The sequence below is a fragment of the Sphingomonas sp. GW821-FHT10F11 genome (genome assembly GCF_058809095.1).
Window position 1 is genome coordinate 1 of record NZ_JBXASH010000011.1, and the last position, 54191, is coordinate 54191.

Below are 54191 nucleotides of genomic sequence, written 5' to 3' on the forward strand. Positions count from 1 at the left end.
TTCCTCCTGACAGCTGAAGCTTCGCAACCTCAGTCTGCTCGGACAGAACCGGATGAACAACCTATCGAAAGATCACAGCTAGCAGGACGCGATGCGCGGTATCGCCCCTTCCTATCCGATCGGAGACGAAACCCGGCGAATCCTGGGACTCGCCTGGCCGGTGATGCTGACCAGCCTCAACTGGACGATCCTGCACGTCACCGATGTGGTGGTGGTCGGGCTGGTCGGTACCGAGGAGGTCGCTGCCCTGGGCGCGAGCCGCTCGCTGACCTTCGTCGCGATCGTCGCCGGTCTCGCTGCCCTGTCGGGGGTACTGGTCCATGCCTCGCGCGCCGATGGCGCTGGCGATTTGGAGCGCACAGGGGCGGTGCTGCGCGAAGGCTTGTTGCTCGCCCTGCTGCTGGGCAGCGCGGCGGGGCTTGTGCTGCTGCTCTTCGCGGCGCCGATGCTCGCCGGCATGGGCGTGGCGGAGGGACTCGTCCCCCGATCGGCGCGCGTCGTGCAGGTGATGGCGCTCTGCTTCCCGTTCCAGCTGATCATCGTGGCGGCCAGCTTCTTCCTGGAAGGAGTCAGCCGCCCGCGCCGGGTGACGACGGTCAATCTCGCGATCCTCCCGATCAACGCGGTGCTGGCCTGGGCGCTGTCGGGCGGTCATCTCGGGTTGCCCGCGCTTGGTGCTGTCGGGGCAGCGGCGGCGACAGCGATCGCCTCGGCGATCGGCGCCTTCGGGATGATCGGTGCTGCCTGGACATTGCCGCGGGCGAAGCTGCGCGGGGTGCATGACCTGTCGCTCGCGGCATGGCGAAGCGTTCCGGCCGGCGCGGCGCGGCTGGCGGCGTTCGGCGTGGTGCCGGCGATCGCTTCGGGGCTCGAGCTGGCCGGCTTTTCGATCCTGATCGCGCTGTCCACCCGGCTCGGCGACGCGGCGGCGCATGCCTTCCAGATCGTCTTCTCGATCCACAATGTCACCTTTTCCGTGGCGCTCGGGCTGGGATCGGCAGCGGGCGTGCGCGTCGGCAATGCGGTGGGAGAAGGCGTGCCGCGCCAGGCCCTTCCGCGCACGGTGATCGCAGCGTCGATCGCGGCGCTGCTCACCGGGCTGCTCGCCCTGCTGTTGGTGATAGGAAGCGCGGCTATCGTCGCGCTGTTCCCGGCGACCGAGGAGGTGCATTTGCTCGCGCTGGCGATGGTGCCTTTATGGGCGCCCTTCATCCTGTTCGACGGGGTTCAGGTGGTGTTCGTCTATGCACTCCGTTCGCTCGGCGATCAGGTCGTGGCCGGAGGCAACAGCATCATCGCCTTCTTCCTGGTGACGGGCGGGGCTGGCTGGGGGCTGATCCATCTCGGCTGGGGGCTCACCGGGCTGGTCTATGCCTCGGGCATCGGCATGGTCGCGGCCACGCTGCTGCACGGCAGCCGCTTCGCGCTGGTCAGTTGGCGGATTCGCCGGAAAAGCTCAGCACCAGCTGCTTCGAATTGACCGGCACGTCGAGCTTCGCGCTGTTGAACTCGACCGTACCGTGCGGGGCCAGCGACATCGTCTCGGGCCTGATCGTCCAGCTATAGACCAGCCGGTTCTGCGCATCCTTCAGCTCTACACGGATGTCGGGGACGGGCTGGCGCTGGTCGGTCGGGTTCACCACCCTGCCGCTGATCGCGAACATCTCGCTGCCATTGGCCAGGTCGCGCCGGTCGATCGGGTTGTTGACGATCTTGAGCGGCGTCGGCGGGGTGCCGATCGGCAGGCCGAACTGCTTGGCGAGGCCGGGCGCGCCCGAATAGAGGATGGCGGCAGCGCCCACCAGCATGGCGAAGCCGGCCGCAAAGGCCGCCATGGTCCAGCGCTTTGCCGGGTTGCGGCGCGGTCGGAAGGGCGGCTGATGCGCGAAGGCGTCGTAATCCGGCGCCGTGCCGGGTGGTGCGATCTCGACATCGGGCGGTGGAGGGGGCGCCGGGGTCGGGGCGGGGCGTGGCGATGCCGTACCGCCGGCTTCTGCCCGGGCGACCAGATCGAGCACCTGGCCAGGCTGGAACCAGCTATGCTTGCAGCTCGCGCACCGCACGGTCCGTCCTTCGGACCCGATCGCCGAATCGGGTACGAGGTAACGAGTCCGGCATTGGGTGCATTCGAGGATCATCTTGGCCGCTTCCGGCGCCGCGGACCGCGCCGCGCCTGTCCCGAATCTAAGCACGCACCAGCGGCCCGTGGCAAGCCTTTCGGGTCGGCGCCCTCACGCCCGCGCTTGTGGCGCGCGCCCCGAACGTGCGATGGCGGTGGCGGGGCATCAGTAATGAAGCGAGCGTTGCGCCGGTAATGGCGAATATCGTCCAGTTCGAGAATGTGGGGCTGCGCTACGGCACGGACCAGGAGACGTTGTCCGACGTCAGCTTCACGCTGTCGACCGGCTCCTTCTATTTTCTCACCGGAGCGAGCGGCGCGGGCAAGACGTCGCTGCTGAAGCTGCTCTATCTCTCGCAGCGCCCGACCCGCGGGATGATCCGGCTGTTCGGCGAGGATGCGGTGACCCTGCCGCGCAAGCGCTTGCCCGGTTTCCGGCGACGGATCGGCGTGGTGTTCCAGGACTTCCGGCTCGTCCCGCACCTTTCAGCCTATGACAATATCGCGCTGCCCCTGCGCGTTTCCGGCGTTCCCGAAAGCGATGTCGAGGCGCCGGTGCGCGAGATGCTCGCCTGGGTGGGCCTGTCCGACCGGGTCCAGGCCAGGCCGCAGACACTGTCGGGCGGCGAGCAGCAGCGCGTGGCGATCGCCCGGGCCGTGATCGGCCGACCCGAAATCCTCGTCGCCGACGAGCCGACCGGCAATGTCGATCCCGATATGGCCGAACGATTGCTCCATTTGTTCGATTCGCTCAACCGGCTGGGCACCACGGTCGTCGTCGCGACTCATGATTTCCACCTGCTCGGGCGCATCCCCAATGCGCACATGATGCGGCTCGACAAGGGGCGCCTGCTCGATCCAACGGGATCGCTACGCTTCCCACCGCCACCGGCCGAGTCCGAATGAGCGTCCGGCTGATCGCCTCCGCCGCGGATCGCCGCCTGCTCGACGAGAGCCGGGGCACGCGCGCGATGATGTGGATCATGGCGATCATGCTGTTCCTGACGGTACTGGCGGCCGCGCTGGGACTCGGCACGCTGAGTGCCGCGACCTTGCTCGACCGGCAGCTGGCGGGGCGACTGACGGTCCAGATCGTCGAGCCGGCCGATCGCGCCCGCGAAGACCAGACGGCAAAGGCGCTGGCTGCGTTGCGCGGCCTGCCCGAGGTGTCGCGCGCCGTCGAGGTGAACCGTGCCGAGCTCGCCAAGCTGCTCGGCCCCTGGCTCGGGCCGGACGGCGCCGATCCCGATCTGCCGGTGCCGGCGATGATCGACGTCGACCTGGGCATCGCCAACGACGCCGCCGTCGCCCGGGTGACGAGCACCGTGCAGGCGGTCGCGCCGGCGGCCCGGGTCGACCGGCACGAAAGTTGGATGTCGCCGGTCAGCAATTTCATGAACATGGTCACCTGGCTCGCCGCCGGGCTGGTCGCGCTGATGGCGGCCGCCACCGGGGCCGTCGTCATCCTGGCCGCGCGCGCCGGGCTCGAGACTCACCGCGACACGATCGAGGTGCTGCACATGCTCGGCTCGACCGACATCCAGGTCGCGCGGTTGTTCCAGCGGCGGATTGCGCTCGATACCTTGTTCGGCGGGGCGCTGGGCACGCTGGTCGCGGCTGGGATGGTGGTCCTGGTCGGGTTGCAGCTCGCGACCCTGGGGTCGGACTTGCTCGGCGGATTGCAACTGTCGACGCGCGACTGGATTCTGCTCTCCATGCTTCCGCTCGCCTTCGCCCTGTTAGCGACCTATGCGGCGCGGCTTGCGGTGCTCGGTGCACTGAGGCGGATTCTGTGATCATGCGCACCCTTGGCGTGCTGGCGCTGCTCTGGGCCGCGGGCTTTGGGCTGTTCCTGCTCGCCATGCCCAAGCCGCTGGAGAATGCGACAACCGACGCGATCGTGGTGCCGACCGGTGGCGCGGGGCGGATCGACCGCGGTATCGTGCTGCTCAAGGCGCGTGCCGCGAAGCGCATGCTCGTGACCGGCGTCGCGCCCGAGGTGCGGCCGGTCGAGCTGGCGCACGAATATCGCGAGGCGCCGTCGCTGTTCGCCTGCTGTATCGATCTCGGCCGCGAGGCGGTCGACACCCGCTCCAATGCCGAGGAGACGGCCGACTGGGTGAAGCGGCATCATTATAAATCGGTGCGTCTGGTCACCTCGGACTGGCACCTCGCCCGGGCGCGGCTCGAGCTGACCAACGCGCTCGACGGCGATGTCGCGGTGCTGGGCGATGGCGTGCCGAGCAAACCGCGCTTCGGCCTGCTGGTCGCCGAATATAACAAGCTGCTGCTGCGCCGCGTGGCGCTCTGGCTGGGGATCGGCGCATGATCTGGTTCCGGACGATCCTGTTCATGATCGTCTTTTACGGCATTTCGGTCCCGATCGTGCTGCTCACGCCGGTCACGGCGCTGTTCGGCCGCAAGGCGCTGATCGTTCACACCCATTTGTGGACGAAGTTCCACGGCTGGGCGACCGAGTATATCCTGGGCATCCATCGTCGGGTGGAGGGCAATCTGTTCGCCCCCGGCCCGGTGATCTACGCCGCCAAGCACCAGGCGATGTACGAGACGCTGGAACTCGGCCGGCTGCTGCGCACCCCGGCGATCGTGATGAAGCAGGAACTTGCCTCGATTCCGGTCTGGGGCTGGGCGGCACGACGCTATGGCGTCATCGTCGTCGATCGCGAGGCCTCGGCCGGTGCGCTGCGGCGGATGGTACGCGAGGGCCAGGCCGAGCTGGCGCTGGGGCGCTCGATCCTGATCTTTCCGGAAGGTACGCGAGTGCCGCCGGGCGAGCAGCCGCCGCTGCGTGCGGGTTTTGCCGGCCTTTACCAGATGCTCAAGATCCCGGTGATCCCGGTCGCGATCGACAGCGGCAAGGTGTGGCCGAAGCGCGGCCCCAAGCTGCCCGGCGTGGTGACCTTCCGCTTTGGTGAGCCGATCCCGCCCGGCCTGCCCCGCGCCGAGGCCGAGCGCCGGGTACACGAAGCGATCAATGCCCTCGATATCTAGGGCTATTCGTGCGTCCGGCCGAAATCGGGGGCCGGATCGTCCTGGCCCTGCTCGATGATGCCGCGCCGGATCGCCCTTGTCTTGGTGAACAGGTCGAACAATTCGTCGCCCTTGCCCCAGCGGATCGCGCGCTGCAGCGCCGACAGGTCCTCGGAGAAGCGCTGCAGCATGTCGAGCACCGCCTCGCGATTGGCGAGGAACACGTCGCGCCACATGGTCGGGTCGGACGCGGCGATGCGCGTGAAGTCGCGGAAACCGCCGGCCGAATATTTGATCACCTCGCTGCGCGTCACCTCCTCCATGTCGGAGGCGGTGCCGACGATGGTGTAGGCGATCAGGTGCGGCAGATGGCTGGTGATGGCGAGCACACGGTCGTGATGGCCGGGCTCCATCGTCTCCACCTCGGCGCCCAGCCGGCGCCAGAATTCGCTGACGCGCTCGATCGCGACCGGATCGGCGCCCTCTGGCGGCGTCACGATGCACCAGCGCTTGTGGAACAGCGTGGCGAAACCCGCCTCCGGGCCGCTGCGCTCGGTGCCTGCGACGGGATGCGCCGGGATGACCGTTGCGCCAGGCAGCGCTTCGGCCAGCGCGCGTACGACATCCTCCTTGCATGACCCGACATCGCTGACGACCGCATCGGCTGGCAGGTCGGCGGCGATCTCCGCCCCCACCGAACCCATCGCACCCACCGGCACGCACAGGATGATCAGATCGGCATCGATCACCGATGCGCCGGCCGTGTCGGTCACGTCGTCGAACAGCTGGAGCCGGTCGGCGATCGCGCGGACCTCGCCATCGGCGTCATAGCCGGTCAGCCGCACCGTGGGCATCTGGGCGCGGACGGCATGCGCGATCGAGGAGCCGATCAGGCCGATGCCGATGATGGTTATACGAGCGAAGGGAAGCATGGCCGCCCGCATGGCTCATGGCTTTCACTAAGGCAAGCTGGCGCTCTGCCGTACTCCTGCTAGGAAATGCGAAAGCAGGGGAAAGCTGGATGCGGGGCAGTTCGACTTTCTGGGGAGCGCTGGAAGCGGCGCGCCGGATGAATCTGGCGGCAGCGGGGGAGAAGCCGCCGGTCGAAGGATCGCCGGGGCTGAGCCGCCGCGCCTTGCTCAAGGCGATCGGTGCGGCCGGTCTCGTCGCCGCCGTGCCGCGTCCGCTGCGCGCCGCGCCGATCCATGGCCCGGTCGCGATCATCGGCGGCGGCATCGCCGGGCTGACCGCTTTGTGGCGCCTCACCCAGGCCGGGATCGACGCGCGCATCTATGAGGCGCGGCCGCGTCTCGGCGGGCGCATGTTCACGCACCGGCCGGCGGACGGCGCGCCGATGGAGATCGGCGGCCAGCTGGTCAATTCCGACCATGACGACATGCACAAGCTGGCCAAGGCGTTCGATATCGGCCTGATCGATCGCAAGGGCGAGGCGCATCGCACCCTGGTGCTTGCCAATGGCGCGGTGCTGTCGACTGCCGCGCTTGCCGAGGCGCTCCGCCCGATCGCCGCGCAGATCGCGCTGGATTCGGATCGTCTCGACAAGGCTTATGAACGGACCGCGCGGGAACTCGATCGCCTCTCGATCAGCGGTTACCTCGACAAGCATGCCGACAAGCTGCCCCAGCCCTGGGTACGCCAGTTGATGGAGGCGACCAGCCGCACCGAATATGGCGTGGAGCCTGGCCAGGCCTCGGCAATCGAGCTGGTGTTCAACCTGCCGACGGTCGATGGCGAGCGAGTCGATGTGCTCAGCCACAGCGACGAGCGCTATCTGATCGACGGCGGCAGCGGCGCGCTGATCGCGGCGATGCAGGCAAGGCTCGGCAACCGTGTCGAAACCGGCAAAAGGCTGTTGCGGATCGACACGCATGGCGCCGGCGCGCGCCTGACCTTTCTCGACGGCACGTCAGTCACTGCCGGTGCGGTGATCGTCGCGGTACCCGCGCCGCTGATGCGCCAGATCGACTTCCGCGTGCCGCTGCCGCCCTTGTGGCGCCGCTTCATCGCCGAGGTGGACCTGGGGTATAACGAGAAGGTTCAGGCCGTCATGACGTCACGCCCCTGGGAGGGGCCGATGGGGCGCGGTGGCGAGCTGTGGCAGACCGACGCTTTGGCCGGTGCCGCGCTGGGCTGGGACGGCGGCATTCGACCGGCGACCGATGCCGGCAGCGTCTGGACCTGGTTCCTTGGCGGCGACGAGGTAACCGCTGCTGATGCCATGGACCCGAACCAGCTCGCGCGCCGCTTCGCGACCATGGCGGAGGGCGGCGTGCCGGGCTTCGGCGCGGCGATGAGCGGCGTGGTGCGGCGCACCGGCTGGCATCGCGATCCGCTGACGCTCGGCGCCTATGTCAATTTCCGGCCCGGCCAGCTCACCCGTTTCGGCGAGCTGATCTGGGTCGAGGGCGAAAGCGGGCCGAAGCACCGCGCCCTTGCGGGGCGGCTCCAGTTCGCCGGTGAGCATCTGTCGGATGCCTATCCGGGCTATATGAATGGCGGCGCGCAGACCGGGCGGATGGCGGCCGAGGCGATCATGGCCGCGCATCTCGCTTGAACGCCAACGCTTGAACGGGGGCGCATCGCGGCCTAACGCCGCGTCAATGTCGGACGATGCGCGCTTTGGGCTGGATCGCCATGTCACCCTGCCCGGGCCGCTACGGCTCGATGGTGGCGCGCTGCTGTCGCCGGTCGATATCGCCTACGAAACCTATGGCACACTCGCGCCGGACGGCGGCAACGCGATCCTGATCTGCCACGCGCTGACCGGTGACCAGAATGTCGCGAGCAACCACCCGATCACCGGCAAGCCCGGCTGGTGGACCCGGCTGGTCGGCTCCGGCAAGCCGGTCGATCCCGATCGTCATTTCATCATCTCCAGCAACGTTCTCGGCGGCTGCACCGGCTCCTCGGGCCCGGCGACGGTCAATCCGGCGACCGGCAAGCCCTGGGGCATGGGCTTTCCGGTCATCACCATCCGCGACATGGTTCGGGCGCAGGCGATGCTGCTCGATCATCTCGGCGTCGATCGGCTCGCGGCGGTGATCGGCGGCTCGATGGGCGGCATGCAGGCGCTGAGCTGGTCGGCGACCTTCCCGGATCGGGTCAGGGCGGCGATCGTCATCGCGTCGGCCGCGCGGCACACGGCGCAGAACATCGCCTTTCACGAGGTCGGCCGCCAGGCGGTGATGGCCGACCCGAACTGGCGCGGCGGCGACTATTACGAAACGGGCGACCCTCCCGCGGCCGGCCTCGCGGTCGCGCGCATGGCGGCGCACATCACCTATCTGTCGGAAGCGGGGCTGACCGAGAAGTTCGGCCGCCGCCTGCAGACGCGCAGCGCCAAAAGCTTCGGCTTCGACGCCGATTTCCAGGTGGAAAGCTATCTGCGCCACCAGGGGATCAGCTTCGTCGACCGGTTCGATGCCAATTCCTATCTCTACATCACCCGGGCGACCGACTATTTCGACCTTGCCGAGGAACATGGCGGGCAGCTCGCGAACGCTTTCCGTGCGAGCAAGGCGCGCTTCTGCCTGATCAGCTTCGATACCGACTGGCTCTATCCTACCTCGGAATCGCGCGCGATCGTCCATGCGCTCAACGCGGCGGGCGCCCCGGTCAGTTTCGTCGAGCTGAACAGCCCGTTCGGCCACGACGCCTTCCTGCTCGATTCGCCCGGCATGAACCGGGTGATCGACGGTTTTCTGAGGGCGGGCGCATGATCGGCTTCCGGCTGACGACCGATCGCGCCGAGATGCAGGTCGAGGCGATCCACGCCTATCTCGTCCGGAGCTATTGGGCGGCCGGCATCCCGCGCGACCTGGTGGATCGGGCGATCAACGGCTCGTACTGCGTCGGCGCGTTCGACGGCGATGCGCAGATCGGTTTCGCGCGCGTGGTGAGTGACGGCGCGACCTTCGCCTATCTCGCCGATGTCTATGTGCTCGAGGCGCATCGAGGCCAGGGCATCGCCCGCGCGATGGTGGCGGAATTGCAGGCGCTGCCCGAGCTTCAGGGGCTACGGCGCTGGATCCTCGGCACGCGCGATGCGCACGGCGTCTACGAAGCGCTTGGCTGGGAGCGGGTGACCGATACGACGCTGTTCATGCAGCGCTACTTTCCCGACGTGTACGGGGCTGCGACATGAGCCTCCGCCCCGACCTTGCCGTCATCGCCGACAATGTCGCGCCGGGCAGCCGTATCCTCGATGTCGGATGCGGCGACGGCGCGCTGATGGCGGTGCTGCGCGACGCGAAAGGTGTCGACGCGCGCGGGCTGGAGCTGGATGCGGGCAATGTCGCCGCGGCGGTCTCGCGCGGATTATCGGTAATCCAGGGCGACGCGGATTCGGATCTGGCTGACTATCCCGAGGCCAGCTTCGACTATGCGATCCTCAGCCAGACGCTGCAGACGACGCGGCGGCCGGATGTGGTGCTCGATCATCTGCTCCGGATCGGCCGGCGCGCTTTTGTCTCCTTCCCCAATTTCGCGCATTGGCGCGGACGAACCTCGCTGATGTGGGGCGGACGGATGCCGGTGACCCGGCTGCTGCCCGAGCAATGGTACGACACGCCCAACATCCACCACGTCACGATCGACGATTTCCGGGGCTTTGTGAAAGAGCGCGGCATCACGGTGGAGGGGGCGTGGTTCCTGTCCGGCGACAAGCGCACGACCTCGGCGGCGGCCAATTTCTTCGCCGAGCATGCGGTGTTCCTGCTCAGGAATTGATGTCGATCAGGAACTCTTCGGTCCCTTCGCGTGTTTGCGGCAGGAAGTTTCCGAGGACTCCATGCCGACTACCGCCCTTATTGTCGAAGACGAGATTTTCGTGGCGCTCGATCTCGAGCGGATCCTGACCGACGCCGGCTATCATGTGAAGGCGATTGCGGCGGATCGTCTCGGCGCGATCGAGGCCGCCGATGATTGTCATTTCGCCCTGATCGACGTGAATCTCCGCGACGGACCCACGGGCCCGGACCTCGCCGCGACGCTCGCGCGCGATTACGGCGTGAAAGTGATCTTCGTCACCGCCAATCCAGCGCAGATCGGCACCGCCAAGGGCGCACTCGGCTACATCCGCAAGCCCTTCTCCGAAGCGGCGATCCTGGCGGCAGCGGCAATGGCCAGTGCCGGCACGCCGCACGGCGACGCGGCCAATGATGACCTCGTATTGCTCGATCGCGAGATCAGCGGCGGCTGAACGCGCGTTCGGGCACCTCGATCGTCACCACCAGTCCTTCCGGCATCCAGTCGCGGGTAATCTTGCCGCCGAGTTGCCGCACCGCGCTCATTTCCATCAGCTGCGATCCGAAACCCTTCATCGCTTCCGGTGACGTCACCGGCGGCCCGCCGGTTTCAGTCCAGCGCAGTGTGATGCCGGCATCCATGGCGGCGATATCGAGCGTGATCCGTCCGGCATCGTTGACCAGGGCGCCATATTTGGTCGCGTTGGTGGCAAGCTCATGGAACAGCAGGGCGAGCGGGGTCGCCGAACGGTCGTCGATCTCGACATCGGTGCCGTTGATGGCAATCCGTTCCAGATCGGCCGACTGATAGGGGCGGAAAAGCTCGCCCAGCAGGCCGTGCAGGCTGTTCTGCGACACCGCCGGGCGCGAATTCGCGCTGTGCGGCCGGACGAAATCATGCGCCCGGCCAAGCGCGGTGATCCGCTCGCGCAGGTCCTCGGCGATGCCGGCCAGCTCGGGCTTGGTGCGGGCGGCGAATCCGACCAGCCCGGCGATCACAGCGAAGATATTCTTGATGCGGTGGCTCAGCTCCTGCGCGATCACCTCGCGTTCCTCGCTCGCTTCCTTCTGCTCATGCACGTCGGTGCAGGTGCCGAACCAGCGGACGATCGCGCCCGATTCGTCGCGCAACGGCAGCGCGCGGCCCAGGGTCCAGCGATACGCGCCATCCGCACGGCGCAGGCGATATTCGATCTGATAGGGATCACCCGTCGCGAGCGAGTGACGCCAGGTCTCCCAGGCGCGCGGCTGATCTTCGGGGTGGAACATGCCATTCCATTCCTCGCCGTCGGTCGAGCCTTCGGGCACGCCGGTAAACTCGTACCAGCGCGCATTGTAATAATCGTGATAGCCGTCGGGCAGGGTCGACCACACCATCTGCGGCATGGCATCGGCGAGCACACGGAAACGGTTGTGGCTTTCGTTGAGCGCACGGTGGGTGGCGTTCTCGGTCTCGCGCCATGCGGCCGCATCGCGGCTGTCGCGCAGCCGGGCCATCACCGCTTCGGCCAGGGTCATGAGCCCCATATGCTGCAATGACGTCAATCCGTCGCGCGGCACGGTGTCGATCACGCAGAGCGAACCGAGCGGCACGCCGTCGTCCGAAACGAGCGGAGCGCCGGCATAGAATCGGATATAAGGATCGCCGGTGACCAGCGCATTGTCGGCAAAGCGCTGGTCCCGGGTCGCGTCGGGCACGACCATGATTTCGGTCCCGCGCATCGCGAAGGCGCAGAAGCTGGTCTCGCGCGGCGTCTCGGTCGCCTCCAGCCCGGTGCGGGCGAGGAAGGTCTGGCGGCGTTCCTCGACCAGGCTGACCAGCGCGATCGGCGCGTCGCACAAGGCCGCGACAAAGTCGGTGATCTGGCTCAGCCCGTCATGGTCGCGCAGCGATTCGAAATCATGCGCGGCCAAAGCCTCGGCACGCGCCGCCTCGTCGATCAGCCAGCCCGAAGGAGCGGCCGAACCGGCCGGAGAAACGTCGTTCATGAGGGGTGAACGCGCGAGACGGTCAGAAGGGCACGTCGTCGTCGAGATCGTCCGCAAAGCTGCTGCTGCCGCGATTCGCCGGAGCGCCGCCGCCACGGCTTCCGCCGCCGCCGCCGAAGCCACCCGACGATCCGCCGCCGAAATCGTCATTGCCGCCGAAATCGTCGCGCTGGCCGCCGCCAAAGCCGCCACCGCCGCCGCCGCCACCGGGCGCGCCATCGAGCATGGTCAGCACGGAATTGAAGCCCTGCAGCACGATCTCGGTCGAATATTTGTCCTGGCCCTGGGCGTCCTGCCACTTACGGGTCTGCAGCGCGCCTTCGATATAGACCTTGCTGCCCTTGCGCAGATAGCGCTCCGCGACGTTCGCCAGACCTTCGTTGAAGATCGCGACCGAATGCCATTCGGTCTTTTCCTTGCGCTCGCCGGTGTTCTTGTCCTTCCAGCTGTCCGAAGTGGCGATACGCAGGTTCACCACCTTGCCGCCATTCTGGAAGGAGCGGCTTTCGGGGTCGCGCCCCAGATTGCCGACGAGAATGACCTTGTTGACGCTGCCCGCCATATGTTTCTTCCTACAAACCGAGTCCGATAGCGGCCCAATAGGTCGCCCCTGCAGCGATGTAGGCGAGCGCGAACAAATAGCCAACCATGAAGGCCGGCCACTTCCACCCATTCGTTTCCCGTCGGGTAACGGCGATGGTCGAAATACATTGCGGCGCGAAGACGAACCACATCAGGAAAGCGAGTGCTGTCGGCAGGCTCCAGCGGCCGCGCAGGCGATCCGCCAGCTTGGTCTCGCCCGCCACCTCCTCGGGATTGTCGATCGAATAGACCGTCGCGATCGCCCCGACCGCTGCCTCGCGCGCGGCCATCGCCGGCAGCAGGGCGAGCGCGATGTCATGATTGAATCCGATCGGCTTCACGACGACCTCGATGCCCGAAGCGATTCGTCCGGCGATCGAATATTCGCTCTGCTTCTGCCCCGCCGGCGCGGCCGGATAGCTCGCCAGCGCCCAGAGCAGCACGACCGTCAGCGCGATGGTGGTGCCCGCGCGCTTCAGGAAGATGACGGCACGGCTCCACAGCCCGATCAGCACATCGCCAAGCCGCGGCCATTGATATTTCGGCATCTCCATCATGAAGCCCGACGAGGCGCCCTTGGTCACCGTCCGCCGCAGCACCAGCGCCGCGACGAACGCCCCGACGATGCCGAGCACATACAGGCCGAACATCACCAGCCCCTGCAGCCCGACCAGCGGCAGCACCCTCGTGTTGGGGATCAGCGCGCCGATCACCAGCGTATAGACCGGGAGCCGCGCCGAGCAGGTCATCAGCGGCGCGATCAATATCGTGGTCAGCCGGTCCTTCTCATCGTCGATCGTGCGCGTCGCCATGATGCCGGGCACGGCGCAGGCGAAGCTCGACAGCAGCGGAATGAAGGCGCGGCCCGACAGGCCGACATGCGCCATCAGCCGGTCCATCAGGAAGGCGGCGCGGACCATATAGCCCGATGCTTCGAGCACCAGGATGAAGGTGAACAGGATCAGGATCTGCGGCAGGAACACCACGACGGCGCCGACGCCCGCGATCAGCCCGTCGACGATGAGCGAGCGCAGGAATCCGGCCGGGAGTTCGCTGCCCGCCAGGGTGGAGAGCCAGGCCATGCCCGATTCGATCCAGCCGATCGGCGCCTCGGACCAGGCGAATACCGACTGGAACATGACGAACAACAGGCCGAGCAGCAGGATCGGCCCCACGACCGGATGCAGCGCGATCGCATCGAGCGCATGGCCCCAGCGCCGCGTCGGCGTCTCGGAAATGGTCGACGCCACCGCGATCGTGCGGGCGCGGCGCTGCAGCGTGACGATGTCCTCCTGCACGCTGCCGTCGCTGGCACGCAGCTGCTTGGCGGCGCCATGGACCAGGATATCGCCCAGCCGCGCCTTGAGGTCCTCCAGCCCGCGCCGGCGGACCGCGACGGTCGGCACGACTGGCACGCCAAGCTCGCGCGACAGCCGTTCTGGATCGAGGATCAGTCCGTCGCGCTCGGCCAGGTCGAACATGTTGAGCGCGACCACCACGGGCAGCCCCAGCGCGATGAGCTGCAGCGTGAAGCGCAGATGATTGTCGAGATTGGCGGCATCGACCACCACGACCAGCGCGTCGGGCAGGCGCTCACCCTCCTGGGTGCCGGTCACCACGTCGCGCGTGACTCGTTCGTCCGGGCTCGATGGTTCGAGGCTATAGGCTCCGGGCAGATCGACCAGCTCGACCGGGCGGCCATCGGGCAGCGCGAGACGCCCCGAATGCCGCTCCACCGTCACGCCGGGGTAATTGCCGACCTTCTGACGCGCGCCGGTCAACGCGTTGAACAGCGCGCTCTTGCCGGCGTTGGGATTGCCGACCAGCGCCACCAGCGGCGCGGCGTTCACTTGGTGCCCAATCTAGCCGGCGATGGGGGAAACATGGATCGCACCCGCCACGGCGCGGCGGAGCGCGACGGTCATGCGGCCGATGCGGCAGGCGATCGGGCCCTTGCCCAAAGTTGCGCGGTGCAACACTTCGACTCCGACGCCCTCGTCGAAGCCAAGCTCGCGCAGGCGTCGCGCTTCCGGCACACTCAACTCGGTCCAGGCGATTCCGGCGACCGTCGCGCGCTGGCGATGGGGTAGCGATTCGAGGCTGAGAGGCGTTTGCACCAGTTCGCAATAAGGCCGTTGCGATTGATTATCAATAACCGTCGCGCGAATTAGCGCATGCCGACGTCACACCACCGGATAGCGTAGCCGTCCGATGAAGCGCGACAGGCTCGGCATATGCTCGGTGCGCGCCAGGAAGCCCGATTTGGCCTTTTCGAATCGCATGATCCCCTCGATCCGCCGGGCGAGAAAGGCGCGGGTATCGGCCCAATTCTCGCTCTCGTCGTCAAGAAACACGGTGATCGTCGCGGCATAGACGCCCGCGAGGATCGTGCGCTTGGTGTAATGATTATAGTCGGTCGCGGTATCGCCCGCCGCCCGCCACATCAGGTCGGCCGCGCGCCAGCCGAGTGTCGCGCCCCGCACCATATTCTGCGGCATCGCGAGGACCGCCAGCGCGCGGCGCAGCGCCTCGCGATTCGGCGCGGCCTCGGCAAGGCGTGCCTCGACCAGCGCGGTGATCTTCGCGCGGATCTTCATCGTGGCGAGCCGCTCGGGCGGCAGGGCGATCGCCATCGCCGCATCGATCGCGCCGAACCAGGCGTCGATCATGTCGGCCGCGCCACCGGGAAAGGCGACCTTTGCGATATCGCGGTCGACCCCAGCCGACGCCGCGGCGGCATCGCGTGCCGCGTCGTTCCAGCCGTCGAACGCGGCATTGGCCGCGATCAGCGGCGCCAGCGCCGCGCGCACCTCGTCGAGCGTCGGGTCCTCGGGCAGGGCGGCCATCATGCGTCTCCTCGCCCCCTATCTAGACCCGGCCTCGGCCGGTGCAAGCGGCACGGGCCTGTCGCGTACCAGCACCAGCGCGACCGCGACGAGCACAGCCCCCATCAAATCGGGGAGGCCGAGCCGCTCGTTATAGACAATCAGCCCGACCGAGGCGGCAACCACCGGCTGCACCAGCAGCGCGATCCCGACGACCAGCGGCGAGAGCTTGCCGAGCGCGTAGATCAGCAGGCCCTGCCCGATCACCTGGCTGACCAACGCCAGCGCGATCAGCGGCGCCCAATCATGCGGCCAGATGCGTTCGCCCATCAGGATCGCGAGCAGCAGCAGCGGCAGAATGCTGGCGCCGGTGGCCAGACCGAGCGCCGGCAGCGAATCCATCCGCTCGCGGATGCGCAGCATGAAGATGAAATAGAAAGTGTAGAGCAAGCCCGCGAGCAGGCAGAGCAGGTCGCCGACCAGGTTCTTCGGATCGAGCTGATAGGACCGGCCCATCAGCAGCGCCGCACCGATCGTCGCCAGGGCCAGCGCGATCCCCTGCATCCGCGTCGGCAGCGCCCGCGCGGCCAGAAAGCCATAGACCGGGAAGAACAGGGTCGCCGAATTGCCGAACAGGGTCGCATTGGCCAGAGTCGTCTGCAGGATGCCGATATGCCAGGCGCCGAGATCGGCGGCGAAGCAGAGTCCCGCCAGGCCGAACAATATCCACATACCCCGGCCGAGCCGCCTCGGCCGCCAGCCCCCGACCATCGCCGCGGCGAGCAGGATCGGCGTCGCCAGCGCGATTCGCCAGAAGGCGGATGCGACCGGCCCGGTATCCGCCATCCGCACGAACCAGGAGCCGAAAGCGAGCATGACGTTCGCCGCGATCAGCGCGATAAAGGCGATTCGCGGAGAGCCGAGGCTTTGCGACAGGACAGTTTTTCTTGGAGAGGCGGGCTGGTGCATGCGGCCCCTTAGCGTTCTATGTCTGACGCGTCAGGTAGCAAAAGGAAACTCAGTTTCATGCCCAGCCTCTTCGATCCCGTTCAGCTCGGCGCGATCCATGCGCCCAACCGCGTGCTGATGGCGCCGCTCACCCGTGGCCGTTCGACCCGCGAGCATGTGCCGCAGCCGCTGATGGGCGATTATTATGCGCAGCGCGCCGGCGCCGGGCTGATCATCACCGAAGCGACCGGCATCTCGCGCCAGGGCCTTGGCTGGCCCTTCGCCCCAGGCCTGTGGACCGACGAGCAGACCGAAGCGTGGAAGCCGGTCGTCGCCCAGGTGCACGCCGCCGGCGGGCGGATCGTCGCGCAGCTCTGGCATATGGGCCGGATCGTCCATTCCAGCCTCGGCGGCGCGCAACCGGTCTCCTCCTCGGCGACGACCGCGCCGGGCCAGGCGCATACCTATGCCGGCAAGCAGGATTATGAGGAAGCGCGACCGCTCCGGCTCGACGAATTCCCCGGCCTGCTCGACGATTATGCGCGCGCGACGCGCAATGCGATCGCGGCGGGCTTCGACGGCGTGCAGATCCACGCGGCGAACGGCTATCTGATCGACCAGTTCCTGCGCGACAATTCCAACTTCCGCGACGACCATTATGGCGGCCACCCCGAGAATCGCGTGCGCCTGCTGCGCGAGGTGACCGAGCGTGTCGCCAGCATCGCCGGCGCCGATCGTACCGGGGTGCGCCTCTCGCCCAACGGCAATTCCCAGGGCGCGAAGGACAGCAATCCCGAGGCAGTGTTCGTACCGGCCGCGAAGATGCTGTCGGAGATCGGCATCGCCTTCCTCGAATTGCGCGAGCCCGGCCCCGACGGCACGTTCGGCCGGTCGGACCAGCCCAAGCTGTCGCCCGAAATCCGCCAGGTCTTCCCGGGCCCGCTGGTGCTCAATTCGGATTATCGCGCCGACGATGCGCAGGCGGCGCTCGATTCGGGTGTGGCGGACGCGATCACCTTCGGCCGTACCTTCCTCGCCAATCCCGACCTGCCGGTCCGCCTGCAAAAGGGGGCGCCGCTCAACCCGGACAATATGGCGACCTGGTACAGCCAGGGGGCGGAGGGATATACCGATTATCCGGCGCTCGAGGACCTCGCGGCCGAATAAGCCTCACCCCAGCGGCACGAACCGCACCGGCAGCCCATCCTTCGGCCGGGGGATGGGCCAGGCCTGCCACTCGGCACCGGCCGCTTCGTCGAGCTCGATCCGGTAGCGGCTGAGCAGGTGGGCCATCAGGATGCGGATCTGCATCGTCGCGAAATGCAGGCCGATGCACATATGCGCGCCGCCGCCGAACGGCACCCAGGCATATTTGTGCCGGCCCTTGCTGACCTCGGGCGAGAACCGCATTGGATCGAAGGTTTGTGGATCGGGCCAATGCTCGGCCATCTTGTGCGTGAAGGCCGGGCTGATGCCGACCATCGTCCCGGCCGGGATATGATAGCCCCCGAAATCGAACGCTCGCACCGCCCGCCGGGGGATCGAGGGCACCGGCGGTACCAGCCGCAGCGCTTCCTTGAACGCATAGTCGGTCAGCACAAGCCGATCGAGCTGGCCATAAGGCAGTCCTTCCGCGTCATTCAGTCCCAGCCCGGCGATCTCCTCGCGCAACCGGTCCTGCCATTCGGGGTGGCGGCCGAGCAGCATGACCAGGCTGGTCGCTGACGAGGTGATCGTGTCGTGCGCCGCCATCATCAGGAAGTTCATGTGATCGGCGATCGCGTCGTCGGACAGCCGCTGGCCGGCGTCGTCGGTCGCGCGGCAGAATTGCGAAAAGAAATCATGGCCCTCATCGGCACTGGCCCGCCGCTTGGGGATCTCGCGCCGGAACAGGTCGATCAGATAAGCGCGCGCCTTCACGCCCTTGTTCATCATCGAGCCCGGCAGCGGCACGCGGATCGGCGCGACCGATGCCTGGACCTCGTCGACGAACGCCTGATTGATCCGGTCGGCTTCGGGGCCGAGCGGCATGCCGAGAAAGCTGTCGGCGGCGAGATCGAGCGTCAGCGTCTTGATCGCATCGTAGAAGCGCATCGGCCGATCCGCCCAGCCGCTGACGGTGCGCGCAATACCGGCATTCAGCGCCTCGGCATAATGGCGCATCGGCTCGGGCTTGAACGCGACCGACATCACCTTGCGGTCGGCCCGGTGCTTCTCGAAATCCATCAGCATCAGCCCGCGCGGGAACAGCAGGTTGAGCATCGGGCCCCAGCCCTGTTCCGACGAAAAGACCTTGTCGCGGTCGAACAGCACCAGCTCGTTCGCCTCGGCGCCCATCAGCGTAACGGAGGGGCCGCCAAAGGCATGGTTGCGATAGACGGTACCGTAGCGCGCGACCATGTGATGGCCGAATCCCACGGGATCGCGCAGCAGCTTCAGCGTGTTACCGATGAAAGGCAGGCCGTTCTCGCCCGGGATCGCGGCGATCGCCTGCGGCTTCTGCCGCGGCAGCCAGTGCGGATTCGCCTTGAACGTGTGCGCCAGCGCCATCGGGGAGTCTCCTTACTTACATCAGTATAAGTAAGGGCGAAGGCGGGTCAATCGGGCGGGTCAATCGATCGGCAGCTTCTGCAGCCGGTCGACCCAGCGCGTGCCGATCGACGCTATATTCTTGCCGACCACCACCAGCAGAAGGAAGGCGACGAACAACGCTTCGAACCCGATGACGAAGGCGAGCACGAAGAAGAAACCCACGACCATCAAAAAGGCCAGCACCGCGCCGCCCAGCCGCTCGACGCCCGACCGGCCCAGGCTGAATTCGCGCTTGGCCCTGGTGTCGAACCACGAGGCACTGGTGAAGATCGGGCGGCCTTCGGCATCCTCGGCGCCGGCACAGGCCGCCAGCGCGAGCCGGCGGAGCAGGGTGCCGCCGTCCTCACCCGCACGCACGATCCGGTTGGCCGTGTTGCCCGCCTTGGCGGGCAGCAGGTTGCGCCCCGAGGAGGACGGGAGAATCGGAGAAGAAGGCGGCGTCTTGTCGCGCGCCCAATTGTCGGTGACGATCAGCCGCCGGTTCCGCTCCACGATGCTGTAGCGCGGGGGCGGTACCTGGGTCATCGGCGGATCAGCCGAACCGGTCTTTCAGCGCCAGCATCGCCAGCGCCGCCTTGGCCGCTTCGCCGCCCTTGTCCTTCTCGGTGCGGCGCGCCCGCGCCAGCGCCTGGGCCTCGTTCTCGACGGTCAATATGCCGTTGCCGATCGCCACGCCGTCCATCGACAGCGCCATCAGCCCGCGCGCGCTTTCGCCCGCGACGATCTCGAAATGATAGGTCTCGCCGCGGATCACCACGCCCAAAGCGACGAAGGCGTCATAGCCGCCGCTCTCGGCCGCCAGTGCGACGGCGCCGGGAATCTCCAGCGCACCCGGGACGGTGATCGTCTCATGCGCATGCCCCGCTTCCTCGATCGCGGCGCGCGCGCCCTCGAGCAGCAGGTCGTTGAGATGGTCGTAGAAGCGGGCTTCCACGATCAGGACTTTCGCCATCATTCGCCTCCGGTGCCGGGAATCGGCCGCTCGCCGACGATCGACAGGCCGTAGCCGTCGAGCCCGACCAGGGTGTGGTGGGTGTTGGTCAGCAGCACCATGTCCTGCACGCCCAGCTCGGCGAGGATCTGCGCGCCGACGCCGTAGTCGCGCAGCTCGGCGGCTTCGGGCGTGCCGATCGTCTTGCCCTCGGCGCGCAGCTTGATCACCCGGGTGATCGAATCCTTCATCGGCCGGTTGATCACGACGATCACGCCGGCGCCTTCCTCGGCGATCGTCTCCATCGACCGGGCGAGCAGGCCGGAGCGTTCGGATTCCTCGCCGAAGGCGTCGGCGAACATCGACAGGCTGTGCATGCGCACCAGGGTGGGCTTTTCAGGGTCGATCCTGCCCTTGACCAGTGCGATCTGCTCGTCGCCGGTCGCCTTGTTGAAGAAGGTCATCGCCTTCCAGTCGCCGCCCCATTTGCTGTGGAACACCATCTCGGCGCGCTTCTCGACGAGATGATCGTGGCGGCGGCGATAGGCGATCAGGTCGCGGATCGTGCCGATCTTGAGATTGTGGAGCTGGGCGAAGGCGACCAGGTCGTCGAGGCGCGACATGGTCCCGTCCTCGTTCATGATCTCGCAGATCACGCCCGAGGGGTTGAGCCCCGCGAGGCGCGAGACGTCGACCGCTGCCTCGGTATGGCCCGCGCGCACCAGCACGCCGCCGTCGCGCGCGACCAGCGGGAAGACATGGCCCGGTGTCACGATCTCTTCGCGGCTTTTCGACGAATCGATCGCCACCGCGACGGTGCGCGCGCGGTCGGCGGCGGAGATGCCGGTGGTCACGCCGTCGCGCGCTTCGATCGAAACGGTGAAGGCGGTCTCGTGCCGCGTGCCGTTGTGGCGGCTCATCAGGTCGAGCCCAAGCTCGTCGACGCGCTTCTTGCTCAACGCGAGGCAGATCAGCCCACGGCCGTGCTTCGCCATGAAGTTGATCTTCTCGGGCGTCGCCATCTGGGCGGGGATGACCAGATCGCCCTCATTCTCGCGATCCTCGTCATCGACCAGGATGAACATCCGGCCGTTACGGGCTTCGTCGATGATCTCTTCGGGGCTGGAGAGGAAGCCGTGGCGCAGCCGCGCCAGATCAGGCTTTTGCACGATAATGCTCCATGCGTTGCAGGTAGCGGGCGAGCACGTCGATCTCGATATTGATCGGATCGCCGGCCGCGAGGCTGCCGAAAGTGGTGACGGCCGCGGTATGCGGGATGATGTTGACGCCGAAGGTGACGCCGGCGGGCGAATCTTCCACTTCGTTGACGGTCAGCGAGACGCCGTCGAGCGTGACCGATCCCTTGGGCGCGACGAACGGGGCGATCTCGGGCCCGGCCTTGATCCGCACGCGGTGCGATCCGCCTTCCTCGGTCACGGCGACGACTTCGCCGATGCCGTCGACATGGCCGGTGACGATATGGCCGCCCAGTTCCTCGCCCAGCCGCAGCGCGCGTTCCAGGTTGAGCTTACGATCCTCGGTCCACTGGCCCTGCGCGGTGCGCGAGATGGTCTCGCCCGACACATCGACCGCAAACCAGTTCGGGCCCTTGTCGATGACGGTCAGGCACACGCCCGAACAGGAAATCGAGGCGCCAAGGTCGATCGTTGCGGTGTCGTAGCGCGTGCCGATCACGACGCGCGTGTCGGCCAGCGCCTCGACGCGCTCGATGGTGCCGATGTCGGTGACGATTCCAGTGAACATCAAACCTGTCCTTTGGCGCGCTCGTAGACCTCGACTCGGTCGCTGCCAAGTCGCCGTGCGTCGTGCAGAATCCAGCGGCCATGGGCGTCGGCAAGATCAACCAGCCCGATATCGGGCAAGGTGCGGCCGGCCCCGATCAGGATCGGCGCGCGATACAGCAGGAGCCGGTCGACCAGGTCAGCGGCAAGAAAGGCCGCCGCCGTCGCCACGCCGCCTTCGACGAGCAAATGGTCGATATCCAGGCCGAAGATGCCGGCGGGACCGCGCAGGCCTTCCCAGCCCTCGGGCGCGCTCTCATGCGACAGGACGAAGCGCCGCGGGCGCCGCCCCTCGAGCCCGGCCAGCCGGATATCGAGCGCCGGCGTATCCGTCTCCAGGGTCGCACGCCCGACCAGGATCGCCTCGTGCCGCGCCCGCTCGACATGGGCATGCGCCCGCGCCTCGGCGCCGGTGATCCATTTGCTGGTGCCGTCGCCCATCGCCACCGCGCCGTCGAGCGACATGGCCAGCTTCAGGGTCACCTGCGGCCGCCCCAGTGCCTGGCGGGTGAGGAACCCAGCCATCGCGCGTCGCGCATCGCCGTCGCGGACATCCGTCGCGATCTCTATCCCGGCACCGCGCAGCCGCTTGATGCCGTCGCCATCGGTCCGGGGATCGGGATCGCCCAGCGCGATGATGACGCGGGCGACGCCCGCCGCGATCAGCAGGTCGGAACAGGCCGGGCCGCGCGGCGATTCATGCGCACAGGGTTCGAGCGTGACGTAGCAAGTTGCGCCGCGCGACTTTTCGCCGGCTTCCGCCAGCGCCATCGCTTCGGCATGCGGGCGCCCGCCGGGCTGGGTCCAGCCACGGCCGACCACGCGGTCGTCCCGCACGATCACGCAGCCGACATTGGGGTTGGGTACGGTCAGCCCCTTGCCGCGCTCGCTCAGCGCGAGCGCCGCCCCCATCCAGCGCGCGTCGGCACTCGTCAGAGTCCGTACTTCTTCAGCTTGTCGTCGAGCCGCTTATAGGCGGCCTGGGTCTCGGCCTGCTGCTTCCTGACCTCTTCCGCTTCGGCCTTTTCCTTGGGGCCGTCGATCTTCTGCTGCGCGATGATCTCGGCATCGGTGCGGTTGGCCGGCCATTGCTCGGCATAGACGATGTCGGGCCGATAGACCTTCTCGACCGTCGAATTGTTGGCGATCGCGAACATGATCGTCCAGGTCACGATGATCGAAAGCACCAGGAAGACTACCTCATAGGTCTTGCGGGTCGCCAGATAGCGCCGCAGGTCGCGATAGGCGCGAAAAGGGGAGATGGTGCGCAGGAAACTCATGCTCGCAAGATAGGCGCATGGGCGGCGGGATGCCAGCCCCAGAGCCCCTGATCGCGCGTCTCCCGATCGCGCCGGAGTCCAAGGAATGCCCGGCGCGATCGGAAGGGGGTTATTCGTCATTCATGACGAAGCTGACGGCCATGGTACGCCAGGCCTCGATCGGCACGCCGTCGCGCGTGCCGGGGGCCAGGCGCCATTTCTCCAGCGCACGGCGGCGGGTCGCCTCGAAGAAGGAGTCGCTAGCTGCGCTGACCTTCTCGACCTGCTTCACCCGGCCATCGGTGCCGACCAGCACCCGGACGACCACCCGCCCCTCGCGGCCGAGGCGCCGTTCGTCGGACGGGTATTCCGGCTGATAGTTGAAGCGCGGGTTGATCCCGGGGCCGACGATCACCGGCGGCTTGGCCGGGACTGTGAGAATCTCGCCGACCGTGCCGCTGGTCGTGCCTTCGGTGAGATCGGATTTCAGCGGAGGGGTATCGACCGTGAAAACCGGCTGGGTGTCGATCTTCACGACCGTATCCGTGGGCGTGATGCGGGTGAGCGGATCGGCCTTCACTACCTCCGGCGTTTTCGGCGGCGGTGGCGGATCGAGTGGCGGCGGTGGCTCTTCGGTGATCGGGTAGAGCGTGATCGATGTGGGAATCTTCTTCACGAAGTCGGGCGCCGAGAAGATCATCCCGGTCATGATCCCGCCGACCAGCAGCGCCGACAGGCCAAGGCTGGTGGGGTCCAGTTTCTTCTGTTTTGCGTAACGGTCTGCGTACATCGCCTGCCTCCATCTCCTTGGTGGGCGGTCGAGTCTGTCGCTCGATCTCAATGGCGATGATACAACATTACCATTGAGATACAAGATATCATTTGGCGCGGACGGCCAACACTATTTCGCCTTCCCCGGCGAAGGCCGGGGCCCAGTCGGGGGACGATCATGGCGAGGTGCTGCGCGCCGTTACAACAACCTTTCCGACGGACCCCGGCCTTCGCCGGGGATGCAGAAAAGAAAGGGAGAAGCAGAAGGGAAAGAAAGCCACTAAACGCGGCGTTGGGAACTCAGCCCGTCAGCCGCTCCACCGCGCGCTCGCGCCCGATCAGCGGCAGCAGCGCCTTCATGTCCGGCCCATGATCCAGCCCGGTCAACGCCCGCCGCAACGGCAGGAACAGGGCCTTGCCGCTCCGCCCGCTCGACTGTTTCAACGCTCCGGTCAGCGCGTGCCAGGGGTCGGCGGACCAGTCGATCGTCCCCGCAACCCGCGCCGCCTCGCCCAGGAAATCGGCATCCGCCGGATCGGCCACCGACTCGACCGGCCCCTCGATCACCCGCCACCAGTCGGCCGCCTCGGCGACTACGGTCAGGTTGGGTTGCACCGCCTCCCATTCCACCCGACCCATGCCGCCGGGCAGTCGCCCCGCGACCGAGTCGAAATCGAGCTGGTGCACGATCCGCGTATTGACCGCGCTCAACTCGGCCTCGTCGAACCGCGCCGGCGCGCGGCCGAACCGCCCGAAATCGAAGGTCTCGATCAGCCGGCCCGTGTCCACCAGCGGCTCGACCGGATCGCTCGTCCCGATCCGTGCGAGCAGCGCGCGAACGGCCTCGGGTTCGATCCCGGCCTCGCGGAACTGGTCGACCCCGACCGATCCGAGGCGCTTGGAGAGTTTGCCCTCGCTCCCGACCAGCAGCGCCTCATGCGCAAAGGCGGGCGGTGTGCTGCCAAGTGCCGCGAACATCTGCAGCTGCAGCGCGGTGTTGGACACATGGTCCTCGCCGCGCACGACATGAGTCACCCCCATCTCGGCATCGTCGATCGCCGACGGCAGCATATAGAGCCACGACCCGTCGGCGCGGCGGATCACCGGGTCGCTCATCGTCGTCGGGTCGAATCGTTGGTGCCCGCGGATCAGGTCGTCCCACTCGATCGCTGCGCCGTGATCCAGCTTGAACCGCCAGTGCGGCGCGATCCCCTGCGCTTCGAGTGCAGCACGCTCGTCATCGCCCAGGGCCAGCGCGGCGCGGTCATAGACCGGCGGCAACCCGCGTCCGGCCGCGATCTTGCGCTTCAGGTCGAGTTCCTGCGCCGTCTCGTACGCGGGATAGACATGCCCGGCATCGCGCAATGCCGCGAACCGTGCCTCATAGAGCGCAAAGCGTGCCGACTGCCGCTCCTCGCCCGCCGGGTTGAGCCCAAGCCAGGCGAGATCGGCACGGATCGAGTCGACATAATGCTCTTGGCTGCGTTCGGCATCGGTATCGTCGATGCGCAGCATGAAGCGCCCGCCGCGCTTCTGCGCCCATAGCCAGTTGTGGAGTGCGGTGCGGATATTGCCGACATGCAGCCGGCCGGTCGGGCTCGGCGCGAAACGGGTAAGGACGGTCATGGCAGCGGCTGTAGACGCGCCGCCGGGCGGCAACAACCGGGACGCTTGGCCTCGATCATGGTAATATGGCGTCACAGGGGAGGGCATCATGCATCAGATCAACATCATCGCCGCGATCGTCGCCGGTATCATCGGCTATTTTCCAGGCGCTCTCTGGTATTCCAAAATCCTGTTCCTGCGCCGCTGGGCGCAGGAGATGGGCATCGATATCGACAATCCCCCCGGTGGCAGGAAAGCCCATGGTCCGAAGATCGCGATCGGTGTCGTCACGTCGATCGTGGCGGCGATCGTCTTTGCGCTGATCGCCGGACCCGCACCGGGCCTCTGCCATACCCTGCTGCTCGGCCTCGCCTGTGGCGGATTGATCGGCGCGGCCTTCGCGATCCAATATGTCTTCGAGGATCGCAGCCTCGCCTTCTGGGCGATCAACGCCGGCTATCATGTCGTGCAATTTGCCATCTTCGGGCTGGTCATCGGCCTGTGGTCTTGAGCGCCAGGGGGCGAATCGGGTCGCGACGGGCCTTTCCCCCTCGCGAAGTGCTGGCTAAGAGCGCCCGTCAACGGCCACGTCGGCCGGTGGGGATACGCGCATGAAATTGATGACGGGCAACTCGAACCTGCCGCTGGCACGCGCGATCTCGGATTATCTCGAAATCCCGCTCACCAATGCGAGCGTCCGCCGCTTCGCCGACGAGGAAGTGTTCGTCGAGATCCAGGAGAATGTCCGCGGCGAGGACGTGTTCGTGCTCCAGTCGACCGGCTATCCCGCCAACGACAACCTCATGGAGCTGCTGATCTGCATTGACGCGCTCCGCCGCGCCTCGGCCAAGCGCATCACTGCCGTCATCCCCTATTTCGGCTATGCCCGTCAGGATCGCAAACCCGGGCCGCGCACCCCGATCTCGGCCAAGCTCGTGGCCAACCTGATCACCGTCGCCGGCGCCGACCGCGTGCTCTCGGTCGATCTCCATGCCGGGCAGATCCAGGGTTTCTTCGATATCCCGACCGACAATCTCTACGGCGCGCCGGTGATGTCGGCCGATATCCTGACTCGTTTCGGCGACCGCAACCTGATGGTCGTCTCACCCGACGTCGGCGGCGTGGTTCGCGCCCGCGCGCTGGCCAAGCGGCTCGACAACGCGCCCCTCGCCATCGTCGACAAGCGTCGTGAGCGCGCGGGTGAATCCGAGGTGATGAACATCATCGGTGAGGTCGAGGGCCGCTTCTGCATCCTGATCGACGATATCGTTGATTCGGCGGGTACGCTCTGCAACGCTGCCGCTGCGCTCAAGGAGGCGGGTGCCGAGGGCGTGGTCGCCTATGTCACCCACGGCGTGCTGTCGGGCGGCGCCGTCGCGCGGGTCGAGGGTTCGGCGCTCGAGGAACTGGTGATCACTGATTCAATCGGCAGCCACGATGTGGTGGAAAATGCAAAGCGCATCCGCCACCTCACCATCGCGCCGCTGCTGGCCGAGGCGATCAAGCGGATCGCTGACGAAACCTCGGTCTCGTCGCTCTTTGACTAGGTGAAGACGAGGCCGCCGGTCGGGCGATTGCGGGCGGAATCCGCCTCGAAATAAAACACCAAGTAATACCGATAGGGGGCGCGAAATTCCGCACCTATTCGATACGATGAACGCCAGTCGTCCCGGTCCGACTGTCGAGAACCGGCTGGCCGATCACCATGATATCATGCTGTACCGGTGTTGGATCGGTCGACAGCCCGCAAGATCAGCGCCGATTCAGCTCCCTCGCAAGTGGGTCGCATAATTCGACGGATATTTGCCAGACTCACAGGGTAATGCCGCAATCGACGCATGCGTTACTACCGCATCGCATCGCGGTTATTTCAGGCCAGGGCATCCCAGACGAGTTTTACACCGACCAGCACCATCAGCAGATAGATCGCGGTGTAGAAGCGCGCCGGCGATACCCGGCGCACCAACCAAACGCCCGCCAGGGTCGAGGCGATCGCTACCGGCAGCAAGGTCACCGCAGCCAGCAGATTCTCGCGGCTGAACTGGCCGAGCGCCCAATAGGCCGGCACTTTCAGCCAGTTGGTGACCGCGAAGAAGATCGCGGTGGTGCCGACCAGCACGTCGCGCTCCAGCTTTTTGGGCAGCACCCAGATCTGGAAAGGGGGCTGGCCGGCATGGGCGATCTGGCTGGTGAAGCCCGAGGCGATACCGCACAAGGTCCCGACCCAGCCCGGCGACTGGGCCGGCGCGGCGATCACCCCGCGCCGGTCCAGCCACAGGCGATACAGCCCGAACAGGATCGAGATCGCGCCGACCACGCCGAGCACCGCGCTCTCCGACACCCGTGCCGCGAAGAACCAGCCGAGCGCGATGCCGATCAGCGATCCCGGCAGCATCCAGCCCAGCACATGCCCGTCCCATTGCTTGCGGAACGCCCAGACGCCGACCACATCCTGCACGATCAGGATCGGCAACAGGATCGCAGCCGCGCGCACCGGCGAGATCGCCAGTGCCATGATCGGCAACGACAGTGCGCCCATGCCGACGAACCCGCCCTTGGACAGGCCGATCAGCGTCACCGCGGGCACCGCGAACGCGTAGAAATACCAGTCGGGAATGGCTCAGCTCCGCTCGGCGATGCGGGCGAGGTATCCGGTGATCCGGAGCAGCACGATCAGGATCGCGGCGGCGAACCCGGCGAGCGCAAGCACGGCATAGGTCAGCGCCTCGAGCAGTTGCGCGCCGGCATCCTGCGCCGAAGTGCCGGGCACGGCGACTCGCTGGATCGGCTGGCCGGCGGGCGTTGGGGTTCCGGGCCTGGCGTCACTTGATCCCAGCGCTTCCCGCATGGCGTCGGGTGGCGGCGCGCGCGGATCGGGCGCGCTTTCCATCGGCGGCATCCCGTTGCGCAAGGTGCCGTTGCCGCGCGACGCTGATTCAAGCGAGGCAAGGATCGCAAAGGTGGCAAGCCCGCTCAGGACCAGCAACAGCGTGCGGCCGATCCAGTCGAACATCTCTAGCGCTCCGCTACTTCGCCGGCCGGCGCGCGAACGCCGGCATGGTCGCGGCGCTTGAGCTCGGCCTTCAACGCTTCGGGCTTCGGCGCCCAGAGGAAGCCGAAGCTGACCGTGCCCGCCTTGGTCTCGACGATATGGTGCAGCCGGTGCGCCTGGATGATCCGCTTCATATAGGCCGATTTCGGCAGATAGCGGTGGTTCAGCCGCTTGTGCACGATGACGTCATGGAAGCCGAAATAGATCGCGCCATAGGCCGCGATCCCGGCACCGATCCAGGCGAAGCCCGGCCACCAGCCGAGCTGGACCCCGCCGAGCAGCAGCACGATCGACGGCACCGCGAAGATCACCGCGTAGAGATCGTTCAGCTCCCAGTTGCCGGTACGCGGTCGATGATGGCTCTTATGCAGGAACCAGCCCGGCCCGTGCATGATCCAGCGGTGCGCGACATAGGCAAAGACCTCCATCCCCAATATGGTGGCGAGGAACAGGATCAGGCCGATTGTCCAATGCATCCTGTGCGATATAGCCGCGCCGAACCGGAGTTGCACGACAGGATGGATGGAATACGGGTTTTGCCGATCGGCGCTTTGATGCTGCCGCTGCTGATGCTGGCGGGATGCTCGACGCCCGAGACGATGACGCGCGACGGGCTGGTCAATGCCGGCGTCTCCAAGCCGGTCGCCGCCTGCATGGCCTCACGCATGGTCGATCGCCTGTCGATCCTGCAGCTCCGCCGCCTCGCGGGACTCGGCAAGGCGGAGCGCTCGCGCGATCTCGACCAGTTCCTGTACCGCGTGCGCTCGCTCCGCGATCCGGAGATCGTGGGCGTGACGGCGAGCTCCGCAGCGCTCTGCGCGACGGGGCTTGTGCGCTAGCCCTCCACCGTGGGGGTGGATTCGCCGTCCACCCTGTGCTTAAGGCACCGCATCCCCCGATCTTCGAAAGGCATGTGAGCCCCATGAACATCCACGAATACCAGGCCAAGGAGCTTCTCGCGAAATTCGGCGTGCCCGTTCCGGCAGGCTTTGCGGCGCTCAGCGTGGATGAAGCAGTGGCCGCGGCGGCCAAGCTGCCCGGGCCGCTGTACGTGGTGAAGGCGCAGATCCATGCCGGCGGCCGTGGCAAGGGCAAGTTCAAGGAACTCGGCCCCGACGCCAAGGGTGGCGTCCGCCTCGCCCGGACCGCCGATGAAGTCCGTGCGGCGGCGACCGACATGCTCGGCAACACGCTCGTGACGATCCAGACTGGCGAGCATGGCAAGCAGGTCAACCGCCTCTACGTCACCGACGGCGTCGACATCGCCAAGGAATTCTACCTCGCGCTGCTCGTCGACCGGGTCACCGGCCGAGTCGCCATGGTCGTCTCGACCGAGGGCGGCATGGACATCGAGACCGTCGCGCACGACACGCCGGAAAAGATCCAGACCTTAGATATCGATCCGGCGACCGGCTTCATGCCGCATCACGGCCGCGCCGTGGCGAACGCGCTTGGCCTGAAGGGCGATCTCGCCAAGCAGGCAGCGAATGTCGCGTCGAAGCTGTACGACGCGTTCCTCGGTACCGATGCCTCGCAGATCGAGATCAACCCGCTCGCCGTCACCGACGATGGCAAGCTGCTCGTGCTCGACGCCAAGGTCGGCTTCGACACCAACGCCCTGTTCCGCCACAAGGACCTGCTCGCGCTGCGCGACGAGACCGAGGAGGATCCGTCCGAGCTCGAAGCGTCGAAGTACGACCTCGCGTACATCAAGCTCGACGGCGATATCGGCTGCATGGTCAACGGCGCCGGCCTCGCCATGGCGACGATGGACATCATCAAGCTCAACGGCATGTTCCCGGCCAACTTCCTCGATGTCGGCGGCGGCGCCAACAAGGAGAAGGTGACGGCGGCGTTCAAGATCATCCTCGCCGATCCCGCCGTGAAGGGCATCTTGGTCAACATCTTCGGCGGCATCATGAAGTGCGACATCATCGCCGAGGGCATCGTCGCCGCGGCGAAGGAAGTGAACTTGTCGGTGCCGCTGGTCGTTCGGCTCGAAGGCACCAATGTCGAGGAGGGCAAGAAGATCCTCTCGACGTCCGGTCTCGCGATCGTCCCCGCCAATGATCTGGGCGATGCAGCCCGCAAGATCGTGGCAGAGGTGAAAGCGGCCGCCTGAACTCTTTTCCCTCCCCGGGAAGCGTTCGGTCACAGGAGTGGATTGCAATGAAGGTGCTGGTCCCGGTCAAGCGCGTGCTTGACTATAACGTAAAGCCCCGGGTGAAGGCCGACGGGACGGGGGTCGACCTCGCCAACGTCAAGATGAGCATGAACCCGTTCGATGAGATCGCGGTCGAAGAGGCGATTCGTCTGAAAGACAAGGGCGTGACGGAGATCGTCGTCGTCTCGATCGGCGAGCAAAAGGCCCAGGAAACACTGCGCACCGCGCTCGCCATGGGTGCCGACCGCGCGATCCTGGTCGTGTCGGAGGACAAGGTCGAGCCGCTCGGCGTGGCCAAGCTGCTGGCGAAGATCGTCGAGGAGGAAAAGCCCGATCTGGTCATCCTCGGCAAGCAGGCGATCGACGACGACAACAATCAGACCGGCCAGATGCTCGCCGGCCTGCTCGGCGTCGGCCAGGCGACCTTCGCCTCGAAGGTCGATCTGACCGGCGATTCGGTCACCGTCACGCGCGAAGTCGATGGCGGCTCGGAGACCGAGACGCTCAAGCTCCCCGCGGTCATCACCACCGACCTGCGTCTCAACGAGCCGCGCTATGCGTCGCTGCCCAACATCATGAAGGCCAAGTCCAAGCCGCTCGCGCAGAAGACGCCGGCCGATTACGGCGTCGACGTGTCGCCCCGCCTGACCACGCTCAAGGTCGTCGAGCCCGCCAAGCGCACCGCCGGCGTCAAGGTCGCCGATGTCGATGAACTGGTGGCCAAATTGAAGGCGATGGGAGTCGCGAAATGAAGACGCTCGTCTGGGTCGAACATGACGGCAAGGCCGTCAAGGACGCAACGCTCGCCGTGGTCACCGCCGCGTCGAAGCTCGGCGACGTGCATCTGCTCGTCGCGGGCCAGGGCGTCGACGGCGTCGCGGCCGAGGCCGCGAAGATCGCCGGCGTGGGCAAGGTCCATGTCGCCGACGACGCAGCGTTCGCGCACGCGCTGGCCGAGAATGTCGCGCCGCTCGTCGTCGAGCTGATGGGGCATCACGACGCCGTGCTGTTCCCCGCCACCTCGAACGGCAAGAACATCGCCCCACGCGTCGCAGCCCTGCTCGACGTGATGCAGATCAGCGACATCCTGTCGGTCGAAAGCGCGGATACCTTCACCCGCCCGATCTATGCCGGCAATGCCATCGCGACCGTCCAGACCAGGGACGCCAAGCTGGTCATCACCGTGCGCGGCACGGCGTTCGAAAAGGCGGCGACCGAGGGCGGTTCGGGCACGATCGAAGCGGTTGCGTCGACCGGCGACAAGGGTCTGTCGACCTTTGCCGGATCAGAGATCGCCAAGTCCGAGCGTCCCGAGCTGACCAGCGCGAAGATCATCGTGTCGGGCGGCCGCGCGCTGCAGAACAGCGAGAACTTCCACTCGATCATCGAGCCGCTCGCCGACAAGCTCGGTGCCGGCGTCGGTGCTTCGCGCGCTGCGGTGGACGCGGGGTATGTGCCCAACGACTATCAGGTCGGCCAGACCGGCAAGATCGTCGCCCCCGAGGTCTATATCGCGATCGGTATCTCCGGCGCGATCCAGCATCTCGCGGGCATGAAGGACTCCAAGACGATCATCGCGATCAACAAGGACGAGGACGCCCCGATCTTCCAGGTCGCGGACATCGGCCTGGTCGGCGATCTGTTCAAGATCGTGCCTGAGCTCACCGAAAAGCTCTGACGCTATCGATGGACACGGACCGCCTGTTCGTCCTCACAGGCGGTCCGGGTTCGGGCAAGACGACCCTGATCGAGGCGCTCGCCGCGGCGGGTGTCGCGACCAGCCCGGAGGTCGGCCGCGCGGTGATCCGCGAGCAACTGGCCAGCGGCGGCGACGCCCTGCCCTGGGCCGACCAACAGGCCTTTGCCGATCTGATGGTGGTGCGGGACATTGCTGCCCGCGAGGCAGCGCTGGCGAGCGGCGCGATCACCGTACTCGATCGCGGCGTGCCGGATGTCGCGGGTTTCCTGCGGGTGTCGGGGCTCCCGGTCCCTCCGCATATCGATGAGGCGGCGCGGACCTGCCGCTACAACGCCCGCGTGTTCATCGCCCCCTTCTGGCCCGAGATCTTCACCGGTGACGCCGAGCGCAAGCAGTCGCCTGAGGTGGCTGAAGCGACCTTCGCGGTGATGGTCGAGACCTATCGCGGCTATGGCTACGACTTGGTCGAACTGCCGCTTGTGAGCGTCGCCGAACGCGCGGCGTTCGTGATCGAGCGGATCGGTTTCGCCTAAACCGGCTTCCGGAACTTGTAGATGAACTGGTCCGTCTTCCCGCGCACCGCCTTGTCGAACACCGCAAGGCTGTGATCGTCCGCCGGATTGGCGAGCAGCTTGCTCTCGCCGACGAATTCGAACCCGGCCGCTATCACCTGCTGCTTCACGATCGCCGGGTCGATGCGGTGGAGCGTATCGGTGTCGCGCATGCCCGAGCTGGCCGCCGCCACATGGTCGACGATCAGCAATATCCCGCCCGGTTTCAACGCCGCGAACGCACCCTTGTTGAACACCGCCGGGTCGAGCGAGCCCATGAACTTGTCGGGATAATCGTGATAATTTTGCGAGGTGAAGACCAGATCGGCCTTTTTCGGCGCGCTGATCTCGGTCGCCGGCTTGATCGAACCGCTGACGTTTGAGAACTCGGGCGAGGCGGCGAGCTTGCCGTAAGCGAGCACATCGCCGCGTGCCTCCATCGCGTAGGGCTTGGGCCAGATGCCGTAGACATGGCCTTCGGGCCCGACCGCGCGGGCGAACAGCCGAGTCCAATATCCGCCGCCGGGGATCAGGTCGATCACCACCCCGCCTTTGGACAGGCCCGAAAAGGCGAGAATCTCCGGCCCATGCCGGCGTGCATCCTGTCCGACGTCCTGAGCGCGGGCCGGATCGGCCGCCGCGGCGGCGGCGTCGACGGGTTTGGCGGGGCCGGCCTGCCCGCAGCTTCCAAGCACGCTTGCCGCCAGCAACAACGCGATCGTCGATCGAGCGATCATCCGGTCCTCCCCTTTTCCGTCCGCGCCGGGGATCAGCCCGGTTTGCGGAACTTGTAGATGAACTGGTCGGTGTGGCCGCGAATCTTCTCGTCGAAGATCGGCAGGCTATGGTCGTCGGCCGGGTTGTTCAGCGCCTTGCTCTCGCCGACATACTCGAATCCGGCGCTGGTCACCTGGGCCTTCACGACGGCGCCGTCGATGCGGTGAAGCGTGTTGGTGGTGGTTAGGCCGGTGCCCGGCGCGCTGGCATGGTCGACCACGATATAGGTGCCGCCCGGCTTCAACAGGGCGAACACGCCCTTGTTGACTGCGGCGAGCGCCGCTTCGCCGCCCTTGTTGGCGACGTCGTGGTAATTCTCGACCGTCCAGAAGATGTCGACCGGCTTCTCACTGGTCGGGATGTCGCCCGGCCCGATCACCGGCGTGACATTGGCCAGGTTGCGGCCTTTCAGGTCATCCACTGTCGCGGCGGCGCGGGCGGCGGAGACGGCGGGCCACATCGGATAGACATGGCCCCTGGCGCCGACGATGCCGGTGAAGATGCGCGTCCAGTACCCCTTGCCGGGCAGGTAATCGATCACCGTGTCGCCCGGGCCGACGCCTGAGAAGATCAGCGTCTCGGCCGCCTTGCGCCGTGCGTCATCGACCGCCTGGTCGGCGCGCGCCGGATCGGCAAGGGCGGCGGTGACGGCTGCTCCGGTTTCAGCGGCAGGATGCTCCTTCGCGACCGCCGCCGTTGCCATCAGCGCCACGATCGCGACGCCCGTTAGTGCAACCCTCATGCCCGTCTCCTCGATTGGGTCTTCTACACGTCCAGGTTCACCACGCTCAGCGCATTGTCTTGAATGAACTCGCGGCGGGGCTCAACGACATCGCCCATCAGCCGGGTGAAGATCTCGTCGGCCACATCGGCCTGCTCGATCTCGACCCGGAGCATCGACCGGTTCTGCGGATCGAGCGTGGTTTCCCACAGCTGCTCGGCGTTCATCTCGCCCAGGCCCTTGTAGCGCGAGATCGCCAGGCCCTTGCGGCCGGCGAGCAGGATCGCATCGAGCAGCTGGCTCGGCCGGGCGACCATCGTCTCGCCCTTGCCGAGCGCGACGGGCGCGTCATCCTCCTCCTCGGCCGCATCGGCTTCGGCCTGCGCAGCGGCGGCTGCCTTGGTCGAAACCAGCTTGGCGGTCTGAACGAAGGCATCGCCCTGCTCGGCCGCCAGCGCATGGAGCTTGCGCGCCTCGGCCGAACCGAGGAACGCCGCCTCGATGATGTGGTGATCGGTGACGCCGCGCCAGATGCGCTTGAACTGGATGCTGCCTTCCTCGGTGACCGAGGCCGACCAGCGGGCGTCCGCATCCGCCGCGTCGAGCCCGCGCACCACCGTGTCGAGCAACACGCCGCGCGCCTGGTTGGACAGGGTCGGATCGAGCACGCCGCTCATCGCCAACGCCTCGACCATGGTCGGGTCGTAGCGGCGCGGGACATAGCGCATCAGCGTGCGCATGCGACGCGCATGATCGACCAGGCTGCGCAGGTCGGCGCCGGAGCGAGCGCCGCCGGCGCCCTCGAGCACCGAGGTCGCAACGCCGTTCTCGACAAGATATTCGTCGAGCGCGTTATCGTCCTTCAGATAGACTTCGGATCGGCCGCGCGTCGCCTTGTAGAGCGGCGGCTGGGCGATGAAGAGGTGCCCGTTGGTGATGATCTCGGGCATCTGACGGTAGAAGAAGGTCAGCAACAGGGTGCGGATATGCGCGCCGTCCACGTCTGCGTCGGTCATGATGACGATCTTGTGGTAGCGCAATTTCTCGACGTTGAAATCGTCGCGGCCGATGCCGGTGCCCATCGCCTGGATCAAGGTGCCGATCTCGCGGCTGGACAGCATCCGGTCGAACCGCGCGCGCTCGACGTTGAGAATCTTGCCGCGCAACGGCAGGATCGCCTGGAAATGCCGGTCGCGGCCCTGCTTCGCCGATCCGCCTGCGGAGTCACCCTCGACCAGGAACAGTTCGGACTTGGCCGGATCGCGCTCCTGGCAGTCGGCGAGCTTGCCGGGCAGGGAGGCGATATCCATCACGCCCTTGCGCCGGGTCAGCTCCCGCGCCTTCTTGGCGGCTTCGCGCGCGGCGGCGGCGTCGATCACCTTGGCGACGATCGCGCGGCCATGCGCCGGATTCTCCTCGAGCCACTCCGCCAGCTTGTCGGCCATCAGGCTTTCGAGCGGCTGGCGCACCTCGGACGAGACGAGCTTGTCCTTGGTCTGCGAGCTGAACTTGGGATCGGGCAGCTTGACCGACACGATCGCGGTGAGCCCCTCGCGCATGTCGTCGCCGGTCAGTGTGACCTTCTCCTTCTTCAGGAGGCCCGACTTGTCGGCATAATTGTTGAGCGTGCGGGTCAGCGCGGCGCGAAACGCCGCCAGATGCGTGCCGCCGTCACGCTGCGGGATGTTGTTGGTGAAGCAGAGGACGTTCTCGTAATAGCTGTCGTTCCACTCCAGCGCGACGTCGATCGTCACATCGTCGCGGGTGCCGGCGATCGCGACGGGATCGGGCATCAGCGCGACCTTGTTGCGGTCGAGATATTTCACGAACGCGGCGATGCCGCCCTCATAATAAAGCTCGACCGTCCTGGTTTCCTCGTGCCGCGCGTCGCTCAGGAACAGGCGCACGCCCGAGTTGAGGAAGGCGAGCTCGCGGTAGCGATGCTCGAGCTTGTCGAAATCGAATTCGGTGATCTTGAAGGTGGCGGGCGACGGGAAAAAGGTCACGCGCGTGCCCTTCTTGCCCTCGGCCGGGCCGACGATCTTCAGCGGCGCGACCGCGTCGCCGAAGGCGAAGCGCATGTAATGTTCTTCATTGTCGCGCCAGATGGTCAGGTCGAGCCATTCGCTGAGCGCGTTGACCACGGAGACGCCCACGCCGTGCAGGCCGCCGGATACCTTGTAGGCATTGTCATCCGACGTGTTCTCGAACTTCCCGCCGGCATGGAGCTGGGTCATGATGACCTCGGCCGCCGACACGCCTTCCTCGGAGTGGATGCCGGTCGGAATGCCGCGGCCATTGTCGGTCACCGAGACCGATCCGTCGGGGTTCAGGGTGATGTCGATCCGGTCGCAATGACCGGCCAAAGCCTCGTCGATCGCATTGTCGGAAACCTCGAACACCATGTGGTGGAGGCCCGACCCATCGTCGGTATCGCCGATATACATGCCGGGACGTTTGCGGACCGCGTCGAGGCCCTTCAGCACCTTGATTGAATCGGCGCCGTAATCGTTCGTGTTGGGATCTTCTGCCATGCCAAGCATATAGGGATTGAGGCACGGAAACGGAAGCAAAATGCCGTGTTGGGACGGCCGCCCGCACGCAGCGGACGACCGTCCCGAAACACCCGGATTTCAGGCGCTTAGTCGGCGCGCGCGAAGCGGTCCGCACGCTGGCCGAGCAGGGTCACTTCGACCCGGCGATTCTGGCGCATGCCGGCCGGCGTCGCATTGGTCGCAACCGGATCCGCCTCACCATGCCCGACCACCGCGAAACGCGCCCGCGTCACGCCAAGCTCGTCAAAGGCAGTGCGCACGCTGGCCGCGCGCCGCTCCGACAGATCCTGGTTGTGCGCATCGGTACCACGGCTGTCGGTATAGCCGTCGATCGCGACGCGTACGCCCGGCTCGGCGCGCAGATAGGAAGCGAGCGGCCGCAGCTTCTCGATCGCGCCGGGCCGCAGCCCGGCGCTGTCGGTCCTGAACAGCACATCCTCCTGCAGCCGCAGGGTCGCGCCGCGCGAGGTCTGGCGGAAGCCGTAGCCGCGCATCGCGCCGCGATCCCATCCGCCGCGTTCCTCGACCACGACCGTCCGGTCACGCGCATTCCAGTCGAACCGGTCGCGGCGCTGGCCGGCGATCTGGGCGAAGGCGCGGTTGGCGGCATTCGCCTCGCGCGGGTTGACCCGGCCGTCATGGTTGAAATCGAAATTGCGCATCACGAAGGCGCGGCCGCGATTGGTCGCGCGCAATTCGCGGTAGAGGATCGGCACGCCGGCGCCGACCAGGCCGTATTCGCGGTCGCCCGGGCGTCCGCCGCCCCAGTCCCAGCGGTCCTGGGCAAGGGCCGGGCTGGCGCCGGCGGTCAGCGCGGTCGCGGCTATCGCGATGGCTATCATCGGGTTCTTCACTGTTCTTCTCCCATGGCCCCCGCCATGGAATGGCTAATGCCTTCCGGCGCTTGAACGCGATGTGAGCCGGTTCGACAGGCGAGGTTCAGCGTGCGCCGTGCCCGATCGTCAGGCGGAAGGCGTCCGGACCGACCTCGTCGAACAGGGCGGATTCGGTGCCGGTCATCCACACCTGGCCCTTGCCGGCGAGCCGTTCGAACAGCGCGGCACGACGGACCGGGTCGAGATGCGCGGCGACCTCGTCGAGCAGCAGGATCGGGGCCTGGCCGGTGCGCTCCGCGACCAGATCGGCATGGGCGAGCACCACGCCGAGCAGCAGTGCCTTTTGCTCGCCGGTCGAGCACAGGGCGGCTGCCTGGCCCTTGCCGAGATGCGTCACGGCAAGGTCGGTGCGATGCGGCCCGACAAGCGTTCGGCCGGCGGCGGTGTCGCGACGGCGGCCCTGGGCGAGATCGATTGAGAGCGTGTCGCCCGCACCCGTCCAGCCTTCCAGCGCGAGGCCGGCACGGGCGAAGGGCCCCTCCGGCTGGTCCGCCAGCCTCTCGGCTAGCGCTGCCACTGCGTCGCGCCGAGCCGAGTCGATCGCAGCGCCATGCTCCGCCATCTGCGTTTCGAGTGCGTTCAGCCATTCCGGGTCGGCTGGGCGCCCGCCTTCGTTCGCCTCGGCCAACAGCCGGTTGCGCGCGCGCATCGCCGCTTCGTAGCGGTTGGAATGGACCGCATGACCCGGGTTCAGCGCAAGGGTGAGCCGGTCGAGGAAGCGCCGCCGTTCGCTCGCGGGTTCGACGAACAACCGGTCCATCGCCGGGGTCAGCCAGAGGATGGTCAGCCATTCGGCCAGCGCCGTCGCGGCGACTGGTGCGCCCTGGATTCGGACGATGCGGCGTTCGGGTGCGGAGGGCTGGGTGCCGGTGGCGATATCGACGTCGCCGACGAGATTGGCCGCCACCCCGAATCCGCCGCTGCCACCCTGTCGCGCCATCTCGCCCAGCGGCGCACGCCTGAGCCCGCGCCCCGGCGCGAGCAGCGACACCGCCTCCAGGATATTGGTCTTGCCCGCGCCATTCTCGCCGGTCAGCACGACGAAACCCGGTCCGGGCTCGATCGCGGCATCGGCATGATTGCGGAAATCGGTGAGGACCAGGCGCGACAGCATTGCCAGCGCCTTAGCCCAGTTCGTGCCCGGCTAGCGAGTGCTCCGGGTCAGGCGGCGAGCTGCTCCGCCGCGGCCTTCTCCTTGGGCGCGCTGAGATAGGAAGCGAGTTCCGCCCCCAGCTCGCGTTGCGCATGCAGATAGGCGGTCGGGGTCGGGATGCCGAGCCGGGCGCGCGCCGCGTCGAGCGGCTCGTGCATCAATGCCAGATAATCCTCGCCCGAGATCCACTTCGCCTTGCGACCGTTGCGATAGCCCTCGATCACGGCCCTGGCGAACAGCGTGTTGCCGGTGACGCGCAGGCTTTTCAGCGCGGCGGCCCCGCCGATGAACGCCCAGCCGAGCCCGCCGACCTGGGCATAGCTGAACGCGACCAGGGCCGCCTCGCCCATGCTTTCGTCGGCCTTGTAGCCGGTCAGCACGTGCCAGATGTCGTGCGTGTCGCGGGTCCGCCGCCCGAACCAGGCATAGGGATGGAGCATGTCCTCCTCGCGGTTGATCTTGCTGATATCCGCAAGGCCATCGGCGGAATAGCCGGTCGTCTCGAGAAAAGTGCGATAGGCGGCACCGACCGTGCCCGGCGCGAACGACGCGACAAAGGCCTTGTCGACGAAACGCTCGGCCAGCTCGACCCGCTCATAGGCCATCCGCCCGCCCTCTTCGGTGGCGATGAATCGGCCGTAATTCTTCGCCGTGCTGCCGACATTGAGCGCACGCATGATGCGGAACACCTGAGTCGTGTCGTCGCCATTGGCGAGCAGCTTGCGGATCGCGTCGAACGCGGTCCGCCAGTCGCGACGTCCGGTAGTACCGGGGAAGGGAGGAAGCTTTGCCATCGACTCGATCCTTACTGACAAGAGTGTCAATAACTCGATAATCGATCAGGGTCAAGCCGGATGCGGCGCGCCGATCGTTCGGGTGAGGAAGGACAGCAGAATCGCGCGATAGGCCGGCGTCGCCACGCCGGAGACTGCGGCATGGTCGAGCCCGGTGGCCCACCATAGCTGTTTCGGGCCCGGCGCCGCGTCGAACAGCGCGCGCGTTTCGGCCGGCGGGGTATAGCGATCGGCGGTTCCGCCGACGACAAGCACTGGTCCGCGATAGGCCGGGAGCGCCGTAATCGGTGACAGGCCGTCGGGTCCGACCCCAAAACGCGGAAGTGCCTGGAAACTCAGCATCGGCTCCAGCACGATACCGGCCCAATGCCCCGCGACCGCGCCAATCCGGTTGCGGATCGCGCGGCGGATATCGGGATAGACCGCCTGCAGGACCATGGCATCGGCCGGGACCGGACCGACTGACCCGATCAGCGCGGCAGCCCCGCCAAGCGAGATGCCGATGACGGCGATTTTGCCGCCCTGCTGCCGATGCTTCAGCCAGGCAAAGGCTGCGTGCGCATCAGTCGATTCGGCATAGCCGAAGCTGTGCGAACGCATGGTCGATTGGCCGTGACCGCGGAAGTCGATCGCCAGGACGGCAAAACCCTGTGCCGCGAGCCATGCCGCAGTCGGTTCCATCGCCGCGCGCGAAGCACCATTGCCGTGCAGCAGCAATATCGCTGGACCATTCGGACGTGCGCCGGGCCGGTAGGTGGCGGCGAGAACCACGCCATCGCTCGTGTGAAGCTGGACGTCGCGTGCCGGCGCGATGGCGGGCGGGACAGGCGACGGCGTGGGTCGCACCATCAGCGAGCCGAGCGCCCAGCTGACGGCAAGTCCGGCAATGATCAGAACGGCCAGCAGGATCGGCCAGCGCCTCAGGCGCCGCGTGCCGATCCTCCTCGCGGTCACACCCGCATCGGCATCAATACGTACAGCGCGGACGACTTGTCGTTCTCGCGGATCAGGGTCGGCGCGGCGGCATCGGCGAGGTGGACCTCGATCGTGTCGCCATCGAGCTGGCCGAGAATGTCGAGCAGATAGCGGCTGTTGAAGCCGATCTCGAACGGCATCGCGGCATAATCGCCCGGCACTTCTTCGGCGGCGGTGCCGTTTTCGGGGCTCGTCACCGAGAGTGTAATCTTGTCGCGGTCGAGCGCCATCTTAACGGCACGCGTCTTCTCGGTCGCGATGGTCGAGACTCGGTCCACGCCTTCCTCGAAGCTGCGCGGATCGATCTTCAGGATCTTGTCGTTGCCGGTCGGGATCACGCGGCTGTAATCCGGGAAAGTACCGTCGATCAGCTTCGACGTCAGCAGCGCCTGGCCCAGATCGAAGCGGATCTTGGTCGGCGACAGCGACACGCCGACCGATCCGTCGATCTCGTCGAGCAGCTTGCGCAACTCCGCCACGCATTTCCGCGGGATGATCACGTCGGGCATGCCCTCGGCGCCGTCGGGGCGCGGCATGGTCACGCGGGCGAGGCGGTGGCCATCGGTCGCGGCCGCCTTCAGCACGGGTTGGGGATCGTCCGAGACGTGCCAGAAGATGCCGTTGAGATAATAACGCGTCTCTTCGGTCGAGATGGCGAAGCGGGTCTTGTCGATGATCTGCTTCAAGGTTTCGGCGGGCAGCTCGAACGAGACGGGCAGCTCGCCTTCGGCGATCACCGGGAAATCGTCGCGCGGCAGGGTGCCGAGCTGGAACTTGGCGCGGCCGGCCATGATCGTCATCTTGCCATCGGCGGCGGCGAGGCTGACCTGGCTGCCCTCGGGCAGCTTCCGCGCGATGTCGAACAGGGTGTGGGCTGAAACGGTGGTCGCCCCGGGCTGGTCGACCGCGGCGGAGACGGTCTCGTTGATCTGCAAATCCAGATCGGTCGCCATCAGCTTCAGCCCGCCGTCCGACGTCGCTTCGATCAGCACGTTGGACAGGATCGGGATCGTGTTCCGGCGCTCGACCACCGACTGGACGTGGCTGAGGCCCTTCAACAATGTCGCGCGTTCGATCGTCGCCTTCATCTCATTCCCCCGGGCCGCCGCCCATTTCTTTCCCTCCGAGCATGCGCACCGGGGGCAATTCGCCGTCTCCTTTCCTTAACGATAAAAGGGGCCGGGGCAAGCGCCCCGACCCCTTGTTTTACGCCTGTAAACAGACGGATTGTGTCAGAAACGATAGCCGACGCCGGCCAGCACCTGATTGCGGTTGGCATCGATGTCGTAATCGTCGGCCTTGCCATAATGCGAGTAGCGATATTCCGCCTTCACATAGGCTCGCGGCGTGACGTTGTATTCCACACCGGCGCCGAGGCGATAACCGTCAAGGTTGGTGTGATCCTCGATCCGCGCCGTGCCGACGGTGTAGTCGGTGTTGACCCGTGCGTTGGTGTAGCCGGCCTTGCCGTAGATCAGCGCGCGGGGCGACGCGACGAAGCCGATGCGGCCGCCGACATAGAGATCGCGACCGGCGCTGACGCGGATGCGGTCGCCGGCGGTCAGGACGTCACTGGCACGGACCTTGGTGGTCGATCCGGTGATCTCACCGTCGACGCCGAGCACGACGCCGCCGACCTGCGCATCATAGCCGAGCGCGCCGCCATAGACGAAGCCGTCCTTGCCGGTCGAATTGTCATCGCCGCTGCTGAGATTGTCGTAGCCGCCAAGCGCTTCGACACGCACGCCGGTGAAGGGGGCCTTTTCCGAATCCTGGGCGAAGGCGGGGGCTGCCAGGCCAAGGCCGAGAGCGGCGGTGGCGGCGGTGAGAACAAGCTTACGCATAACGATGACTCCATTGGACATCCCGGCGGTGTTGAGCCGGGAAGGGGGAAATAGGCGTGCGCGGCAGAGGTTGCATGAACCTCAGATAAACAAGGAAATCCGTTGCTTTTGCGCCACACGGGGTTGAAATGCGGCCCATGGATTCCAAGGCAGCGGGCGGCCCGAGACGACGGGGCAGGGACTTTATCGCGCGGCACGGCGAGACCGTGTTCAACATCGCCGGAAGATTGCAGGGCGACCATCTCCATACGCCGCTGACCCGCGCCGGATTCGCCCAGGCCGACGAAATGGGCCGGGCGTTGCGCGTTGAACTCGGCGCGAAACCGGCGCTCACCCTGTGGGCGTCATCGACTGGCCGGGCGTTGCAGACCCTTGCGGTGATCTGCGAGCATCTCGAGCTCGACTGGCACCAGGCGAAGACCGATGCGCGCCTCATCGAGATCGGCATGGGAAGCTGGGGCGGACGCTATTACACCGATGTCGTGGCGGAAGTCGGACCGGTCTTCGATCCGGTCCACCAGATGCTGGCGCCGGCGCCCGACGGCGAAGTCTATCATCAGATCGTCGAGCGCGTCTCCGGCTGGCTGGCCGATACGGACGGCGATCCGGGCGACCGACTGGTGATCATGCACGGCATCTCGAGCCGGGTGATGCGCGGGGTGATGACCGGCGCGCCGGATATTCCCGGGCTTGGCGCCCCTGCCGCGCCGGGCCTGACGCAAGGCTCGGTCGTGATGATCGAAGCCGGCATTGAGACAATCGTCCACACCGGTACCGGCTATTCTCCGGCATGAAACGGGCGCTGTTCCTGCTCCTGGTGACGGCCGCACCGGCCGCGGCGCGCGATTCGCTCGGCATCTTCGACAATTGGGGCGCCTTCAGCGACGCGTCGCCCCGGCGCTGCTTCGCCATCGCCGAGCCGGTCAGGCCGAGCCGCGCGGCTGGCTGGCGGCCTTTCGCCAGCATCGCGACCTGGCCGGGCCAGGCGGCGCGCAACCAGCTCCATATCCGTCTCAGCCGCGAACGCGATCCGCGCGCCCGGGTGACCCTGTCGGTCGGGGAGCGCCGCTTCGAACTGGTCGCCGGCAATGCCGATGCCTGGGCGCCTGACGCGCGCACCGACGCGGCGGTCGTCGCGGCGATCAGGTCGGGCCGGAGCATGAGCGTCGAGACGCTTGGCAAGGGTGGCCAGCCCTTTGCCGATGTCTATCCGCTGCGCGGCGCGGCGACCGCGATCGATGCCGCGACCCTTGGCTGCGCACGGAAATAGGGGCGACTTTCTCTTCCTCTCCTTTGGGAGAGGATACGGAGACTTGAGAGCGAAGCGATCTAGTCGGAGTTGGAGAGGGGCTCCGGGAGCTATCGATAGCTCCCGGAGCCCCTCTCCAACTGCAGCTAGGCAGCAAGCTGCCAAGCTTTCGTATCCTCTCCCACTGGAGAGGATGAGCTGCCTGGCGCGCCTCACGCGAGATAGTCGATCATCCCTTCGGCGAGGTGGTCGAAGGTCGCCCTGATCCGCGCCACCCCGCGCATGTCCTCGTGCATCACCACCCAGGTCTCGAGATCCAGGTCGAACGCGCCCGGCATCACACGGACAAGCGCCGGATCGCGCGCGGCGAGCGGGACCTGGCAGATGCCGATGCCGATACCGGCGCGAATCGCGGCGAGCTGGGCGAGATCGCTGTCGCTGCGGAAGATGAAATCCTCATGGCCGATCGCGTAACGCGCCTGAAGGGTACGCAGCACCGCATTGTCGTGCTCGACCCCGATGATGCCGATCGCCCGGAGCTCGTCCAATGTCCGCGGCGTCCCATGGACCGCGAGATAATCGGCCCGCGCATGCAGCCCCAGCGGCACCGCGCCGATGCGTCGGGCGACCAAGGCGTTCTGGGTCGGGCGGACCATGCGGATCGCGATATCGGCCTCGCGCCGCAGCATGTCCTCGTTGCGGTTGCTGGGGGAGAGTTCGAGCACCAGCCCGGGATGCACGCGGCGCAGCGACGCGAGGATCGGCGGCAGCACTTCGACCGCGATCACTTCGCTCGCCGAGATGCGCACCGTGCCGGCAATCTCCCGCGCGCCCGCCGATCCGGCGCGGACAAAGGCATCGGCCGCCATTGCCATCGCCTCGGCATGGTCGCGCAGCGCATGCGCCGCCTCGGTCGGCGACAACCCGCCGGCAGAACGCGTGAACAGTGGCACGCCGAGCGTCGCCTCCAGCTCCTCGATCCGCCGCCGCACTGTCGGTTGCGCGACCGACAGCGCTCGCGCCGCCGCGGAAAGGCTGCCCTCGCGAAGCACGGCGAGAAAGGCGCGCTGGCGTTCCCAGTCGATACTCATCAAAAATGTATAGGCCGGCTATACATCCCTGACAATTTTCAATGAGGCCTGGCCGCCGCATATCGCCGCCATCAACAAAGGAGGCGATGATGGCGAACGGAAAGACGGCCCTGGTACTCGGCGCGACGGGTGGCGTCGGCGGCGAGACGGCACGGGCGCTGATCGCGCATGGCTGGACGGTGCGGGGCCTGACCCGCGCGCCCCGCACGAGCCATGACGGTATCGAGTGGATCATCGGCGATGCGCTCGATCGCGATGCGGTGCTGCAGGCGGCTAAGGGCGCCTCGGCGATCGTCCATGCGGTGAACCCGCCGGGTTATCGCGACTGGGAAAGGCTGGTGATGCCGATGCTCCACAACAGCATCGCGGCGGCCGAAAGCGTGGGCGCGCGGCTGGCGCTGCCGGGCACGATCTATAATTACGATCCGCGCTCGGTGCCTGTCGCGGTCGAGGATACGCCCCAGCGACCCAACACGAAAAAAGGCGCATGGCGAGTCGAGATGGAGCGCGCGGTCGAGGCGGCGTGCGGCCGCGGCATGCGAGCGGTGATCCTGCGCGCCGGCGATTTCTTCGGGCCTCGGCCGGGCAATAGCTGGCTGTCACAGGGCCTGATCACGCCCGGCAAGCCGGTCAAGCGGGTGATGTATCCGGGCGCGCGGGGCGTCGGCCATGCTTGGGCCTTTCTGCCCGATGTCGCTGAGACCTTCGCGCGCCTGCTCGATCGTGATGGGGATCTGCCGGCCTTTGCCCGATATCATTTTCGCGGCGTCTGGGACGGCGACGGCACCGTCATCGTCGAGGCGATCCGCGCCGCCATGGGCAATCCGGGCATCAAGCAGGGTGGCTTCCCCTGGGCGCTGCTGCCGTTGATCGCGCCCTTCAACGCCACGATGCGCGAGATGATCGAGATGCACCCCTTCTGGCAGAATCCGTTGGCGCTGGACAATCGCGCATTGGTCGAGATGCTGGGCGAGGAGCCGCATACGCCGCTGATCGAAGCGATGGCGGCGACCCTTCACGCGCTGGGGTGCGGGGGTGGAGTAGAAAAAGGCGGGGAAATCGCCTATGTGCACCGCCATGCTTGATATCCCGACGCACTCCATGCCCATTCCCGGGCACATCGACCCCGTGCCCGTCCCCCGCGCGCCCACCCTGCGCGAGGACGGCAAGGTCGATCTGATCGGCCTGCCGCGCGAGGCGATCCGTGCCGCGCTGGAAGAGGCGGGCATGGAGCCGAAACAGGCCAAGCTGCGCGCCAAGCAGCTGTGGCACTGGATGTACAATCGCGGCGTGATCGAGTTCACCGCGATGACCGACATCTCCAAGACCCAGCATCCCTGGTTCGCCGAGCGCTTCGTGATCGGCCGGCCGGAGGTGGTCGAGGCGCAGGTCTCGACCGACGGCACGCGCAAATGGCTGCTGCGCTCGCCCGACGGGCAGGATTACGAGATGGTGTTCATCCCCGACGCCGATCGGGGAACCTTGTGCGTGTCGAGCCAGGTCGGCTGCACGCTCAACTGCCGCTTCTGCCACACCGGCACGATGCGGCTGGTGCGCAACCTGACGGCGGGCGAGATCGTCGGCCAGGTGATGCTCGCGCGCGACGGTCTCGGCGAATGGCCGAGCCAGCCCGAGGGGCGCATGCTCACCAACATCGTGATGATGGGCATGGGCGAGCCGCTCTATAATTTCGACGCGGTGCGCGATGCGCTGAAGCTGGTGATGGACGGCGATGGGCTTGCTTTGTCGAAGCGCCGCATCACCCTCTCGACCTCGGGCGTGGTGCCGATGATGGCGCGCGCGGGCGCGGAGATCGGCGTGAACCTCGCGGTCTCGCTCCACGCCGTGACCAAGGAGGTCCGCGACGAGATCGTGCCGATCAACCGGAAATACGGCATCGAGGAGCTGCTCCAGGCCTGTGCCGATTATCCCGGCGCCAACAATGCCCGGCGCATCACGTTCGAATATGTGATGCTCCGCGACAAGAACGACAGCGACGCCGACGCGCATGAGCTGGTCCGGCTGATCCGCCATTACCGCCTGCCCGCCAAGGTGAACCTCATTCCGTTCAACCCCTGGCCAGGCGCGCCGTATGAATGCTCGACGCCGGAGCGGATCCGCAGCTTCTCGAGCATCATCTTCGAAGCGGGCATCTCGGCCCCGGTGCGCACCCCGCGCGGCCGCGACATCGACGCCGCCTGCGGCCAGCTGAAGACCGCGTCCGAGAAGAAGAGCCGCGCCGAGCTGGATCGTCAGGCGGAGGAAAAGCTGGCGGCGCTTGGCTGATCTGTCCGGGTTGGGGTTCGCGGTCGGTGCCGGGCTGCTGGCCGGCGCGATGAATGCGCTTGCCGGGGGCGGCACCTTCGCGACGATGCCGACCTTGATCGCGCTTGGCCTGCCCTCGCCCGTCGCCAACGCGACGAGCAACGTCGCGCTCCAGCCCGGGCTCGGCGCCAGCGCCTGGGCTTACCGGAAGGACCTCGCGCCGCTCGCCGGCTTCGGCATGCCGGTGCTCGCGGTGATCACCTTCGCCGGTGGCCTTGCGGGCAGCCTGTTGCTCGTCGCAACGCCGGCGCGGCTGTTCGATGTGGTCGTGCCCTGGTTGCTGCTGCTCGCCACGATCGTGCTCGCTTTCGGCCAGCGCGCCGCGGTGGCGCTGCACCGACGCGTCACGATCGGCCCGAAGACGCTGATCGTCGCGCAGGTGCTGCTCGGCATCTATGGCGGCTATTTCGGGGGCGGCGTCGGGCTGATGATGACCGCGGCGTTCGGCCTGCTCGCGCATCAGGAGCCGCACAGGATGGCCGGCGCACGCACCCTGATGGTCGCGACCGCCAATGCGGCGGCGGCGCTGATCTTCATCATCGCCGGCATGGTGCGTTGGATCTACTGCATCCCGATGCTGATCGGCGCGATCGTCGGCGGCTATCTGGGCGCGCGGCTGGGGCAGATCCTGCCGCCGCTCGCGATCAGGATCTGGACCCTGCTGATCACCGCGGTGACCACCGCCGTCTTCTTCTGGCGCGCCTATGCCTGAGCGGCGGGCGCTGCGGCGAAGAACATCAGATGGACCAGCCGGCCATTCTCCGGCCGGTCGCCGAAGGGCGCGCCCGCATTGTGGAACATCCAGGGGCTGAGCAGGATCAGCCGGTTGAAGCGCATCGGCACCGTCATGGTCTTTTCCCAGCGCGACGGCTTCAGCGTGTCCTGGTTGACCACTTCCTCGATCAGCCGGTTGATGTCGGTATAGCCGGCGGCGAACAGGCCTGCCTCGGTCTGCGGTACGCGCTCCAGCCCGGTCGGGCGGTGGCTGAAGAAATCGGTGCCGCCGCGGCAATGCTCGGGCAGCGAGAGATAGAGGATGCCCGAATAGAAGCACGGGTCGATATGGACGCCGCTCGCGCCCTTGTCGCCCTTCAGGGTCAGGCGGCAATGCTGGTGCGTCGTCCCCGCCGCCGGCTGCAACCGCACGCCGGCGCGGGTCGACACCGCATCGTCGAGACCGGCGATCGGTAGCGGCCGGGTGGAGAGAAGGCCCGGGTAATTGCCCTTCTTGAAGGCCGGATCGTAATCGAGCGCTAGCGCCTGGGCGCGGAAGGCCAGCGGATCGCGCAGGAAATCATCGATGACGATCAGCGACGGCAGCATCGCCCCGGCATGGCAGATTTGCTGCCGCCGGGGAACCGTCCTCCCCGCCTCGATTCACTTCCTCCCGCATCCCTGCTGAAATCCCCGCCGGCGCGCGATCGAGGCGTTCCGTCGGGAGTCGCAGCGCGATGAATATATTTTCGGCCTCAAGTAAAGTACGAAGAAAAAACCATAGGGGTCGCGGAAACGGCGAAGATAAATGACAATAAGATCGCAATATGTTGGCGCGACGTTGGCGACGATTCACCAGTATCGGTGCGGAGGTCAACTTGCCGCCGACAATAATGGCGGCGCACGCGTCAAATATGGGTCGATTCCGGGCCGCAGGGAAGTGGGTCGCATAAATCAGCCAATATTTGCCGGAAATCCGCGGGCGGCTGCGGATTCCAACACGAGGTGTTCGCCGTTACTGGTTCCGGTGCTGGCGGCGGCCCGCCGCGACTTGCCCACCCGATTGGTGAAACCTGCGACGGTCCGGGCCGGCAGCGCTATCCGGCGCGCGATTGCGGTTCTACAATGCGCCCCGGGAGGATATGCAGCCGCCATGGACGACGCACCCCTATCCCCCGAGGCCAAGGCCGCAGAGCCGGTGCGGGTGATCTACCGGTACAATCTCGCGACGCGGCTGTGGCACTGGGTCAACGCGGTCACGATCTTCATCCTGCTCGGCAGCGGGCTGATGATCTTCAACGCACACCCGCATCTCTATTGGGGGAATTACGGCGCCAATTACGATCACGCCTGGCTCACTTTGCCGCAATGGCCTGGCTGGTTGACCATCCCGGCAAGCTACAATCTCGCGATCGCCCGGCGCTGGCATTTGCTGTTCGCGCTGGTGTTCGGCTTCGGCCTGCTCCTGTTCATGGTGGCGAGCCTGATCAACCGGCATTTCCAACGCGACCTGCGTGTCCGCATGGCCGACCTCAAACCGCGGAACCTGGGCCACGATCTGCGCGAGCATATCGCGTTGCGCTTCCACGACCCGGAGAATCCGCGCGCGTTCAACATCTTCCAGAAGCTGTCCTATGTACTGGTGATCTTCGTGCTGATCCCGCTGATGATCCTGACCGGGCTGACCATGTCGCCCGGCATGAACGCCGCCTTGCCCTGGCTGCTCGACCTGTTCGGCGGACGGCAATCGGCGCGCTCGATCCATTTCATCGTCGCAGGCGCGCTGACCGGTTTCATCATCGTCCATCTCGCGCTCGTGATCATCGCGGGAGCATGGAACGAGGTGCGATCGATGATCACCGGCCGCTGGACCGTGCCGGAGGATGAGGCATGAGCCGGATCATCACCCGCCGCGCCTTGATCACCAGCGCGGCGATCGGCGGCGCCGGTCTGCTCGCCGGGTGCGATCAGGTCGCGAACGACCCGAGCTTCCGCAAGATCCTGTTCTCCGGCGAGAAGATGAACCTTGGGCTGCAGCGCGCGCTGATGAACCGCGACGCCCTCGCCCCGGAATTCCGCCCCGACCAGATGTCGCCGCGCTTCCGCACCAACGGCACGCGCAATCCCAACACGCCTGACTACACCGCGATGCTGGCGGAGCGATTCGCCCATTGGCGGCTCCACGTGGGCGGGCTGGTCACGCGGCCGCTCAGCCTGTCGCTGGCGCAGATCCGGGCGATCCCGGCGCGAACCCAGATCACCCGGCACGATTGCGTCGAGGGGTGGAGCGCGATCGGCAAATGGCATGGGCCGATGCTCGGCACGATCCTCAAGGCGGCGGGGCTCCGGTCCGACGCGCGCTATATCGTGTTCACCTGCGCCGACCTGTTCAGGGGGAAGAATTATTACGAATCGATCGACGTGATCGATGCCTTCCACCCCCAGACCATTCTTGCCTGGGCGATGAACGATGCGGTGCTCGATGTCGGGCACGGCGCGCCGCTCCGCCTCAGGGTCGAGCGCCAGCTCGGCTACAAGCACGCGAAATATGTCATGCGCATCGACGCGGTCGCCTCGCTCGCCGGAATCGGCAAGGGAAAAGGAGGCTATTGGGAGGACAATGTAGATTACGATTGGTATGCGGGCATCTGATTGTTAGTGGCCCCTTATATGGCTCTGATCGATCGATTCCTCGCCGCCCGCGTGAAGCGCGGACAGCTTACCGTCCATCACGCCAACGGCACCGTCCGGGTGTTCGGCAAGCCCGATCCAGATCCGGATTTCCCGGACGTGACGATTCGCTTCACCGACAATGGCGCGGCGAACTTCATCGTCCGCAATCCCAGCCTCGGCGCGGGCGAGGCCTATATGCAGGGCCGGCTGGCGGTCGATGGCGAGGACATCATGGGACTCGTCCAGCTGATGACCGCCAACGACCTGTGGGAAGACGGCCTTGGCGGGCTCCATCCCAGCCGCGCCCGCCGTGCGGTAGCGGCCGTCACGCATCGCATCAACCGCGTCAACATGGCGCGCCGGTCGAAGAAGAATGTCGCGCACCATTATGATCTGAGCGATCGGCTCTACGACCTCTTTCTCGACGCCGACCGCCAGTATAGCTGCGCCTATTTCACGAATCCGACGAACAGCCTGGAGCAGGCTCAGGCCGACAAGAAAGCGCATATCGCCGCCAAGTTGGCGCTGAAGCCGGGCATGACCGTGCTCGACATCGGCTGCGGCTGGGGCGGCATGGCGCTCTATCTCCACGAGAAGACGGGGGCCGAAGTGCTCGGCGTCACCCTGTCGGAAGAGCAGCTCAAGGTCGCCCGCCGCCGCGCCGAGGAGGCCGGCGTTGCCGACAAGGTGAAGTTCGAGCTGATCGATTACCGCCATGTCACGGGCAAGTTCGACCGGATCGTCTCGGTCGGCATGTTCGAACATGTCGGCCCGGCGCATTACCGCACCTTCTTCAAGCAGTGCCGCAGCCTGCTGACCGATGACGGCGTGATGCTGCTCCATACCATTGGCCGTGCCGGCGCGCCGGGCGTAACCGACGACTGGACCGCGAAATATATCTTCCCGGGCGGCTACAACCCGGCCCTGTCGGAGATCGCCCGGGCGCAGGAGGGGCTCCGCTTCTTCCTCACCGACGTCGAGGTACTGCGGCTGCATTATTCCTACACGCTCGATCACTGGTACGAGCGCACCGTCGCCGCGCGCGACGCGATCGTCGCGCTGTATGACGAGCCCTTCTACCGCATGTGGCAATTCTACCTGGCCGGCGCGTCCTGCGCGTTCCGCTATGGCGGCATGGTCAATTACCAGCTGCAATATGCCAAGAACCGCCACGCCCTGCCGATCACGCGCGATTACATGATCGAGGCCGAGCGGGCGATGCGGACGCCTCAGGCCTGAGCGGATTCGTACGCCCAGGATCGGGCGATCAGATCCTCCAGCACGGCCATGTCCACATCGGCGAGCTTCCTGATGTAGAGGCAGCTCTTGCCGGTCGAATGCTTGCCGAGCTTCGCCAGCAGCGCATCGCGGCCTGGCATGCTGACGGAGAGGTAGAGTACGAGTTGTGGCTTGCGCGGCGAGAAGGCGATCTGAGGCATGTCGCCTTCGTGACCGCTCTCGTAGCGATAATGCAGCGCGCCGAAACCGATGATCGACGGACCCCACATTACCGGCGGCTCGCCGGTGATGCGCGTCATCATGTCGAGCAGGACACGCCCGTCGGCGCGGCGCTGTTCGGGGTCGACCTTCGCCAGAAAGGCGTCGACGCTCACATCGGTCGGCTTGGTCTTGTTCTCCGGCATAGCGGCATCCCATCCGAGTCGTCGGGGCAAGAGGCTAGCGCCGCGGCCAGCCCCTGCCTATCCGGACGCGCATGACCACGCCGCTGACCCGTCGCGCGATCTTCGCCCAGGCCTGGCCGATCATGCTCGGCCAGACGACCGTGCCGCTGGTCGGGCTGGTCGATACCGCCGTGATCGGGAGGACCGGCGACGCCGCCGCGCTCGCGGGGGTCGCGCTCGGCACGGTCGTGATCAACATGATCTTCTGGACCTTCGGCTTTCTGCGCATGGGCATGACCGGGATGACCGCGCAGGCCGAAGGGGCGGGCGACGCGCCCGAGGTCGAGGCGATGCTGCTGCGTGGCGTCGTGGCGGGGTTCGTACTGGGCGCGGCGCTGTTCGCGCTCCAGATCGTGCTGATCCCGCTGGCGCTCGAGACGATGGCAGGTGGCGGCGCGCTCGACGCGGCGGCACAGGGCTATGTCAGCGCGCGCTTCTTCGGGGCGCCGGCCAGCCTCGCGGTGTTCGCGATCAACGGCTGGCTGCTCGGCCTGGGCCGGACGCGGTCGGCACTGGCGCTTCAGATCGTGATGAACCTGGTCAACATCGCGCTCGACCTGTTGTTCGTCTGGCATTTCCATCTGGGCGCGCGCGGCGTCGGGCTTGGCACCGCCTGTGCCGAATGGATCTCGCTTGCCGTCGGGCTGGTGATTGCGGGGGGCGGCGTGGACTGGCGCCGCATGCTCTCGCCCGCCTTGTTCGGCGGCGGGGCGCTCAAACGGCTGTTCGCGGTCAATGCCGACATCATGGTCCGCACCATCGCGCTCCTCTTGCTGTTCCTCTGGTTCACCAATGCCGGCGCGCGGCTCGGCGAGACGGCGCTCGCCGCGAATTACGTGCTGCTGCAGTTCGTCAGCGTTTCCGCCTTCGTGCTCGATGGCTTCGCCTTCACCGCCGAATCGCGGGTCGGCCAGGCGATCGGCGCCCGGTCGCGCCCGGCGATGGTGCGGGCGATCCGGCTGACCGGCGAATTCTCGCTGCTGGCGGGAATCGGTTTCGCCCTGATCTTCTTCGCGGCGGGCCCGGCGTTGATCGCCTTTTTCGCGACCAATCCGGACGTGCGCGCGCAGGCGATGGCCTTGCTGCCCTTTGCCGCGATCATCCCTGCAATCGGAGTGCCCGCCTGGCTGCTCGACGGCATCTTCATCGGCGCGACCAGGGGCAAGGCGCTCCGCAACGCTGCGATTCTGGCGACTGCGCTGTACATTGCGACCGACCTGCTGTTCCGGCCCTTCGGCGAGAGCGGCATCTGGTGGGCCTTCATGGCGAGCTATCTCTACCGCGCCGTGACGCTCGGGGCGCATCTGCCCGGGTTGCTGAGGACCATCGAGGTTGCGGAACCGGCCAACGGACCCTAGAGCGCGGGCCGATTTCCCAGCATCCTCGGAGCCGCTTTCATGACCGACAAGATCAACCGCGTCGTCCTCGCCTATTCGGGCGGGCTGGACACCAGCGTGATCCTGAAATGGCTCCAGCAGACCTATCAGTGTGAGGTGGTGACCTTCACCGCCGATCTCGGTCAGGGCGAGGAGCTCGAGCCGGCGCGCCGCAAGGCCGAAGCGGCCGGCGTGAAGCCGGAACACATCTTCATCGACGATCTGCGCGAGGAGTTCGTCGGCAATTATGTCTTCCCGATGATGCGCGCCAATGCGCTGTACGAGGGACTGTATCTGCTCGGCACCTCGATCGCCCGGCCGCTGATCGCCAAGCGCCAGATCGAGATCGCCAAGCTGGTCAATGCCGACGCGGTCAGCCATGGCGCGACCGGCAAGGGCAACGACCAGGTCCGCTTCGAGCTCGGCTATTATGCGCTCGCGCCCGACATCAAGGTGATCGCGCCGTGGCGCGAATGGGACCTGACCAGCCGCACCCGCCTGATCGAATTCGCCGAACAGCATCAGATCCAGGTGTCGAAGGACAAGCGCGGAGAGGCACCCTTCTCGACCGACGCGAACATTCTGCACACCTCGTCCGAGGGCAAGGTGCTCGAGGATCCGTGGGAGGAAGTGCCCGACTATGTCTATTCGCGCACCGTCAATCCGGAGGACGCGCCCGACAGCCCTGAATTCATCACGATCGATTTCGAGCGCGGCGAC

Annotated in this window: 60 protein-coding genes (1 of these 60 running past the window's edge); 28 read left to right on the forward strand and 32 right to left on the reverse strand. The window is 66.7% G+C overall.

The genetic code is table 11. The features are described 5' to 3' along the window. Positions 1-91 precede the first annotated feature (91 nt). Complete coding sequence (locus AC1RT8_RS22420) at positions 92-1480, forward strand: MATE family efflux transporter (protein WP_493078503.1); 1389 nt, start codon at positions 92-94, stop codon at positions 1478-1480. Here the strand turns inward: AC1RT8_RS22420 and AC1RT8_RS22425 are convergent. Then, positions 1431-2138 carry an MJ0042-type zinc finger domain-containing protein gene (locus AC1RT8_RS22425; RefSeq protein ID WP_493078703.1) on the reverse strand — a complete coding sequence of 236 codons (708 nt, stop codon included), beginning with the start codon at positions 2136-2138 and terminating at the stop codon, positions 1431-1433. The genes AC1RT8_RS22420 and AC1RT8_RS22425 overlap by 50 nt on opposite strands. Positions 2139-2314: 176 nt before the next feature. On the opposite strand from AC1RT8_RS22425, the gene ftsE reads away from it, so the two are divergent. From ftsE to AC1RT8_RS22445, 4 genes are read left to right on the forward strand one after another with little or no spacing between them, the layout of a single operon-like run. Beyond that, entirely contained in the window at positions 2315-3025 is a 711-nt protein-coding gene (gene ftsE / locus AC1RT8_RS22430; RefSeq protein ID WP_493078505.1) for a cell division ATP-binding protein FtsE, read from the forward strand. Further along, positions 3022-3915 carry a cell division protein FtsX gene (locus AC1RT8_RS22435; RefSeq protein ID WP_493078507.1) on the forward strand — a complete coding sequence of 298 codons (894 nt, stop codon included), beginning with the start codon at positions 3022-3024 and terminating at the stop codon, positions 3913-3915. The genes ftsE and AC1RT8_RS22435 overlap by 4 nt, the downstream gene beginning before the upstream one ends. Further along, positions 3912-4448 carry a YdcF family protein gene (locus tag AC1RT8_RS22440; RefSeq protein WP_493078509.1) on the forward strand — a complete coding sequence of 179 codons (537 nt, stop codon included), beginning with the start codon at positions 3912-3914 and terminating at the stop codon, positions 4446-4448. The genes AC1RT8_RS22435 and AC1RT8_RS22440 overlap by 4 nt, the downstream gene beginning before the upstream one ends. Beyond that, positions 4445-5131 carry a lysophospholipid acyltransferase family protein gene (locus AC1RT8_RS22445; protein WP_493078511.1) on the forward strand — a complete coding sequence of 229 codons (687 nt, stop codon included), beginning with the start codon at positions 4445-4447 and terminating at the stop codon, positions 5129-5131. Before AC1RT8_RS22440 ends, AC1RT8_RS22445 begins: the two co-directional genes overlap by 4 nt. Before the next feature lie 2 nt (positions 5132-5133). Here the strand turns inward: AC1RT8_RS22445 and AC1RT8_RS22450 are convergent, their stop codons facing one another. Continuing rightward, entirely contained in the window at positions 5134-6042 is a 909-nt protein-coding gene (locus AC1RT8_RS22450) for a prephenate/arogenate dehydrogenase family protein (protein ID WP_493078513.1), read from the reverse strand. Positions 6043-6131: 89 nt separating this feature from the next. Between AC1RT8_RS22450 and AC1RT8_RS22455 the strand changes: the two genes are divergently transcribed. The 5 genes from AC1RT8_RS22455 to AC1RT8_RS22475 all read left to right on the forward strand — a co-directional run bounded on the left by AC1RT8_RS22455 (position 6132) and on the right by AC1RT8_RS22475 (position 10331). After that, positions 6132-7685 (forward strand): flavin monoamine oxidase family protein, encoded by a 1554-nt coding sequence (locus AC1RT8_RS22455; RefSeq protein WP_493078514.1) that lies wholly within the window; start codon positions 6132-6134, stop codon positions 7683-7685. Between the two features lie 46 nt (positions 7686-7731). Continuing rightward, positions 7732-8850, forward strand: a complete 1119-nt coding sequence (gene metX, locus AC1RT8_RS22460; protein WP_493078515.1) for a homoserine O-acetyltransferase MetX — start codon at positions 7732-7734, stop codon at positions 8848-8850. Further along, entirely contained in the window at positions 8847-9275 is a 429-nt protein-coding gene (locus tag AC1RT8_RS22465; protein WP_493078517.1) for a GNAT family N-acetyltransferase, read from the forward strand. The genes metX and AC1RT8_RS22465 overlap by 4 nt, the downstream gene beginning before the upstream one ends. Further along, positions 9272-9859 (forward strand): methionine biosynthesis protein MetW, encoded by a 588-nt coding sequence (gene metW, locus AC1RT8_RS22470; RefSeq protein WP_493078519.1) that lies wholly within the window; start codon positions 9272-9274, stop codon positions 9857-9859. The genes AC1RT8_RS22465 and metW overlap by 4 nt, the downstream gene beginning before the upstream one ends. A 61-nt stretch (positions 9860-9920) precedes the next feature. Next, complete coding sequence (locus tag AC1RT8_RS22475) at positions 9921-10331, forward strand: response regulator (RefSeq protein ID WP_493078521.1); 411 nt, start codon at positions 9921-9923, stop codon at positions 10329-10331. Here AC1RT8_RS22475 and AC1RT8_RS22480 read toward each other — a convergent pair. From AC1RT8_RS22480 to AC1RT8_RS22505, 6 genes are all read right to left on the reverse strand, one after another. After that, the gene (locus tag AC1RT8_RS22480) at positions 10318-11865 is read right to left on the reverse strand and encodes a sensor histidine kinase (protein WP_493078523.1); all 1548 of its coding nucleotides are present in this window, start codon (positions 11863-11865) and stop codon (positions 10318-10320) included. The genes AC1RT8_RS22475 and AC1RT8_RS22480 overlap by 14 nt on opposite strands. Positions 11866-11887: 22 nt before the next feature. Then, positions 11888-12427, reverse strand: a complete 540-nt coding sequence (gene ssb, locus AC1RT8_RS22485; protein ID WP_493078525.1) for a single-stranded DNA-binding protein — start codon at positions 12425-12427, stop codon at positions 11888-11890. 10 nt (positions 12428-12437) lie between these two features. Then, entirely contained in the window at positions 12438-14297 is a 1860-nt protein-coding gene (gene feoB, locus AC1RT8_RS22490) for a ferrous iron transporter B (RefSeq protein WP_493078527.1), read from the reverse strand. 12 nt (positions 14298-14309) lie between these two features. Further along, positions 14310-14564, reverse strand: coding sequence for a FeoA family protein (locus AC1RT8_RS22495; protein WP_372856457.1), 255 nt, complete (start codon positions 14562-14564; stop codon positions 14310-14312). A 66-nt stretch (positions 14565-14630) separates the two neighbouring features. Beyond that, positions 14631-15293, reverse strand: coding sequence for a COQ9 family protein (locus tag AC1RT8_RS22500; protein WP_493078530.1), 663 nt, complete (start codon positions 15291-15293; stop codon positions 14631-14633). An 18-nt stretch (positions 15294-15311) separates the two neighbouring features. Next, a complete protein-coding gene (locus tag AC1RT8_RS22505) occupies positions 15312-16241 on the reverse strand; it encodes a DMT family transporter (RefSeq protein WP_493078531.1) in 930 nt (309 codons plus the stop codon). 57 nt (positions 16242-16298) lie between these two features. Between AC1RT8_RS22505 and AC1RT8_RS22510 the strand changes: the two genes are divergently transcribed. Next, complete coding sequence (locus AC1RT8_RS22510) at positions 16299-17387, forward strand: alkene reductase (protein ID WP_493078532.1); 1089 nt, start codon at positions 16299-16301, stop codon at positions 17385-17387. A 3-nt stretch (positions 17388-17390) separates the two neighbouring features. Here the strand turns inward: AC1RT8_RS22510 and AC1RT8_RS22515 are convergent, their stop codons facing one another. The 9 genes from AC1RT8_RS22515 to gltX form a co-directional block, all read right to left on the reverse strand. After that, on the reverse strand, positions 17391-18770 hold the full coding sequence (locus tag AC1RT8_RS22515; protein WP_493078534.1) for a cytochrome P450: 1380 nt from the start codon (positions 18768-18770) through the stop codon (positions 17391-17393). Between the two features lie 60 nt (positions 18771-18830). After that, positions 18831-19337, reverse strand: coding sequence for a hypothetical protein (locus tag AC1RT8_RS22520; RefSeq protein ID WP_493078535.1), 507 nt, complete (start codon positions 19335-19337; stop codon positions 18831-18833). Positions 19338-19344: 7 nt separating this feature from the next. Next, the gene (ribH, locus tag AC1RT8_RS22525) at positions 19345-19764 is read right to left on the reverse strand and encodes a 6,7-dimethyl-8-ribityllumazine synthase (protein WP_493078537.1); all 420 of its coding nucleotides are present in this window, start codon (positions 19762-19764) and stop codon (positions 19345-19347) included. Continuing rightward, positions 19764-20912, reverse strand: coding sequence for a 3,4-dihydroxy-2-butanone-4-phosphate synthase (gene ribB / locus AC1RT8_RS22530; RefSeq protein WP_493078539.1), 1149 nt, complete (start codon positions 20910-20912; stop codon positions 19764-19766). Before ribB ends, ribH begins: the two co-directional genes overlap by 1 nt. After that, on the reverse strand, positions 20899-21507 hold the full coding sequence (locus AC1RT8_RS22535) for a riboflavin synthase (protein ID WP_493078540.1): 609 nt from the start codon (positions 21505-21507) through the stop codon (positions 20899-20901). Before AC1RT8_RS22535 ends, ribB begins: the two co-directional genes overlap by 14 nt. Continuing rightward, on the reverse strand, positions 21507-22481 hold the full coding sequence (ribD, locus tag AC1RT8_RS22540) for a bifunctional diaminohydroxyphosphoribosylaminopyrimidine deaminase/5-amino-6-(5-phosphoribosylamino)uracil reductase RibD (RefSeq protein WP_493078704.1): 975 nt from the start codon (positions 22479-22481) through the stop codon (positions 21507-21509). Before ribD ends, AC1RT8_RS22535 begins: the two co-directional genes overlap by 1 nt. Further along, positions 22478-22825, reverse strand: coding sequence for a hypothetical protein (locus AC1RT8_RS22545; protein ID WP_493078541.1), 348 nt, complete (start codon positions 22823-22825; stop codon positions 22478-22480). Before AC1RT8_RS22545 ends, ribD begins: the two co-directional genes overlap by 4 nt. Positions 22826-22934: 109 nt before the next feature. After that, a complete protein-coding gene (locus AC1RT8_RS22550) occupies positions 22935-23594 on the reverse strand; it encodes a TonB family protein (RefSeq protein WP_493078543.1) in 660 nt (219 codons plus the stop codon). A 281-nt stretch (positions 23595-23875) separates the two neighbouring features. Beyond that, on the reverse strand, positions 23876-25201 hold the full coding sequence (gltX, locus tag AC1RT8_RS22555) for a glutamate--tRNA ligase (protein ID WP_493078545.1): 1326 nt from the start codon (positions 25199-25201) through the stop codon (positions 23876-23878). A gap of 88 nt (positions 25202-25289) precedes the next feature. Between gltX and AC1RT8_RS22560 the strand changes: the two genes are divergently transcribed. Together AC1RT8_RS22560 and AC1RT8_RS22565 are read left to right on the forward strand one after the other, a co-directional pair. Further along, on the forward strand, positions 25290-25691 hold the full coding sequence (locus AC1RT8_RS22560; protein WP_493078546.1) for a DUF1761 domain-containing protein: 402 nt from the start codon (positions 25290-25292) through the stop codon (positions 25689-25691). A 100-nt stretch (positions 25692-25791) separates the two neighbouring features. Beyond that, positions 25792-26727, forward strand: a complete 936-nt coding sequence (locus AC1RT8_RS22565) for a ribose-phosphate pyrophosphokinase (RefSeq protein ID WP_372856470.1) — start codon at positions 25792-25794, stop codon at positions 26725-26727. Positions 26728-27050: 323 nt separating this feature from the next. On the opposite strand, the gene AC1RT8_RS22570 is transcribed toward AC1RT8_RS22565, so the two are convergent. The 3 genes from AC1RT8_RS22570 to AC1RT8_RS22580 are packed head-to-tail and all read right to left on the reverse strand — an operon-like array spanning position 27051 to position 28708. Beyond that, a complete protein-coding gene (locus tag AC1RT8_RS22570) occupies positions 27051-27767 on the reverse strand; it encodes a sulfite exporter TauE/SafE family protein (protein ID WP_493078548.1) in 717 nt (238 codons plus the stop codon). Positions 27768-27800: 33 nt separating this feature from the next. Further along, positions 27801-28193, reverse strand: a complete 393-nt coding sequence (locus tag AC1RT8_RS22575) for a hypothetical protein (RefSeq protein WP_493078549.1) — start codon at positions 28191-28193, stop codon at positions 27801-27803. Between the two features lie 2 nt (positions 28194-28195). Beyond that, positions 28196-28708 (reverse strand): sterol desaturase family protein, encoded by a 513-nt coding sequence (locus AC1RT8_RS22580; RefSeq protein ID WP_493078551.1) that lies wholly within the window; start codon positions 28706-28708, stop codon positions 28196-28198. 78 nt (positions 28709-28786) lie between these two features. Between AC1RT8_RS22580 and AC1RT8_RS22585 the strand changes: the two genes are divergently transcribed. The 5 genes from AC1RT8_RS22585 to AC1RT8_RS22605 all read left to right on the forward strand — a co-directional run bounded on the left by AC1RT8_RS22585 (position 28787) and on the right by AC1RT8_RS22605 (position 32628). Beyond that, positions 28787-29071: a hypothetical protein gene (locus AC1RT8_RS22585; protein ID WP_493078553.1), complete on the forward strand. Its 285-nt coding sequence runs from the start codon at positions 28787-28789 to the stop codon at positions 29069-29071. 83 nt (positions 29072-29154) lie between these two features. Next, a complete protein-coding gene (gene sucC / locus AC1RT8_RS22590; RefSeq protein WP_493078554.1) occupies positions 29155-30354 on the forward strand; it encodes an ADP-forming succinate--CoA ligase subunit beta in 1200 nt (399 codons plus the stop codon). A gap of 47 nt (positions 30355-30401) precedes the next feature. Next, positions 30402-31148, forward strand: coding sequence for an electron transfer flavoprotein subunit beta/FixA family protein (locus AC1RT8_RS22595; RefSeq protein WP_493078556.1), 747 nt, complete (start codon positions 30402-30404; stop codon positions 31146-31148). Beyond that, positions 31145-32074 carry an electron transfer flavoprotein subunit alpha/FixB family protein gene (locus AC1RT8_RS22600; RefSeq protein ID WP_493078558.1) on the forward strand — a complete coding sequence of 310 codons (930 nt, stop codon included), beginning with the start codon at positions 31145-31147 and terminating at the stop codon, positions 32072-32074. Before AC1RT8_RS22595 ends, AC1RT8_RS22600 begins: the two co-directional genes overlap by 4 nt. A gap of 8 nt (positions 32075-32082) precedes the next feature. Next, positions 32083-32628: an AAA family ATPase gene (locus AC1RT8_RS22605; RefSeq protein WP_493078560.1), complete on the forward strand. Its 546-nt coding sequence runs from the start codon at positions 32083-32085 to the stop codon at positions 32626-32628. Here AC1RT8_RS22605 and AC1RT8_RS22610 read toward each other — a convergent pair. From AC1RT8_RS22610 to AC1RT8_RS22650, 9 genes are all read right to left on the reverse strand, one after another. Beyond that, complete coding sequence (locus tag AC1RT8_RS22610) at positions 32625-33383, reverse strand: class I SAM-dependent methyltransferase (protein WP_493078562.1); 759 nt, start codon at positions 33381-33383, stop codon at positions 32625-32627. The two genes, AC1RT8_RS22605 and AC1RT8_RS22610, sit on opposite strands and share 4 nt — an antisense overlap. Positions 33384-33415: 32 nt before the next feature. Continuing rightward, on the reverse strand, positions 33416-34165 hold the full coding sequence (locus tag AC1RT8_RS22615) for a class I SAM-dependent methyltransferase (RefSeq protein ID WP_493078564.1): 750 nt from the start codon (positions 34163-34165) through the stop codon (positions 33416-33418). Positions 34166-34188: 23 nt separating this feature from the next. Next, a complete protein-coding gene (gene gyrB / locus AC1RT8_RS22620; protein WP_493078566.1) occupies positions 34189-36678 on the reverse strand; it encodes a DNA topoisomerase (ATP-hydrolyzing) subunit B in 2490 nt (829 codons plus the stop codon). Positions 36679-36785: 107 nt separating this feature from the next. Beyond that, positions 36786-37541, reverse strand: a complete 756-nt coding sequence (locus tag AC1RT8_RS22625) for an OmpA family protein (protein ID WP_493078706.1) — start codon at positions 37539-37541, stop codon at positions 36786-36788. Between the two features lie 97 nt (positions 37542-37638). Beyond that, positions 37639-38709: a DNA replication/repair protein RecF gene (recF, locus tag AC1RT8_RS22630; RefSeq protein WP_493078568.1), complete on the reverse strand. Its 1071-nt coding sequence runs from the start codon at positions 38707-38709 to the stop codon at positions 37639-37641. A gap of 47 nt (positions 38710-38756) precedes the next feature. Next, positions 38757-39542: a Coq4 family protein gene (locus AC1RT8_RS22635; protein WP_493078570.1), complete on the reverse strand. Its 786-nt coding sequence runs from the start codon at positions 39540-39542 to the stop codon at positions 38757-38759. Between the two features lie 51 nt (positions 39543-39593). Further along, positions 39594-40496 carry an alpha/beta hydrolase gene (locus AC1RT8_RS22640; protein WP_493078571.1) on the reverse strand — a complete coding sequence of 301 codons (903 nt, stop codon included), beginning with the start codon at positions 40494-40496 and terminating at the stop codon, positions 39594-39596. Then, positions 40493-41605 (reverse strand): DNA polymerase III subunit beta, encoded by a 1113-nt coding sequence (dnaN, locus tag AC1RT8_RS22645; protein WP_493078573.1) that lies wholly within the window; start codon positions 41603-41605, stop codon positions 40493-40495. Before dnaN ends, AC1RT8_RS22640 begins: the two co-directional genes overlap by 4 nt. A gap of 144 nt (positions 41606-41749) precedes the next feature. Next, positions 41750-42361, reverse strand: a complete 612-nt coding sequence (locus tag AC1RT8_RS22650; protein ID WP_493078575.1) for an outer membrane protein — start codon at positions 42359-42361, stop codon at positions 41750-41752. Positions 42362-42498: 137 nt separating this feature from the next. On the opposite strand from AC1RT8_RS22650, the gene AC1RT8_RS22655 reads away from it, so the two are divergent. Then, positions 42499-43155, forward strand: coding sequence for a histidine phosphatase family protein (locus AC1RT8_RS22655; RefSeq protein ID WP_493078577.1), 657 nt, complete (start codon positions 42499-42501; stop codon positions 43153-43155). Beyond that, positions 43152-43631, forward strand: a complete 480-nt coding sequence (locus AC1RT8_RS22660; protein ID WP_493078579.1) for a hypothetical protein — start codon at positions 43152-43154, stop codon at positions 43629-43631. The genes AC1RT8_RS22655 and AC1RT8_RS22660 overlap by 4 nt, the downstream gene beginning before the upstream one ends. 191 nt (positions 43632-43822) lie before the next feature. On the opposite strand, the gene AC1RT8_RS22665 is transcribed toward AC1RT8_RS22660, so the two are convergent. Beyond that, positions 43823-44701, reverse strand: a complete 879-nt coding sequence (locus AC1RT8_RS22665) for a LysR family transcriptional regulator (RefSeq protein WP_493078581.1) — start codon at positions 44699-44701, stop codon at positions 43823-43825. An 89-nt stretch (positions 44702-44790) separates the two neighbouring features. On the opposite strand from AC1RT8_RS22665, the gene AC1RT8_RS22670 reads away from it, so the two are divergent. Genes AC1RT8_RS22670 through AC1RT8_RS22680 form a run of 3 tightly spaced genes read left to right on the forward strand, consistent with a single transcriptional unit; the run spans position 44791 to position 47738 of the window. After that, the gene (locus tag AC1RT8_RS22670) at positions 44791-45786 is read left to right on the forward strand and encodes an NAD-dependent epimerase/dehydratase family protein (RefSeq protein ID WP_493078583.1); all 996 of its coding nucleotides are present in this window, start codon (positions 44791-44793) and stop codon (positions 45784-45786) included. 16 nt (positions 45787-45802) lie between these two features. Further along, positions 45803-46987, forward strand: coding sequence for a dual-specificity RNA methyltransferase RlmN (gene rlmN / locus AC1RT8_RS22675; protein ID WP_493078585.1), 1185 nt, complete (start codon positions 45803-45805; stop codon positions 46985-46987). Further along, positions 46980-47738 carry a sulfite exporter TauE/SafE family protein gene (locus tag AC1RT8_RS22680; protein ID WP_493078586.1) on the forward strand — a complete coding sequence of 253 codons (759 nt, stop codon included), beginning with the start codon at positions 46980-46982 and terminating at the stop codon, positions 47736-47738. The genes rlmN and AC1RT8_RS22680 overlap by 8 nt, the downstream gene beginning before the upstream one ends. Here the strand turns inward: AC1RT8_RS22680 and AC1RT8_RS22685 are convergent. After that, a complete protein-coding gene (locus AC1RT8_RS22685) occupies positions 47729-48349 on the reverse strand; it encodes a DUF6445 family protein (RefSeq protein WP_493078587.1) in 621 nt (206 codons plus the stop codon). The genes AC1RT8_RS22680 and AC1RT8_RS22685 overlap by 10 nt on opposite strands. Before the next feature lie 544 nt (positions 48350-48893). Between AC1RT8_RS22685 and AC1RT8_RS22690 the strand changes: the two genes are divergently transcribed. From AC1RT8_RS22690 to AC1RT8_RS22700, 3 genes are read left to right on the forward strand one after another with little or no spacing between them, the layout of a single operon-like run. Continuing rightward, positions 48894-49634, forward strand: a complete 741-nt coding sequence (locus tag AC1RT8_RS22690; protein WP_493078589.1) for a cytochrome b/b6 domain-containing protein — start codon at positions 48894-48896, stop codon at positions 49632-49634. Continuing rightward, positions 49631-50392, forward strand: coding sequence for a molybdopterin-dependent oxidoreductase (locus AC1RT8_RS22695; protein WP_493078590.1), 762 nt, complete (start codon positions 49631-49633; stop codon positions 50390-50392). Before AC1RT8_RS22690 ends, AC1RT8_RS22695 begins: the two co-directional genes overlap by 4 nt. Before the next feature lie 18 nt (positions 50393-50410). Further along, complete coding sequence (locus AC1RT8_RS22700) at positions 50411-51652, forward strand: class I SAM-dependent methyltransferase (RefSeq protein ID WP_493078592.1); 1242 nt, start codon at positions 50411-50413, stop codon at positions 51650-51652. On the opposite strand, the gene AC1RT8_RS22705 is transcribed toward AC1RT8_RS22700, so the two are convergent. After that, entirely contained in the window at positions 51643-52056 is a 414-nt protein-coding gene (locus tag AC1RT8_RS22705) for a DUF1801 domain-containing protein (protein WP_493078594.1), read from the reverse strand. The two genes, AC1RT8_RS22700 and AC1RT8_RS22705, sit on opposite strands and share 10 nt — an antisense overlap. Before the next feature lie 71 nt (positions 52057-52127). Here AC1RT8_RS22705 and AC1RT8_RS22710 point away from each other — a divergent pair, with 71 nt between their 5' ends. Together AC1RT8_RS22710 and AC1RT8_RS22715 are read left to right on the forward strand one after the other, a co-directional pair. Next, positions 52128-53453 carry an MATE family efflux transporter gene (locus AC1RT8_RS22710; protein WP_493078595.1) on the forward strand — a complete coding sequence of 442 codons (1326 nt, stop codon included), beginning with the start codon at positions 52128-52130 and terminating at the stop codon, positions 53451-53453. Between the two features lie 39 nt (positions 53454-53492). Continuing rightward, positions 53493-54191, forward strand: partial view of an argininosuccinate synthase gene (locus AC1RT8_RS22715; protein ID WP_493078597.1) — the 5' portion only. The gene runs 522 nt beyond the window's last position; 699 of the gene's 1221 nt are visible here — the first part of the coding sequence; the start codon lies at positions 53493-53495; the stop codon falls past the right edge of the window.

Bases quoted from the DNA above. Each gene is read 5' to 3' on its own strand.
- AC1RT8_RS22420 (WP_493078503.1), top strand. From the start codon at position 92: ATGCGCGGTATCGCCCCTTCCTATCCGATCGGAGACGAAACCCGGCGA.
- AC1RT8_RS22685 (WP_493078587.1), bottom strand. From the start codon at position 48,349: ATGCTGCCGTCGCTGATCGTCATCGATGATTTCCTGCGCGATCCGCTG.
- AC1RT8_RS22515 (WP_493078534.1), bottom strand. From the start codon at position 18,770: ATGGCGCTGGCGCACACGTTCAAGGCGAATCCGCACTGGCTGCCGCGG.
- sucC (WP_493078554.1), top strand. From the start codon at position 29,155: ATGAACATCCACGAATACCAGGCCAAGGAGCTTCTCGCGAAATTCGGC.
- AC1RT8_RS22505 (WP_493078531.1), bottom strand. From the start codon at position 16,241: ATGCACCAGCCCGCCTCTCCAAGAAAAACTGTCCTGTCGCAAAGCCTC.
- AC1RT8_RS22560 (WP_493078546.1), top strand. From the start codon at position 25,290: ATGCATCAGATCAACATCATCGCCGCGATCGTCGCCGGTATCATCGGC.
- AC1RT8_RS22425 (WP_493078703.1), bottom strand. From the start codon at position 2,138: ATGATCCTCGAATGCACCCAATGCCGGACTCGTTACCTCGTACCCGAT.
- AC1RT8_RS22445 (WP_493078511.1), top strand. From the start codon at position 4,445: ATGATCTGGTTCCGGACGATCCTGTTCATGATCGTCTTTTACGGCATT.
- AC1RT8_RS22520 (WP_493078535.1), bottom strand. From the start codon at position 19,337: ATGACCCAGGTACCGCCCCCGCGCTACAGCATCGTGGAGCGGAACCGG.
- AC1RT8_RS22655 (WP_493078577.1), top strand. From the start codon at position 42,499: ATGGATTCCAAGGCAGCGGGCGGCCCGAGACGACGGGGCAGGGACTTT.
- recF (WP_493078568.1), bottom strand. From the start codon at position 38,709: ATGCTGTCGCGCCTGGTCCTCACCGATTTCCGCAATCATGCCGATGCC.
- AC1RT8_RS22535 (WP_493078540.1), bottom strand. From the start codon at position 21,507: ATGTTCACTGGAATCGTCACCGACATCGGCACCATCGAGCGCGTCGAG.
- AC1RT8_RS22695 (WP_493078590.1), top strand. From the start codon at position 49,631: ATGAGCCGGATCATCACCCGCCGCGCCTTGATCACCAGCGCGGCGATC.
- AC1RT8_RS22705 (WP_493078594.1), bottom strand. From the start codon at position 52,056: ATGCCGGAGAACAAGACCAAGCCGACCGATGTGAGCGTCGACGCCTTT.
- AC1RT8_RS22545 (WP_493078541.1), bottom strand. From the start codon at position 22,825: ATGAGTTTCCTGCGCACCATCTCCCCTTTTCGCGCCTATCGCGACCTG.
- ribH (WP_493078537.1), bottom strand. From the start codon at position 19,764: ATGGCGAAAGTCCTGATCGTGGAAGCCCGCTTCTACGACCATCTCAAC.
- AC1RT8_RS22510 (WP_493078532.1), top strand. From the start codon at position 16,299: ATGCCCAGCCTCTTCGATCCCGTTCAGCTCGGCGCGATCCATGCGCCC.
- AC1RT8_RS22580 (WP_493078551.1), bottom strand. From the start codon at position 28,708: ATGCATTGGACAATCGGCCTGATCCTGTTCCTCGCCACCATATTGGGG.
- gyrB (WP_493078566.1), bottom strand. From the start codon at position 36,678: ATGGCAGAAGATCCCAACACGAACGATTACGGCGCCGATTCAATCAAG.
- AC1RT8_RS22480 (WP_493078523.1), bottom strand. From the start codon at position 11,865: ATGAACGACGTTTCTCCGGCCGGTTCGGCCGCTCCTTCGGGCTGGCTG.
- AC1RT8_RS22660 (WP_493078579.1), top strand. From the start codon at position 43,152: ATGAAACGGGCGCTGTTCCTGCTCCTGGTGACGGCCGCACCGGCCGCG.
- AC1RT8_RS22500 (WP_493078530.1), bottom strand. From the start codon at position 15,293: ATGGCCGCCCTGCCCGAGGACCCGACGCTCGACGAGGTGCGCGCGGCG.
- ssb (WP_493078525.1), bottom strand. From the start codon at position 12,427: ATGGCGGGCAGCGTCAACAAGGTCATTCTCGTCGGCAATCTGGGGCGC.
- AC1RT8_RS22605 (WP_493078560.1), top strand. From the start codon at position 32,083: ATGGACACGGACCGCCTGTTCGTCCTCACAGGCGGTCCGGGTTCGGGC.
- metW (WP_493078519.1), top strand. From the start codon at position 9,272: ATGAGCCTCCGCCCCGACCTTGCCGTCATCGCCGACAATGTCGCGCCG.
- AC1RT8_RS22475 (WP_493078521.1), top strand. From the start codon at position 9,921: ATGCCGACTACCGCCCTTATTGTCGAAGACGAGATTTTCGTGGCGCTC.
- AC1RT8_RS22700 (WP_493078592.1), top strand. From the start codon at position 50,411: ATGGCTCTGATCGATCGATTCCTCGCCGCCCGCGTGAAGCGCGGACAG.
- AC1RT8_RS22710 (WP_493078595.1), top strand. From the start codon at position 52,128: ATGACCACGCCGCTGACCCGTCGCGCGATCTTCGCCCAGGCCTGGCCG.
- AC1RT8_RS22450 (WP_493078513.1), bottom strand. From the start codon at position 6,042: ATGCTTCCCTTCGCTCGTATAACCATCATCGGCATCGGCCTGATCGGC.
- AC1RT8_RS22435 (WP_493078507.1), top strand. From the start codon at position 3,022: ATGAGCGTCCGGCTGATCGCCTCCGCCGCGGATCGCCGCCTGCTCGAC.
- rlmN (WP_493078585.1), top strand. From the start codon at position 45,803: ATGCCCATTCCCGGGCACATCGACCCCGTGCCCGTCCCCCGCGCGCCC.
- AC1RT8_RS22610 (WP_493078562.1), bottom strand. From the start codon at position 33,383: ATGATCGCTCGATCGACGATCGCGTTGTTGCTGGCGGCAAGCGTGCTT.
- AC1RT8_RS22575 (WP_493078549.1), bottom strand. From the start codon at position 28,193: ATGTTCGACTGGATCGGCCGCACGCTGTTGCTGGTCCTGAGCGGGCTT.
- AC1RT8_RS22625 (WP_493078706.1), bottom strand. From the start codon at position 37,541: ATGATAGCCATCGCGATAGCCGCGACCGCGCTGACCGCCGGCGCCAGC.
- gltX (WP_493078545.1), bottom strand. From the start codon at position 25,201: ATGACCGTCCTTACCCGTTTCGCGCCGAGCCCGACCGGCCGGCTGCAT.
- AC1RT8_RS22585 (WP_493078553.1), top strand. From the start codon at position 28,787: ATGCTGCCGCTGCTGATGCTGGCGGGATGCTCGACGCCCGAGACGATG.
- AC1RT8_RS22550 (WP_493078543.1), bottom strand. From the start codon at position 23,594: ATGTACGCAGACCGTTACGCAAAACAGAAGAAACTGGACCCCACCAGC.
- AC1RT8_RS22465 (WP_493078517.1), top strand. From the start codon at position 8,847: ATGATCGGCTTCCGGCTGACGACCGATCGCGCCGAGATGCAGGTCGAG.
- AC1RT8_RS22600 (WP_493078558.1), top strand. From the start codon at position 31,145: ATGAAGACGCTCGTCTGGGTCGAACATGACGGCAAGGCCGTCAAGGAC.
- AC1RT8_RS22650 (WP_493078575.1), bottom strand. From the start codon at position 42,361: ATGCGTAAGCTTGTTCTCACCGCCGCCACCGCCGCTCTCGGCCTTGGC.
- AC1RT8_RS22455 (WP_493078514.1), top strand. From the start codon at position 6,132: ATGCGGGGCAGTTCGACTTTCTGGGGAGCGCTGGAAGCGGCGCGCCGG.
- AC1RT8_RS22670 (WP_493078583.1), top strand. From the start codon at position 44,791: ATGGCGAACGGAAAGACGGCCCTGGTACTCGGCGCGACGGGTGGCGTC.
- AC1RT8_RS22690 (WP_493078589.1), top strand. From the start codon at position 48,894: ATGGACGACGCACCCCTATCCCCCGAGGCCAAGGCCGCAGAGCCGGTG.
- AC1RT8_RS22615 (WP_493078564.1), bottom strand. From the start codon at position 34,165: ATGAGGGTTGCACTAACGGGCGTCGCGATCGTGGCGCTGATGGCAACG.
- dnaN (WP_493078573.1), bottom strand. From the start codon at position 41,605: ATGAAGGCGACGATCGAACGCGCGACATTGTTGAAGGGCCTCAGCCAC.
- AC1RT8_RS22665 (WP_493078581.1), bottom strand. From the start codon at position 44,701: ATGAGTATCGACTGGGAACGCCAGCGCGCCTTTCTCGCCGTGCTTCGC.
- AC1RT8_RS22595 (WP_493078556.1), top strand. From the start codon at position 30,402: ATGAAGGTGCTGGTCCCGGTCAAGCGCGTGCTTGACTATAACGTAAAG.
- metX (WP_493078515.1), top strand. From the start codon at position 7,732: ATGTCGGACGATGCGCGCTTTGGGCTGGATCGCCATGTCACCCTGCCC.
- ftsE (WP_493078505.1), top strand. From the start codon at position 2,315: ATGGCGAATATCGTCCAGTTCGAGAATGTGGGGCTGCGCTACGGCACG.
- AC1RT8_RS22565 (WP_372856470.1), top strand. From the start codon at position 25,792: ATGAAATTGATGACGGGCAACTCGAACCTGCCGCTGGCACGCGCGATC.
- AC1RT8_RS22635 (WP_493078570.1), bottom strand. From the start codon at position 39,542: ATGGCAAAGCTTCCTCCCTTCCCCGGTACTACCGGACGTCGCGACTGG.